Source organism: Mycobacterium hippophais (genome assembly GCF_027529605.1).
GTDB lineage: Bacteria > Actinomycetota > Actinomycetes > Mycobacteriales > Mycobacteriaceae > Mycobacterium > Mycobacterium arseniciresistens.
The window spans coordinates 1-56024 of sequence record NZ_JAPZPY010000001.1 but is presented as its reverse complement, the minus strand read 5'-3'; the positions used below and the strand labels follow the sequence as shown (position 1 = coordinate 56024).

At 68.6% G+C, this 56024-nt stretch carries 56 protein-coding genes and 1 tRNA gene (1 of these 57 running past the window's edge); 42 read left to right on the top strand and 15 right to left on the bottom strand.

Annotated elements, in window-relative coordinates:
- Positions 1-1692, top strand: partial view of an ArnT family glycosyltransferase gene (locus O6P37_RS00285; protein ID WP_269892205.1) — the 3' portion only. Its footprint begins 162 nt before the window's first position; 1692 of the gene's 1854 nt are visible here — the last part of the coding sequence; its start codon lies off the left edge, out of view; its stop codon occupies positions 1690-1692.
- 117 nt (positions 1693-1809) lie between these two features.
- Positions 1810-2301, top strand: a complete 492-nt coding sequence (locus tag O6P37_RS00280; RefSeq protein WP_269892204.1) for a beta-class carbonic anhydrase — start codon at positions 1810-1812, stop codon at positions 2299-2301.
- A 6-nt stretch (positions 2302-2307) separates the two neighbouring features.
- On the opposite strand, the gene O6P37_RS00275 is transcribed toward O6P37_RS00280, so the two are convergent.
- Together O6P37_RS00275 and O6P37_RS00270 are read right to left on the bottom strand one after the other, a co-directional pair.
- A complete protein-coding gene (locus O6P37_RS00275) occupies positions 2308-2697 on the bottom strand; it encodes a PaaI family thioesterase (RefSeq protein WP_269893119.1) in 390 nt (129 codons plus the stop codon).
- 61 nt (positions 2698-2758) lie between these two features.
- Positions 2759-4798 carry an FUSC family protein gene (locus O6P37_RS00270; RefSeq protein ID WP_269892203.1) on the bottom strand — a complete coding sequence of 680 codons (2040 nt, stop codon included), beginning with the start codon at positions 4796-4798 and terminating at the stop codon, positions 2759-2761.
- A gap of 317 nt (positions 4799-5115) precedes the next feature.
- On the opposite strand from O6P37_RS00270, the gene O6P37_RS00265 reads away from it, so the two are divergent.
- The 9 genes from O6P37_RS00265 (at position 5116) to O6P37_RS00225 (ending at position 13918) form a co-directional block, all read left to right on the top strand.
- Positions 5116-5331, top strand: coding sequence for a ferredoxin (locus O6P37_RS00265; RefSeq protein WP_269892202.1), 216 nt, complete (start codon positions 5116-5118; stop codon positions 5329-5331).
- Positions 5328-6731 carry an NAD(P)/FAD-dependent oxidoreductase gene (locus tag O6P37_RS00260; protein ID WP_269892201.1) on the top strand — a complete coding sequence of 468 codons (1404 nt, stop codon included), beginning with the start codon at positions 5328-5330 and terminating at the stop codon, positions 6729-6731. Before O6P37_RS00265 ends, O6P37_RS00260 begins: the two co-directional genes overlap by 4 nt.
- A gap of 12 nt (positions 6732-6743) precedes the next feature.
- On the top strand, positions 6744-8021 hold the full coding sequence (locus O6P37_RS00255) for a cytochrome P450 (RefSeq protein WP_269892200.1): 1278 nt from the start codon (positions 6744-6746) through the stop codon (positions 8019-8021).
- A 6-nt stretch (positions 8022-8027) separates the two neighbouring features.
- Positions 8028-9068, top strand: a complete 1041-nt coding sequence (locus O6P37_RS00250) for an NAD(P)-dependent alcohol dehydrogenase (protein ID WP_269892199.1) — start codon at positions 8028-8030, stop codon at positions 9066-9068.
- 158 nt (positions 9069-9226) lie between these two features.
- Entirely contained in the window at positions 9227-10156 is a 930-nt protein-coding gene (gene cysD, locus O6P37_RS00245) for a sulfate adenylyltransferase subunit CysD (protein WP_269892198.1), read from the top strand.
- Complete coding sequence (gene cysN / locus O6P37_RS00240) at positions 10083-12032, top strand: sulfate adenylyltransferase subunit CysN (RefSeq protein WP_269892197.1); 1950 nt, start codon at positions 10083-10085, stop codon at positions 12030-12032. The genes cysD and cysN overlap by 74 nt, the downstream gene beginning before the upstream one ends.
- Positions 12029-12766 (top strand): 3'(2'),5'-bisphosphate nucleotidase CysQ, encoded by a 738-nt coding sequence (locus O6P37_RS00235; protein ID WP_269892196.1) that lies wholly within the window; start codon positions 12029-12031, stop codon positions 12764-12766. The genes cysN and O6P37_RS00235 overlap by 4 nt, the downstream gene beginning before the upstream one ends.
- Positions 12763-13428 carry a pyridoxamine 5'-phosphate oxidase family protein gene (locus tag O6P37_RS00230; RefSeq protein ID WP_269892195.1) on the top strand — a complete coding sequence of 222 codons (666 nt, stop codon included), beginning with the start codon at positions 12763-12765 and terminating at the stop codon, positions 13426-13428. The genes O6P37_RS00235 and O6P37_RS00230 overlap by 4 nt, the downstream gene beginning before the upstream one ends.
- A 10-nt stretch (positions 13429-13438) precedes the next feature.
- Positions 13439-13918: an Rrf2 family transcriptional regulator gene (locus tag O6P37_RS00225; RefSeq protein ID WP_269892194.1), complete on the top strand. Its 480-nt coding sequence runs from the start codon at positions 13439-13441 to the stop codon at positions 13916-13918.
- Here the strand turns inward: O6P37_RS00225 and O6P37_RS00220 are convergent.
- Complete coding sequence (locus O6P37_RS00220; protein ID WP_269892193.1) at positions 13915-14985, bottom strand: NAD(P)H-dependent amine dehydrogenase family protein; 1071 nt, start codon at positions 14983-14985, stop codon at positions 13915-13917. The genes O6P37_RS00225 and O6P37_RS00220 overlap by 4 nt on opposite strands.
- Positions 14982-15371, bottom strand: coding sequence for a VOC family protein (locus O6P37_RS00215; RefSeq protein ID WP_269892192.1), 390 nt, complete (start codon positions 15369-15371; stop codon positions 14982-14984). Before O6P37_RS00215 ends, O6P37_RS00220 begins: the two co-directional genes overlap by 4 nt.
- A gap of 54 nt (positions 15372-15425) precedes the next feature.
- Here O6P37_RS00215 and O6P37_RS00210 point away from each other — a divergent pair, with 54 nt between their 5' ends.
- Complete coding sequence (locus tag O6P37_RS00210; protein WP_269892191.1) at positions 15426-15971, top strand: GNAT family N-acetyltransferase; 546 nt, start codon at positions 15426-15428, stop codon at positions 15969-15971.
- A gap of 10 nt (positions 15972-15981) precedes the next feature.
- Here O6P37_RS00210 and O6P37_RS00205 read toward each other — a convergent pair whose 3' ends face one another.
- The 4 genes from O6P37_RS00205 to O6P37_RS00190 all read right to left on the bottom strand — a co-directional run bounded on the left by O6P37_RS00205 (position 15982) and on the right by O6P37_RS00190 (position 19957).
- On the bottom strand, positions 15982-16812 hold the full coding sequence (locus tag O6P37_RS00205) for a hypothetical protein (protein ID WP_269892190.1): 831 nt from the start codon (positions 16810-16812) through the stop codon (positions 15982-15984).
- Between the two features lie 277 nt (positions 16813-17089).
- On the bottom strand, positions 17090-17980 hold the full coding sequence (locus O6P37_RS00200) for a DUF4097 family beta strand repeat-containing protein (protein ID WP_269892189.1): 891 nt from the start codon (positions 17978-17980) through the stop codon (positions 17090-17092).
- A gap of 22 nt (positions 17981-18002) precedes the next feature.
- Positions 18003-18647, bottom strand: coding sequence for a response regulator transcription factor (locus tag O6P37_RS00195; protein WP_264014445.1), 645 nt, complete (start codon positions 18645-18647; stop codon positions 18003-18005).
- A complete protein-coding gene (locus O6P37_RS00190; protein ID WP_269892188.1) occupies positions 18635-19957 on the bottom strand; it encodes a sensor histidine kinase in 1323 nt (440 codons plus the stop codon). The genes O6P37_RS00195 and O6P37_RS00190 overlap by 13 nt, the downstream gene beginning before the upstream one ends.
- 144 nt (positions 19958-20101) lie before the next feature.
- Between O6P37_RS00190 and O6P37_RS00185 the strand changes: the two genes are divergently transcribed.
- Positions 20102-20530, top strand: coding sequence for a DoxX family protein (locus tag O6P37_RS00185; RefSeq protein WP_269892187.1), 429 nt, complete (start codon positions 20102-20104; stop codon positions 20528-20530).
- Position 20531: 1 nt separating this feature from the next.
- Here O6P37_RS00185 and O6P37_RS00180 read toward each other — a convergent pair whose 3' ends face one another.
- Positions 20532-20945 (bottom strand): VOC family protein, encoded by a 414-nt coding sequence (locus O6P37_RS00180; RefSeq protein ID WP_269892186.1) that lies wholly within the window; start codon positions 20943-20945, stop codon positions 20532-20534.
- A 47-nt stretch (positions 20946-20992) separates the two neighbouring features.
- On the opposite strand from O6P37_RS00180, the gene O6P37_RS00175 reads away from it, so the two are divergent.
- The 3 genes from O6P37_RS00175 to O6P37_RS00165 all read left to right on the top strand — a co-directional run bounded on the left by O6P37_RS00175 (position 20993) and on the right by O6P37_RS00165 (position 23046).
- Positions 20993-21874: an LLM class flavin-dependent oxidoreductase gene (locus tag O6P37_RS00175; RefSeq protein ID WP_269893118.1), complete on the top strand. Its 882-nt coding sequence runs from the start codon at positions 20993-20995 to the stop codon at positions 21872-21874.
- Complete coding sequence (locus tag O6P37_RS00170) at positions 21871-22545, top strand: DUF899 domain-containing protein (RefSeq protein ID WP_269892185.1); 675 nt, start codon at positions 21871-21873, stop codon at positions 22543-22545. The genes O6P37_RS00175 and O6P37_RS00170 overlap by 4 nt, the downstream gene beginning before the upstream one ends.
- A 78-nt stretch (positions 22546-22623) precedes the next feature.
- The gene (locus tag O6P37_RS00165) at positions 22624-23046 is read left to right on the top strand and encodes a nitroreductase family deazaflavin-dependent oxidoreductase (protein ID WP_269892184.1); all 423 of its coding nucleotides are present in this window, start codon (positions 22624-22626) and stop codon (positions 23044-23046) included.
- A 39-nt stretch (positions 23047-23085) separates the two neighbouring features.
- On the opposite strand, the gene O6P37_RS00160 is transcribed toward O6P37_RS00165, so the two are convergent.
- The 3 genes from O6P37_RS00160 to O6P37_RS00150 form a co-directional block, all read right to left on the bottom strand.
- Entirely contained in the window at positions 23086-25620 is a 2535-nt protein-coding gene (locus O6P37_RS00160) for a hypothetical protein (protein ID WP_269892183.1), read from the bottom strand.
- Between the two features lie 32 nt (positions 25621-25652).
- Positions 25653-26426 (bottom strand): peptidoglycan-binding protein, encoded by a 774-nt coding sequence (locus tag O6P37_RS00155; protein ID WP_269892182.1) that lies wholly within the window; start codon positions 26424-26426, stop codon positions 25653-25655.
- A 374-nt stretch (positions 26427-26800) separates the two neighbouring features.
- Positions 26801-26876, bottom strand: a tRNA-Arg gene (locus O6P37_RS00150).
- Positions 26877-27058: 182 nt separating this feature from the next.
- On the opposite strand from O6P37_RS00150, the gene argS reads away from it, so the two are divergent.
- The 8 genes from argS (at position 27059) to O6P37_RS00110 (ending at position 37381) form a co-directional block, all read left to right on the top strand.
- Positions 27059-28711 carry an arginine--tRNA ligase gene (gene argS / locus O6P37_RS00145; RefSeq protein ID WP_269892181.1) on the top strand — a complete coding sequence of 551 codons (1653 nt, stop codon included), beginning with the start codon at positions 27059-27061 and terminating at the stop codon, positions 28709-28711.
- Positions 28708-30129, top strand: coding sequence for a diaminopimelate decarboxylase (gene lysA, locus O6P37_RS00140; RefSeq protein ID WP_269892180.1), 1422 nt, complete (start codon positions 28708-28710; stop codon positions 30127-30129). Before argS ends, lysA begins: the two co-directional genes overlap by 4 nt.
- Positions 30126-31448: a homoserine dehydrogenase gene (locus tag O6P37_RS00135; RefSeq protein WP_269892179.1), complete on the top strand. Its 1323-nt coding sequence runs from the start codon at positions 30126-30128 to the stop codon at positions 31446-31448. The genes lysA and O6P37_RS00135 overlap by 4 nt, the downstream gene beginning before the upstream one ends.
- Positions 31445-32527: a threonine synthase gene (gene thrC / locus O6P37_RS00130; protein WP_269892178.1), complete on the top strand. Its 1083-nt coding sequence runs from the start codon at positions 31445-31447 to the stop codon at positions 32525-32527. Before O6P37_RS00135 ends, thrC begins: the two co-directional genes overlap by 4 nt.
- 14 nt (positions 32528-32541) lie before the next feature.
- Complete coding sequence (gene thrB, locus O6P37_RS00125; RefSeq protein WP_269892177.1) at positions 32542-33486, top strand: homoserine kinase; 945 nt, start codon at positions 32542-32544, stop codon at positions 33484-33486.
- Positions 33487-33766: 280 nt separating this feature from the next.
- Positions 33767-35962 (top strand): transcription termination factor Rho, encoded by a 2196-nt coding sequence (rho, locus tag O6P37_RS00120; protein WP_269892176.1) that lies wholly within the window; start codon positions 33767-33769, stop codon positions 35960-35962.
- An 88-nt stretch (positions 35963-36050) separates the two neighbouring features.
- On the top strand, positions 36051-36776 hold the full coding sequence (locus tag O6P37_RS00115; protein ID WP_269892175.1) for a VOC family protein: 726 nt from the start codon (positions 36051-36053) through the stop codon (positions 36774-36776).
- Complete coding sequence (locus O6P37_RS00110; protein ID WP_269892174.1) at positions 36776-37381, top strand: PadR family transcriptional regulator; 606 nt, start codon at positions 36776-36778, stop codon at positions 37379-37381. Before O6P37_RS00115 ends, O6P37_RS00110 begins: the two co-directional genes overlap by 1 nt.
- On the opposite strand, the gene O6P37_RS00105 is transcribed toward O6P37_RS00110, so the two are convergent.
- On the bottom strand, positions 37342-37953 hold the full coding sequence (locus O6P37_RS00105) for a TetR/AcrR family transcriptional regulator (RefSeq protein WP_269892173.1): 612 nt from the start codon (positions 37951-37953) through the stop codon (positions 37342-37344). The genes O6P37_RS00110 and O6P37_RS00105 overlap by 40 nt on opposite strands.
- Positions 37954-38100: 147 nt before the next feature.
- Here O6P37_RS00105 and fadD1 point away from each other — a divergent pair, with 147 nt between their 5' ends.
- Positions 38101-39699 carry a fatty-acid--CoA ligase FadD1 gene (fadD1, locus tag O6P37_RS00100; RefSeq protein ID WP_269892172.1) on the top strand — a complete coding sequence of 533 codons (1599 nt, stop codon included), beginning with the start codon at positions 38101-38103 and terminating at the stop codon, positions 39697-39699.
- Here fadD1 and O6P37_RS00095 read toward each other — a convergent pair.
- Positions 39680-40114: a MarR family winged helix-turn-helix transcriptional regulator gene (locus O6P37_RS00095; protein WP_264014152.1), complete on the bottom strand. Its 435-nt coding sequence runs from the start codon at positions 40112-40114 to the stop codon at positions 39680-39682. The two genes, fadD1 and O6P37_RS00095, sit on opposite strands and share 20 nt — an antisense overlap.
- A 66-nt stretch (positions 40115-40180) precedes the next feature.
- Between O6P37_RS00095 and O6P37_RS00090 the strand changes: the two genes are divergently transcribed.
- The 16 genes from O6P37_RS00090 (at position 40181) to O6P37_RS00015 (ending at position 53863) form a co-directional block, all read left to right on the top strand.
- Positions 40181-40804 (top strand): maleylpyruvate isomerase family mycothiol-dependent enzyme, encoded by a 624-nt coding sequence (locus tag O6P37_RS00090; RefSeq protein ID WP_269892171.1) that lies wholly within the window; start codon positions 40181-40183, stop codon positions 40802-40804.
- Positions 40805-40920: 116 nt separating this feature from the next.
- Positions 40921-41160 (top strand): 50S ribosomal protein L31, encoded by a 240-nt coding sequence (gene rpmE, locus O6P37_RS00085; RefSeq protein ID WP_269892170.1) that lies wholly within the window; start codon positions 40921-40923, stop codon positions 41158-41160.
- A gap of 88 nt (positions 41161-41248) precedes the next feature.
- Entirely contained in the window at positions 41249-42319 is a 1071-nt protein-coding gene (gene prfA, locus O6P37_RS00080) for a peptide chain release factor 1 (protein ID WP_269892169.1), read from the top strand.
- Positions 42316-43161, top strand: a complete 846-nt coding sequence (gene prmC / locus O6P37_RS00075; protein WP_269892168.1) for a peptide chain release factor N(5)-glutamine methyltransferase — start codon at positions 42316-42318, stop codon at positions 43159-43161. The genes prfA and prmC overlap by 4 nt, the downstream gene beginning before the upstream one ends.
- Before the next feature lie 13 nt (positions 43162-43174).
- Positions 43175-43831, top strand: a complete 657-nt coding sequence (locus O6P37_RS00070; RefSeq protein WP_269892167.1) for an L-threonylcarbamoyladenylate synthase — start codon at positions 43175-43177, stop codon at positions 43829-43831.
- A 31-nt stretch (positions 43832-43862) separates the two neighbouring features.
- A complete protein-coding gene (locus O6P37_RS00065) occupies positions 43863-45077 on the top strand; it encodes a glycosyltransferase family 4 protein (RefSeq protein ID WP_269892166.1) in 1215 nt (404 codons plus the stop codon).
- Positions 45078-45314: 237 nt separating this feature from the next.
- Positions 45315-45761 carry an ATP synthase subunit I gene (locus tag O6P37_RS00060; protein WP_269892165.1) on the top strand — a complete coding sequence of 149 codons (447 nt, stop codon included), beginning with the start codon at positions 45315-45317 and terminating at the stop codon, positions 45759-45761.
- Positions 45758-46513 (top strand): F0F1 ATP synthase subunit A, encoded by a 756-nt coding sequence (gene atpB, locus O6P37_RS00055; RefSeq protein ID WP_264014160.1) that lies wholly within the window; start codon positions 45758-45760, stop codon positions 46511-46513. Before O6P37_RS00060 ends, atpB begins: the two co-directional genes overlap by 4 nt.
- A gap of 88 nt (positions 46514-46601) precedes the next feature.
- The gene (locus tag O6P37_RS00050; RefSeq protein ID WP_059158422.1) at positions 46602-46847 is read left to right on the top strand and encodes a F0F1 ATP synthase subunit C; all 246 of its coding nucleotides are present in this window, start codon (positions 46602-46604) and stop codon (positions 46845-46847) included.
- Positions 46848-46858: 11 nt separating this feature from the next.
- Positions 46859-47377, top strand: a complete 519-nt coding sequence (locus O6P37_RS00045) for a F0F1 ATP synthase subunit B (RefSeq protein ID WP_269892164.1) — start codon at positions 46859-46861, stop codon at positions 47375-47377.
- Between the two features lie 4 nt (positions 47378-47381).
- Complete coding sequence (locus O6P37_RS00040) at positions 47382-48722, top strand: F0F1 ATP synthase subunit B/delta (RefSeq protein ID WP_269892163.1); 1341 nt, start codon at positions 47382-47384, stop codon at positions 48720-48722.
- 46 nt (positions 48723-48768) lie between these two features.
- Complete coding sequence (gene atpA, locus O6P37_RS00035) at positions 48769-50415, top strand: F0F1 ATP synthase subunit alpha (RefSeq protein ID WP_269892162.1); 1647 nt, start codon at positions 48769-48771, stop codon at positions 50413-50415.
- Between the two features lie 14 nt (positions 50416-50429).
- Positions 50430-51359: a F0F1 ATP synthase subunit gamma gene (locus tag O6P37_RS00030; protein ID WP_264014164.1), complete on the top strand. Its 930-nt coding sequence runs from the start codon at positions 50430-50432 to the stop codon at positions 51357-51359.
- Between the two features lie 48 nt (positions 51360-51407).
- On the top strand, positions 51408-53036 hold the full coding sequence (atpD, locus tag O6P37_RS00025; RefSeq protein ID WP_269892161.1) for a F0F1 ATP synthase subunit beta: 1629 nt from the start codon (positions 51408-51410) through the stop codon (positions 53034-53036).
- Between the two features lie 2 nt (positions 53037-53038).
- On the top strand, positions 53039-53410 hold the full coding sequence (locus O6P37_RS00020) for a F0F1 ATP synthase subunit epsilon (RefSeq protein WP_264014165.1): 372 nt from the start codon (positions 53039-53041) through the stop codon (positions 53408-53410).
- Between the two features lie 9 nt (positions 53411-53419).
- Entirely contained in the window at positions 53420-53863 is a 444-nt protein-coding gene (locus O6P37_RS00015) for a DUF2550 domain-containing protein (protein WP_264014166.1), read from the top strand.
- 4 nt (positions 53864-53867) lie between these two features.
- Here the strand turns inward: O6P37_RS00015 and O6P37_RS00010 are convergent, their stop codons facing one another.
- Positions 53868-54455 (bottom strand): cob(I)yrinic acid a,c-diamide adenosyltransferase, encoded by a 588-nt coding sequence (locus O6P37_RS00010; RefSeq protein WP_269892160.1) that lies wholly within the window; start codon positions 54453-54455, stop codon positions 53868-53870.
- Positions 54456-54538: 83 nt separating this feature from the next.
- On the opposite strand from O6P37_RS00010, the gene murA reads away from it, so the two are divergent.
- Complete coding sequence (gene murA / locus O6P37_RS00005; protein WP_264014168.1) at positions 54539-55792, top strand: UDP-N-acetylglucosamine 1-carboxyvinyltransferase; 1254 nt, start codon at positions 54539-54541, stop codon at positions 55790-55792.
- Positions 55793-56024: the final 232 nt, after the last annotated feature.

The window sequence follows — 56024 nt, the reverse complement described above, 5'->3', positions numbered from 1 at the left end:
GCCGCGCAGGCCGGCACCCAGAGCTGGACGGCCTGGCTGTTCGGCTCGCTGGACGCAGGCAACGCCATCACCGTCGACAAGCCGCCCGCCGCGCTGTGGGTGATGTCGCTGTTCGGCCGGCTGTTCGGCTTCAGTCCGTTCACCATGCTGCTGCCCCAGGCGCTGATGGGTGTGGCGACCGTCGCGCTGCTCTACGCCGCCGTGAAGCGCACCAGCGGGCCCGCCGCCGGCCTGATCGCCGCAGCGGTGATGGCCGTGACACCCGTTGCGGCGCTGATGTTTCGCTTCAACAATCCCGACGCCCTGCTGGTGCTGCTGCTCGTCGCGGCGGCCTACGCCATGGTGCACGCCATTCAGACGGCAAGCACGCGATGGATGCTGCTGGTGGGTGTGGCTCTGGGATTCGCCTTTCTGACCAAGATGCTGCAGGCGTTCCTGGTCGTTCCGGGCCTCGCGCTGGCCTTCCTGGTCGCCGCACCGGTGGGGTGGTGGCACCGCGTCCGCCTGCTGTGCGTCGGCGCCCTGTCGATGGTCGTGTCGGCCGGCTGGTTCATCGCGCTGGTCGAGTGGTGGCCCGCGGACTCGCGGCCCTACATCGGCGGTTCCACCGACAACAGCCTGCTGCAGCTGGCTCTGGGCTACAACGGGATCGAGCGCATCGCCGGCGGCGAGGGGCCGGGCGGCGGGGGACCGGGTGGCGGTCCGGGTGGCAGTCTGTTCTTCGGTGGTCAGGCGGGCATCGGCCGGTTGTTCGGCGCATCCATGGGTGTCGAGGCGTCATGGCTGCTGCCCGCCGCGCTGATCGGTCTGGCCGCGGGCGTCTGGCTCACCCGCCGCTCGCCACGCACCGACGGGGTGCGCGCGGCGCTGCTGCTGTGGGGTGGCTGGCTCCTGGTGACCGGTGCGGTGTTCAGCTTCATGGACGGCACCATCCACCCGTATTACACGGTGGCGCTAGCGCCGGCCGTCGCCGCGCTGGTCGGCCACTCGACCGCCGAACTGTGGCGGGGCCGCGCGCACCCGGGGCCGCGACTCGTGCTCGCGGCGATGGTGGCGGCCACCGGGGTGTGGGCTTTCGTCCTGCTCGACCGCACACCGGACTTCGTGCCGGTGCTGCGGTGGGCCGTGCTGGTCGGAGCGATCGCCGCGGCCGCGGCGCTTGCGGTCGGCGTGCACAGGTTGCGGCGCGCCACCGCGGTGGTGGTGCTGGCGGCGGCGTTGTCCTCGCTCGCCGCACCGGCGGCATTCGCGGTCTACAACGTGGTCCATCCCGCGAGCGGCCCGGGCGCCATGTCGGGACCGGCGCGTGACGGCGGCTTCGGCGGTCCGGGCGGGCGCGGTCCCCGTGCGGCGGGTGACAACAAAGCACTCGAATCGCTGCTCGCCTCGGTCGATCGTCGTTGGGCCGCAGCGGGTGTCGGGTCGATGAGCGTGAGCGGGCTGGAACTGCAGACCGGCACGTCGATCATGGCGATCGGCGGGTTCTCCGGGGGCGACGACTCGCCGACGCTGACCCAGTTCCAGCAGTACGTCGCCGACGGCCAGATCGGCTACTTCCTCGCGGGCGACGAGCGCGGCGGCCCGCCACGGCACCGTGGTGGCAGCGCCGCCGAGATCACGGCGTGGGTGGATCGGAACTTCGCGGCCTCCGAGGTCGGCGGCGCCACGGTGTACGACCTGCGCACCCGCTGACCACCAGACCGACCGCGAAGAAGCCGACCCAGAATCGTGCTGATTTCCAATGCAGTCATGCGCATGGGTGTGTTGTTATCTTCTGGGCGTTTGGCTGCCGCGACCGCAGGAGGACCCATGTCCGCGACCGACGAGTACCTGAAGAACAACGAGGACTACGCCAGGAACTTCAGCGGGCCGCTGCCGCTGCCGCCGAGCCGGCATGTCGCCGTGGTGGCGTGCATGGACGCCAGGCTGGATGTGTACCGAATCCTCGGCCTGGCCGAGGGGGAGGCGCACGTCATCCGCAACGCCGGCGACGTCGTGACCGACGACGAGATCCGCTCGCTGGCGATCAGTCAGCGCCTGCTCGGAACCACCGAGATCATCCTGATCCACCACACCGACTGCGGCATGCTCACCTTCACCGACGACGACTTCAAGCGGTCGATCCAGGAGGAGACCGGCTTGAAGCCGCAGTGGGCCGCCGAGGCCTTCCCGGATCTCGAGGAGGATGTGCGTCAGTCCATCCGCCGCATCGAGGCCAGCCCCTTCGTCACCAAGCATGAATCGTTGCGGGGCTTCGTGTTCGACGTCGCCACCGGCAAGCTGAACGAGGTCACGGCCTAGCCTGCGTCAGCCGACCTTGTAGGTGGCGATCGCCTTCGCCACCGCGGTGCCGTCGGGAGTCACGACGTCGACGTCGCAGTTGACGAGGGTCTTGCCGCGCCGCAGTACCCGGCCGACGCCGATCAGGTCGGTGGCGCGCGCCGGCGCGAGGTAGTGGACGGTCATCGACGTGGTGACGCCGCGCAGATGGTCGGGCACATCGGCGCCTGTCCACGCCGCGGCCATCACGGTGACGTCGGCCAGCGCCGCGATCACTCCGCCGTGCACCATGTCGCCGATCGTGGTGTTGGCCGGGTCCCACGGCAGCAGTAGCCGCACCTCGTCGGCGTCCAGCCGCTCGGCGACAATGCCCAACTTGACGGCGAACGGGGACTGCGGGATGAAGGCGGCCATCACCTCGGCGCCGGTGCGGGACTGGGTCGAAGTCGTCATGTCTTCAGTATCGGGAGCAGGGCAATTACCTCTGGGGTAGTGGTGGTGCGTCAGCCCGGCCGTTGAGCACCACGGCGAGTCTTTTCAGATCGGACTCGAGCTGATCCACCCGCCGGAGTGAGTCGGTCAACTCCGCGGTGCCGACGGCCTGCGACACAACGGGCTTCGTGGCATCCGATCCGCCGGCCGCGGGGACATCGCCGCGCGCTGCGGAGATGGCATCGCGCAGTTGCCGTATTCCGGTGCGTACCTGGTCGTCGGTCCATCCGTGTAGTTGCCGTGACCCGTCTGACAGCAGCGGGGTGAGCCGCAGATAAGCCTCGTGCACAGCATCGACGTGCACGGCCTTGTCGTTCCTCACGCCCGCGGGTTGTGAGAAGACATTGACCTCCGTCGCGGCCGATGCGAACTTCGTCGTCAGCGCGGCGTGAGTGCGGTCCAGTTCCGCTTCGGCCGCCGCGACGGCGGATTCCCGGCCTGGCAGATGCGATTCGAGCGCATCGTCGAGAGCATCCAGGTACGCCAGCACAGCCGGACGGATCTCTCGCGAGTCGCGAAGCGGCACGATGGCGAGTGCCACCACCGCCGCGACGCACCCACCGATGAGGGCGGCGACCGACTTGTCCCTGACGAGATCGAGGTAGCGGCCTTCGGTGGCGAAGAGCGGCACGAACGCGATGCTCATCCAGAACACCATCGCGGGATAGGAGACGGGCGCGCTGACGATCGTCAGGAACACGCCGATGGCGACCACGGCGACGGTCCACAACAGCCCCTCGGGCACACAGGCGGCGATGGCCACTCCGCCCACGGCACCCAGAATCGTTGCGGGCAGGCGGGAGAAGGCTCGGCGTGCCGAGAGCCCCGCGGATCCGGCGATGACGACGAACGCTGTCCAGGCCACCACGAGGCTCTGCTCATTACCGACGGCCTTGGCGATCAGGCCGGCCCCCACCGCTGCGACGACGGCCTGTATCGCGAGTGCCATGGTGGGCGAGATGAGTCGAGCCGCTGGCTCCACCTGCGGGGCTTCTGCGGCGGCCGGAGTCATGGCCGTGCCGACCGCAGCCGCCGCCGTGCTGACCAATTCCATTGCCCGCGTGAGTGATTGCGCGACGATCTCTCCAGCGGAGAGCAGCGACAGCGCAGCGAGTAGGGTCTGCGGCGGGAACGGCGCCGCGCCGCTTTCGGTCGTGTGGGTGAGCGCGCCGTGGATGTGGCCGCGTAGCACCCGGGCCCTGCCGGCGACGGTGTCCCTGGCGGAGCCGTCGGAGTCGTCGGCGAGCGCGACGGCGAGGCCGTGCAGGGTGCTCGTGACGGACCAGGTGATCTCATCGGGCAGCGACCGCAGCCATCCCGGATCCTCGACTTGTGCGGTCAGGTCCTCGAGTCCCTTCTGGACCGAGTGGAGCGCAACCCGTAGCCGATCGACGTCCTGGGGCGACATCCCGTGCGCGACAGCGCCGGCGAACTGTGTCTCGATCGCACTACGGCAGGACTTCGCCCGTTCGAGGCGCGTGCGCAGTGCTCTCGCCGCATGGTCGGGGGGCGTTCCGTCGCGGGCTGTGTTGAGGGCGTCGACGGCGGCGGCGACGGTTTCAGCGGCGCGGCGAGCGAACGCATGCACCGAACGGGCCAGCGACCGCACCGGGACATCGCGCAGGATCACCGATTCCCAGATGGCCAGCCAGCCGAACCCCAGAGCCAAGGCGACGACGAACCACCCGACTCTTCCGACCGTGATGTGTCCGGCGCCGGTGACATAGACGGTGATCGCACCCATCAGCGCCAGACTCGCGATCCGGGTACTCCAGGCCCGCAACGCGTACGACGAGAACATCAGCAGCACAAGCAGTATGGCACCGAGCCAGACCGCCTGGCGGGTGAGCGCGACAGTCAGGATGACGGCGAGCGTCGACACCACGACCGCCCACCCGAGGGTGCCCGCGCGGTCCCGGGGTCGCGGATCGGGCGCCAGCAGTGCGCCCTCGAAAGCGGCACCCGCCGCGAACAAGGTGATACGCACCGGGTCCGCGACGTCGAACGCATACGTCACTGCGACCATGGTGGCCCATGCGAACACGGTCGCGCCCACGGCCCGGGCGCCCCGGCGCGTCCGTACGTGACCGGGATCGAAGATCTCTACGCGCGCGGACACACGGCGGATCACGGACACGGCGGCAACCTCATCGAAGATTCCTCACGAACAGCGGCTGGTCACCGAAATAGAGGCCAAGTGAACATCCTATGGACCGCCGATCCGAATTGTCCGATCAACGAAATTTGCGCAGCTGTAAGCAGTACTGTTGGGCACCCTTTCCCGTCGAGTTCGGGAGCAGCGCTGACCAGCCCTCAGCGCCGGTTGAGAAGGAGCCGAAAAGCATGCGCATCGTCGTGGACTTGAACAGGTGCCTGGGATATGCGCAGTGCGTCCCGTTGGCGCCTGAGGTGCTCCAGTTGCAGGGCGAGGAGGCGCTCGCCTACGACCCGAACCCTGACGATTCGCAACGCCAGCAGGTCGCCCGAGCGGTCGCGTCGTGCCCGGTGCAGGCGATCATCGCGGAGATGGATCCGCCGTCCGACAGGACGACGAAATGAGCACGCACGCGCTGGTCGACGATCTCGTCCGGACATTCAAGGAGCAGGGCCGGATCGTCATCGTCGGGGCGTCGCTGACCGGTCTTCGCGCAGCTGAGGCGCTACGTGACGAGGGATTCACCGGCTCGCTCACCATCATCGGCGACGAAGTGCACGAGCCGTACGACCGTCCGCCGCTGTCCAAACAGGTGCTCAAGGGATGGGTGCCGGCCGAGAACACCAAGCTGCCGCGACTGCGTGAGGTCAACGCCGACTGGCGACTGGGGGTGGCGGCCACCGGTCTCGATCGCGACAACCGGGAAGTGCTTCTCGCCAACGGCGACAAGGTGCCCTACGACCGGTTGTTGATCGCCACCGGCGTCCGCTCCCGCGCATGGTTCAACCCCGAAGAGGCGAAGCTCGAGGGCCTCTACACTCTGCGCACGAGCGACGATGCCGCGAAGATCCAGGCGGCTTTCAAGGCCCGGCCGAAGCGGGTGCTGATCGTCGGGGCCGGGTTCATCGGGTCCGAAATGGCCTCGGTATGCCGTGATCTCGGACTGGACGTGACGGTCGCGGAGCGCTCCAGCGCACCGCTGGTCGGACCGCTGGGTGGGGTGATCGGCGACATCGCCGCCAAGATGCAACGGGATGCCGGCGTCGATCTGCGCACCGGGGTGGCGGTGGAGGCCCTCAAGGGCGATGCCGACGGGCATGTCCGGCAGGCTCAGCTTTCTGACGGCACCCTGCTCGACGTCGATGTCGTGGTGGCGTCGCTGGGATCCGTCCGCAACATCGAATGGCTCGAGGGCGCCGAACTCGCCAGCGGGTTCTGGGGTGTGGCGTGCGACGCCGGCTGCCGCGCCTTCGACATCAACGGCGTGGTGACCGACAACATCTTCGTCGCCGGTGACATCGCGCGGGCCCCGCATGTGCTCTACGAGTACCAATTCATGGCGATCGAGCACGTGGACGCCGCTGTGCTGGGCGCTCGGACCGCGGCGCACAACATGGTCAACCTCGAGAAGGGGCGGCGTCCGCACCTGCCGCTGCCGCAGTTCTGGTCCGGCCAGTTCGGCGTGAACATCAAGGGGGTCGGCGTCTGTTCATTCGGCGACGAGATCGTGTTCACGCAGGGCTCGGTGGACGATCTCCGCTTCGCCGCGGCCTTCGGCAAGAACGGCCGCATCGTCGGTGCCATCACCTTCAATCACGGCAAGTGGCTGGAGTACTACGCCAGGCTCATCGAGCAGTCGGCGCCGTTCCCGCCGCCGCCACCCGGTTTCGACGTGCCCACCGACGCCGAGCCGATGTCGGCGCGTTTCGGCGATCCGCGCGCACCGACCGGGATCCCCGATGTCGTTCTCACCGGCCATGATCCGACCTCACGGGGCGCCGAGTACCGCCTCAAAGCCCGCTAGGACTGGAGCCCGATGACCACCGCAGAGACCGCCTGGACCGAGGCGATGAGGTACGAGAACCGCCATGATCCCTACCGATTCTTCGACGAGCTACGAAAGGCACCCGTGGTGCAGGTGGCCGACAAGGTCTACGTCGTCACCGGATACCGCGAGCTGCTGCAACTCGCTCACGACCCGCACGTCAGCTCGGACATCTCGAAAAGTCCGATCTCGGCTCAGCCGGCGGCCCAGACGAAGGCCGACGTCGGCGCCGAGCACATGCAGGCGTACGGCCGGGAGCCGAGCCTGATCGTGTCGGATCCAGCCAAACACGACAAGCAGCGCCGACAGGTGATGCGGCACTTCGCGCCGCCGCACTCGCCGAACGTGATCCCCGCCATGGCCGCTGACATCCAGGCGCTCTGCGACGAATCGCTGAACAAGATCAAGACAAAGGGCGGCAACACCTTCGACGTCGTCGACGACTACGCCTACCCGGTTCCGGTGGCCGTCATCTGCCAGATCCTCGGGGTTCCGCTGAAGGACGAGCCCACGTTCCACGGCTGGATCTTCGATTTCATGGCGGGCGCCGACATGGGTCCGGACGCCGCCACCGAAGAGGGCCAGGCCCGCAAGCAGAAGGGCAAGGAGAGCACCGCGGCACTCACCGCGTACATGGCCGACCTGATCCAGGGCTTCCTGACGGACCCGCAGGACAACGTGCTGTCAAAGATGGTGAACGACCACGACGGTCCCGACGGACCGATGACGCCTGAGGAGGCCGCCGCCAACGCGATGCTCCTGCTGATCGCCGGCCACGACTCGACGGTCAACACCATCGCCCACTGTGTGCTGCTCCTGCTGCGCAACCCCGAATCGCTCGACCTGCTCCGCGACAAGCCGGAACTCATTCCGAAGGCGATCGAAGAGGTGCTGCGGCTGCAGTCAGCGGTCCAGTTCTTTCCCAGCCGCAGCGTCACCGCCGACGTGGAGGTCGGCGGCACCGTGATCCCGGCGGGATCGGCGGTACACCTGCTGTACGGAGCCGCCAACCGCGACCCGAAGCGGTTCCCGGACCCGGACAGGTTCGACATCCAGCGGCCCGACAATCAGCACGTGGGCTGGGGCCGCGGAGTGCACAGCTGCGTCGGTGGGCCGTTGGCGCGACTCGAGGTCAACATCGCGGTCGAGACATTCCTGCGCCGGGTCGAGAGCCCGCGACTGGTCATCGATCCGCCGCCCTACCGGCAGAATCAGGTCTTCCGCGGACCGCTGCATCTCGAGGTCGAGTTCGACCGGATCGCGGACTAGCTCGCTGTGAGGGCGTTTCAGTTCGTCGAATGGCAGCAGCCGGGCGTACTCCGGGACGTGCGGGTTCCCGAACCCGGACCTGGGGAGGTGCTGATCAAAGTCGGCGGCGCCGGCGCATGCCACTCCGATCTGCACGTCCTGGAGTCGCCGCCCGACACAACGGCCTTCACGCTCCCGTTCACGCTGGGACATGAGAACGCCGGCTGGGTCGCGACGATGGGGCCCGGCGCAACCGGGTTCTCGCCCGGCGACCCCGTCGTCGTGTACGGCCCGTGGGGCTGCGGGCTGTGCATGAACTGCCGCCAGGGCATGGAGAACTATTGCCAGACACCGGGCAAGCCCAGTCCCGGCGGCCTCGGCGGCGCCGACGGCGGTATGGCCGAGTACCTGCTCGTGCCGTCGACGCGCTACCTGATCCCGTTGGGCGACCTCGACCCCCGGGATGCCGCCCCGCTCACCGACGCTGGGCTCACCAGCTTCCACGCGGTGAAGCGCTCCGTTCACCTCCTCGGCCCGGGATCGACCGCAGTCGTCATCGGCGCCGGCGGACTGGGACAGATGGCCATCCAGGTGGTCAAGGCGCTGTGCTCGGCGACAACCGTTGTGGCCGTTGATACCTCGGATGACAAGCTGGAGATCGCGAAAACTCTCGGTGCCGACGAAGCCCTCCTTTCCGGTGACGGTGCGGTCAAGCGGATCAAGGACATCACGAAGGACCACGGCGCGGAGGTCGTCCTCGATTTCGTCGCCGTGAACCCGACGCTGACGATGGCGGCGCAGGTGGCGCGGGTGCTCGGCCACATCACGATCATCGGTGTGGGCGGTGCGGCGTTGCCGGTGAACTTCCACAGCCCGCCCAACGAGTGCTCGGTCGCCGCACCGTTCTGGGGATCCATTCCGGAGCTGATCGAGGTGATCGATCTCGCGCAGTCGGGAAAGATCAAGATGCTCGTCGAGCACTTTCCTCTGGACGATGCGGCCCACGCCTATCACCTGCTCCACGAGGGCAAGATCCACGGCCGCGCCGTCATCACGCCGAACGGCTGACGCCGAGCGTGCGGCGTGTCGTCGCCGAACCGGCCGCTGACCGACGACTCGCCGCACCATCGGGCCCTGACCGGCCGTTGACACATCCGCCGTCGGCTGGTTCCATATCCAACTATGCAGATTAACCTGGTCAGTTCTACCAACTTAATGGGGAAGTAATGACGGCGACGCAGGAAGCCCTCGCCCAGACGGCCCGGTACGAGCTGAGCCACCTGCGCGTGCTGGAGGCCGAGGCGATCCACATCATTCGCGAGGTCGCCGCCGAGTTCGAGCGGCCGGTGCTGCTGTTCTCCGGCGGCAAGGACTCCATCGTGATGCTGCATCTGGCGCTCAAGGCGTTCCGGCCGGGGCGCCTGCCGTTTCCGGTGATGCACGTCGACACCGGCCACAACTTCGACGAGGTCCTTCAGGCCCGTGACGACCTGGTCGCCGAGTCGGGCGTCCGGTTGGTCGTGGCCAAGGTGCAGGACGACATCGACGCGGGCCGCGTGGTCGAGACCATCCCGTCGCGCAACCCGATGCAGACCTTCACGCTGCTGCGCGCCATCCGGGAGAACAAGTTCGACGCCGCGTTCGGCGGTGCGCGCCGCGACGAGGAGAAGGCCCGCGCCAAGGAGCGGGTGTTCTCGTTCCGCGACGAGTTCGGCCAGTGGGATCCCAAGGCGCAGCGGCCCGAGCTGTGGAACCTCTACAACGGCCGCCACCACAAGGGCGAGCACATCCGCGCCTTCCCGCTGTCCAACTGGACCGAGTTCGACATCTGGTCCTACATCGGTGCGGAGAAAATCGCGCTGCCGTCGATCTACTACGCCCACCAGCGCAAGGTGTTCAAGCGCGACGGCATGTGGCTGGCCGTGCACCGCTACCTGCAGCCGCGCAAGGACGAGGACGTCGTCGAGAAGACCGTGCGGTTCCGCACCGTCGGAGACGTCACGTGCACCGGATGTGTCGAGTCGACCGCCGCCACCGTCAACGAGGTGATCGCCGAGACCGCGATATCGCGGCTGACCGAGCGTGGGGCCACCCGCGCCGACGACCGGATCTCCGAGGCCGGCATGGAAGACCGCAAGCGAGAGGGCTACTTCTGATGGGGCGAGCGAAGCGACGGGGGAAATAGAGATGGCGACATTGCTTCGGCTTGCGACCGCGGGCTCGGTGGACGACGGCAAGTCGACGCTGATCGGCCGGCTGCTCTACGACTCCAAGGCCGTGATGGAGGACCAGCTCGCGGCCGTCGAGCGCACCTCCAAGGAGCGCGGGAACGACTACACCGACCTCGCGCTCGTCACCGACGGGCTGCGCGCCGAGCGGGAGCAGGGCATCACGATCGATGTCGCCTACCGCTACTTCGCCACGCCCAAGCGGAAATTCATCATCGCCGACACTCCCGGCCACACCCAGTACACCCGCAACATGGTCACCGGCACGTCGACGGCGCAGCTGGCGATCGTCCTGGTCGACGCCCGGCACGGCCTGCTCGAGCAGTCCCGCAGGCATGCGTTCCTGGCGTCGCTGCTCGGCATCCAGCACATCGTGCTCGCGGTGAACAAGATGGACCTGATCGGCTGGGACAGAGAACAGTTCGAGAAGATCCGCGACGATTTCCACGACTTCGCAGCGCGCCTGGACATCCACGACGTCACGACGATCCCGCTGTCGGCCCTGCTCGGCGACAACGTCGTGACCAAGTCCGACGCCACGCCCTGGTACGACGGCCCGGCGCTGCTGTCGCACCTCGAAGAGGTCTACATCGCCGGTGACCGCAACCTGATCGACGTCCGCTTCCCGGTGCAGTACGTCATCCGGCCACAGACCCACGAACACCAGGACCACCGCAGCTACGCGGGCACCGTGGCCAGTGGTGTCATGCGCACCGGCGACGACGTGGTGGTGCTGCCGTCGGGCAAGACGTCGCACATCACCGCGATCGAGGGACCCGGCGGCCCCGTCGACGAGGCGTTCCCGCCGATGGCGGTGTCGGTCAGCCTGGCCGACGACATCGACATCTCGCGCGGCGACCTGATCGCCCGGCCGAACAACCAGCCGAGGGTGGCGCGCGACTTCGACGCCACGGTCTGCTGGATGGCCGACGAGGCGTCGCTGGAACCGGGCCGCGAGTACCTGATCAAGCAGACCACCCGCACGACGCGGGTGAAGGTGGCGGCGCTGGCCTACCGGCTCGACGTGAACACCCTGCACCGGGACAAGTCCGCCACCGCGCTCAAACTGAACGAGCTGGGCCGCATCTCGCTGCGCAGCCAGGTTCCCCTGCTGCTCGACGAGTACAGCCGCAACGCCGCCACCGGGTCCTTCATTCTGATCGACCCGAACACCAACGGCACCGTGGCGGCCGGAATGGTGTTGCGCGACAACCGCAACGAAGTCGCGAGCCCCAACACCGTGCGGCACGAGTCGCTGGTGAGCACGCAGGACCGGCTCACCAAGGGCAGGACGGTGTGGTTCACCGGCCTGTCGGGTGCGGGCAAGTCGTCGGTGGCGATGCTGGTGGAGCAGAAGCTGCTGGAGAAGGGCGTGCCCGCCTACGTTCTCGACGGCGACAACCTGCGGCACGGGCTCAACGCCGACCTCGGATTCTCGATGGCCGACCGCGCGGAGAACCTGCGCAGGCTGGCGCACGTCGCCACGCTGCTCGCCGACTCCGGGCAGATCGTGCTCGTGCCGGCGATCAGTCCGCTGGAGGAGCACCGGGAACTCGCGCGCCGCGTGCACACCGAGGCAGGCACCGACTTCTTCGAGGTGTTCTGCGACACCCCGCTCGAGGATTGCGAGCGGCGTGATCCGAAGGGTCTGTACAAGAAGGCCCGCGCCGGGGAGATCACCCATTTCACCGGGATCGACAGCCCTTACCAGCGGCCGAAGAACCCCGACCTGCGGTTGACGTCCGACCACACGCCTGATGAACTCGCGGCCATGGTGATCGATCTGCTGGAGAGCCGCGAGTGAACGACCACGAACTGGCCGCCCGGCTGGCGACCAGGGCGGGCGACCTGCTGCTCGACGTGCGGGCCGAATTCGCCGACGCCGAGGTCGCCGAGCGGAAGGCCGCGGGGGACAAGCGCTCCCACGACTTCCTGATGACGGAACTGGCATCTGCCCGGCCCGGTGACGCGGTGCTCTCCGAGGAGGGCGCCGACGATCCGGTCCGGCTGCGTTCGGAGCGGGTGTGGATCGTCGACCCGCTGGACGGCACCCGCGAGTTCTCCGAGCTCGGCCGCGACGACTGGGCGGTGCACGTGGCCCTCTGGCAGGACGGCGAGCTGGTGGCGGGCGCCGTCGCACTGCCTGCGCAGAACACCACGTTCGCCACACCCCAGGTGGCCCTGCCGGGCGCCGTCGACGGCCCGCCGCGCATCGTGGTCTCGCGCACCCGGCCGCCGGCGATCGCACTCGCGGTCCGCGACGCACTCGGCGGCGAGCTCGTCGAAATGGGTTCCGCCGGCGCCAAGGTGGCGTCGGTGGTGCAGGGCCGCAGCGACGTGTACGTCCATGCGGGCGGTCAGTACGAATGGGATTCGGCCGCCCCGGTGGCGGTCGCGCGTGCGGCCGGTCTGCACACGTCCCGCATCGACGGGTCCCCGCTGCGGTACAACGCGGCCGATCCGAAACTGCCGGATCTGGTGGTGTGTCGCCCTGAACTCGCCGCGGCGGTGCTGGCCGTCACTACGCTCGGAGAATGACGCAGCCCTCGACGAACGTCACCCGGCTCAGCGGAAAGCAGACCACGTCGCGGCCTGCGCTGTACGAATTGCTGGCCGCCACACCGCTGGCCACCGTGGCGCTGGTGCGCGACGGGCATCCGGTGATGTTCCCGACGGGGTTCGCGCGCGTCGGTGACCACCTCGTGATTCACGGGTCGACGGGCTCGCCGTGGCTGCGCGCACTGTCGGCCGGCGCGCGGGCGGCGGTCTCGGTGACCACGCTCGACGGCGTCGTGGTCGCCCGCAGTGCATTCGAGTCGTCCTTCCGTTACCGCAGCGCGGTCCTCTTCGGCGCCTTCGAACGCGTTCCCGACGACGAGAAGCCCGCCTGTCTGGAGACGCTGACCGACGCGTTCGTCCCGGGGCGGGTCGCCGAATTGCGGGCCAGCACACGGAAGGAACTCGCCGCGACGCTGGCGCTGCGGCTGCCGATCGGCACCGACAACTGGTCGCTGAAGGTCAGCGCGGGCTGGCCGGAAGACCCCGAGGACGACATCGCCGCCGGCGGGTGGGCGGGAGTCGTGCCGATGACGATGACCTACGGCGCTGCGCTGATCGCGCCGGACTGCGACCCCGCCACGCCGGTGCCTGCGTCGGTGCGCACGCTGTCCGGGCGAAACGGCGCCACCGGCGGCTACTAACGTGTCAGGCATGCGAATGTCGGCCAAGGCGGAGTACGCCGTCCGGGCCATGGTGCAGCTGGCCACGACTGACGAGGGCGTCGTGGTGAAGACCGACGACCTCGCCAAGGCCCAGGGCATCCCCGCGCAGTTCCTCGTCGACATCCTCTCCGACCTGCGCACCGACCGGCTGGTGCGCAGCTACCGCGGCCGCGAGGGCGGTTACGAATTGGCCCGCCCGGCGGCCGAGATCAGCCTGGCCGACGTCCTGCGCTGTATCGACGGACCGCTGGCCAGCGTGCGCGACATCGGTCTGGGTGATCTGCCGTACTCGGGTCCGACGGCGGCCCTGACCGACGTGTGGCGTGCGCTCCGGGCGAGCATGCGCTCGGTGCTCGAGCAGACGACATTGGCCGACGTGGCCAGCGGGGCGCTACCCGGGCACGTGGCGGCGTTGGCCACCGACTATCTCGGCCAGGAACGGCAGCGGGGTCACCACCCGCCGGTCTAGTTGCCGAATCCGCGGGCGCTGCGGATCAGCGGCAGCGTGGCCGTGGTGGCGAAGCCAGGCGGCGCCTCGCACACCGCAGGCACCGCATTGAGGATCTGCATGCCGGTGGCGATGTTGGCGGCGTTCACGTGCTCGGCCATGGTGGCGGTGCGGCTGAAGCTGGCGAGCGAGATGAAGTGGGTGCGCATGGACGGGTCGCCCTCGATGGTCAGCGTCCAGCCGTGCTGCGGTGTCGGCCAGTGCAGCGGGTACTCGTTGCCGACCGTCCATAGCGTCTCGATCTCGACAAGCGGCCGGCCGTCGCGGCGGCCCACCCAGTTCCAACGCTGGCCGGCGGTGGTGCCGGCACGGAGCAGGTGGTCGAAGATCTGGTGATCCTCCACGGCGGCGACGGCCTCGACCGTGGCCGTCACCTCGTCGATGCCCGCGTGCAGCGCGTCGGCGAGCAGCCACACCTGCTCGGTGAATATGCCGCTGTTGAAGGCGAGGAAATCGGTTGCGGTGGGGCCGATCTCGTCAACCGGGCGGCCGAAGCACATGTTGTCGAACGTGATGGCCGTGCTGTCGTAGACCGACCAGTCGGCCCGCTCCTGCAGCGTGATCCGCTCGATGGTGCGGCACATGCCCGACAGCGCGAGCGGCAATGCGCCCGAGAGGTTTCCAGGGTTGATTCCACTGCCGTGCACACTGCTTGCGCCCTGCCTGCAGGCGTCGAGCAGACGGTCGCGGTCGGCGGCAGGCATCCGGTCGGGGTGGAACAGGAACGCGGTGGTGACCACGTTCTTGCCGCTGGCCAGCAGCGCGCACACGTCGTCGAGGTCGACGATGCGCGGTGTGTAGATCACGCAGTCGGCGTCGAGGGCGATGATCGCCGCGACGTCGGTGGTGGCGGTGACGCCGACCGGGGCGCGACCGATCAGGGTGCCGGCGTCCGCGCCGTCCTTGTCCGCGGAGTAGACCCGGACGCCGACGAGTTCGAGGTCGGGTCGGTCCAGGGTGGCGGCGAGGACCTCGTTACCGACCGCCCCGGTGGCCCACTGGATCACCCGGTAGGGGCGCGCGGTCAACTGCCCGATCCGTATGGGCGGGTGATGATCTCCAGGTAGTGCCCGGACGGGTCCTGGAAGTAGACCCCGCGACCCCCGTCGTGGTGGTTGATCTCACCGGGGTGGGATCCGTGTGGGTCGGCCCAGTGCGGCATGTTCCGCTCGCGGATGCGGCCGTAGATCGCGTCGAATTCGTCCTCGGAGACCAGGAATGCGTAGTGCTGCGTGTGGATCTCGGTGTCGGGTGGCACCTGCGCGTAGTCGAGGCTCACGCCGTGGTTGAGCGTAACGGCGAGGAACGGCCCGAACTCCTGCGCGTCGGGGAGGCCGAACAGTTCGGTGAAGAACGCCGCCGATTCCTGACGGTCCCGGGCGGCGACGATCTTGTGGTTGAACGTGATTGCCATGTCACCTCAGTCAAGCAGTGCAGCGGCGCGCAGGCAAGGATGCACGATGGCACCATGCCGGATGACGCGATCGCAGAGGTTCCCGTCCTCACCGGGCCGCGGGTGCGGCTGAGGGCGCCGCGGATCGAGGACGCGGAGGCCGTCTTCCACGGGTTCGCGAAGGACCCTGAGGTGACGCGGTACCTGTCCTGGCGACCGCACACCGACGTGGCCGAGACCCGCCGGGTGATCACCGAGTTCTACAACGTTGGCGACCACACGGCCCGGCTCATCGAGTGGCGCGAGTCCGGCGAGATCGTCGGCGTGTGCGGCACGACGCGTCTTTCCGGGCACGCCGTCGAGCTCGGGTACTGCCTCGGCCGACAGTGGTGGGGCCGCGGGATCATGTCGGAAGTGGTGGCGGTGCTGCTGGAGGCGATCCGGATGGACAACCGGATCTACCGCGTCGCGGCGTGCTGCCACCCCGACAACGCCGCCTCGGCGGCCGTGCTGCGCACCAGCGGCCTGGCGTTCGAGGGCAGGCTGGCGCGCTATGCGTTGCTGCCCAACCTCTCTGACGAGCCGCAGGACATGCTGCTGTTCGGAATGGCGGTGCGCTGACGGGGCGTGCCTAGATGTGGCCCGGCCCGCCCATGCCCATGCCCATCCCGCCGCCGAAGCCGCCGGTGTGGATGCCGCCACCCATGCCGATGTGGCCGAGGCCGCCGCCCATGCCCATGCCGCCAATGCCGCCCGGCGTGCCGATGTGGCCGATTCCGGCAGGTCCGCCCATGCCGGGGATGCCGCCTGGTCCGCCCATGCCGGGGATGCCGCCTGGTCCGCCCATGCCGGGGATGCCGGCGGGTCCACCCATCCCGGGGATGCCGCCGGGTCCGCCCATCCCGGGGATGCCGGCAGGTCCGCCGAGCCCGGCGGGTCCACCCATCGGCGGTGGCGCGATGGGCGGCGGTGCGATCGGCGGAGGCGCGATGGGTGGCGGTGCGACCGGTGGTGGCGCCACCGGTGGAGGTGGTGGCGCGACGGGGGGCGGTGCGACGGCGCCGCCCGGCGGCGGCGGTGGCGGAGGCGGTGGCGGCACACCCGGCGGTGGCGGGGGTGGCGGCGGCGGTGGTGCAGGAGGCGCGTACGGGCCCCCCGCGCAGACGGGGTTGGTGGGCTGGCTGATGCACGCGATGTCTGCCGGCCCGTTCGGAACCCCGGAACCCGGGGGAGGCGGTGGCGGGGGCGCGGGATCGCCGGGCCCCGGGGGATTGTCGAGGCACTGGGGCAGCCAGGGCTTCGTCAGGCACTCGGGGTCGGTAGGGTTCGGTTGAGCGTTCGCGGTGCCCGCACTCGCGGCGGCGATGCCGATGCACACGACGGCCGTACCTGTTCTCGTCATCGCGCCGCGGAGTCCCGAAGCCGTCGCCCAACCCATCCACTGCTCCTCACGTGCGGACATCAACGAGCCGTCCCGGCGTTTGCCGTTGCGGACGTAACGCCGCTTATCGTGACATGGCCGCGTGATGTTTGTCCGGGAAACAAGTGCAGTCCAGACACGCCTCGAGTCGTAGATCAATTGACGTCAGGGTCGATATACGGCCTGGCAGGGCGGAGCTTTGGCTCGTCGTGACCCTCCGCGTTACTGGGCGACGACCGGCGATCCATGCGCCGCTACAACGTGCCCGCGGCGCAGGCGGCGAGTCGCCCGGTCTGTTCTCCCGGTTTGCGGGCCGGACTCAGCGGTGGTGGATGTCGGCTTCCTCGATCACCACGTCGCCGGTGTCGGACCGCGCCGTGACATCGCCGACCGCGGCGCCGGGGTCGTCGGTCTCGGGCACCGCGACCGTCGCCGACTGACCCGACTGGGTGCGCACCAGGAAGGGGCCGCGCCCGGGCAAGCCGATCACCACGTCGCCGCTGCCGCTCACCGCGTCGACGACGCGCGGTGCGGTGTCGCGGAAGTCGACCGCGATGTCTCCGTCGGAGGTGCTGGCGCTGAATCTCTCCCGCACCGAGACCGGGTGGTGCGAGGCCACCTCGCCGTCGACCGTGTGGACCTCGATCCGGCGTGCGGCGCCGCTGAGGATGACCGCGCCGTCGTCGGTGCGGGCGATCAACTGGTCGACATCGGCCTGCGCCAGCACGACGCCGGTCCGCTGCTGGGTGCGCACGGTGAGCCTGCGCGCCTGCTCCGGCGGCAGCGTGACGGTGATCTCGCCGCCGCGCGCCCACTTCAGCATCGGCGACGGTGACTCCTCGATCGTCACGCGCCGCTCGGCGCCGGCACCTGTCACCGAGAGCCGGTGTTCGCCGCTGCGGTTGGTGTTCACCAGTCGCAGATCGACCCGGGGTTCGCGGGCCGCCCGGTCGGCGGTGATGCGGATGGCGACCGGCACCTCGCCGCTGTCGACGACGAGCGAGCGCATCGCGGCGGGCAGGGCCTGGCTGTCGGCGACCACTCGGACCGTGCTGACACCCCAGGCCGTGACCCCGAACGCCGCCACGCTGCCTACCACCAGGACGGCGGCGACGGTGATCAGAGCGGCGCGCAGCGCGGTGCGTGCGCCCGGCGTGATCGGCGGTGGCGGTCCGGCCGGTGCAGGCGGCGGGGGAGCGATGGTGGTCATGCGCGGGGTCCTTCCGGGTGGGTCACGACTCGAGGTAGCGGAGCACCGCCAGCACGCGACGGTTCTCGCCCTCGTCGGGCGTCAGGTTCAACTTGGTGAAGATCGACGCGATGTGCTTCTCGGCGGAGCCGACCGAGACGTGCAGCGCGGTGGCGATCGCCGAGTTCGTCCGGCCCTCGGCCATCAGTTGCAGCACCTCGAGTTCGCGCGGTGTCAGCTGATCGAGCACGCTGCGCCGGTGTGAGCGCACCAGGATCTGCGACACCACCTCGGGGTCGAGCACGGTGCCCCCGCCGCCCACCACGTCGACGGCGTCCAGGAAGGCAGGCACGTCGGCCACCCGGTCCTTGAGGAGGTAGCCGAATCCCTTGGTGTCCGAGGCGATCAGCTCGGCGGCATACCGTTCCTCGACGTAGTGCGACAGCACCAGTACCGGCGACTCGGGGTTCTGGCTGCGCAGCAGCGCGGCGGCGCGGATGCCTTCGTCGGTGAATGTGGGTGGCATCCGCACGTCGACGATGACGAGGTCGGGATGCTCCTCGTTGACCAGGCGCAGCAGGTTGGTGGCGTCGGGCACGCCTGCAACGACGTCATGGCCGGAATCGGTGAGGATGCGCTCGATGCCGGCGCGCAGCAGTGCGGAGTCCTCCGCGATCACGATGCGCATGGCAGCACCGCTGTGACGTTGGTGGGTCCGGTCGCCGGGCTGGTGACGGCGAAGACGCCGCGGGCGGCGCGCACGCGTTCGTCGAGGCCGCGCAGGCCGGTGGCATTGTCGTCCGCGGTGATGCCCGCGCCGCCGCGGCCGTTGTCGAAGATGTTGACGTGCAACTCCTCAGACGACTCGTCGAGCCGGACGGTGACGACCGCCTGGGTGGCCTGCGAGTGTTTGGCGACGTTCGTGACCGCCTCGGCCACCACGAAGTAGGCACACGCCTCCACCTCGTCGGGCAGCCGGCGGGGCAGTTGCAGGTCGAGCGTGGTCGGAACGGCGGACCGCTGCACCACCGACGACAGCGCCGCATCCAGCCCGCGATCGGACAGGATCGTGGGGGCGATGCCGCGCACCACGTTGCGCAGTTCGACGAGTGCGCTCTTGGCGTCGTCATGGGCCTCGGCGATGAGCTGTTTGGCCGCGGGCAGATCGGTGTCGAGCTTGGTCTGCGCGAGTCCGATCGTCATCGCCAGCGACACCAGCCGCGGCTGCACGCTGTCGTGCAGGTCCCGCTCGATGCGGTGCCGCTCGGTCTGCGCCGAGGACACTGCGCCCCAGCGGGCGTCGGCCAGTGCACTCACCTGATGTTGCAGCGCTGCGGTCGGTGACGGTGAGAGCAGCCACCGGTCGATCCTGGCGTCGAGGGCGGGGGCGAACACCAGGATGGCGACGGCGGCGAGCACCGCGACGGCGGCGAGCAGCCACGCCAGCACCGGCGACAGGAACGGCAGGCCGGCGTCGTCGTCGCTCGCGCTGACGGCCATCGCCGCCGGCGGTGCCAGGAAGGCGAAGGCGGTCAGGGCGAATGCGGCGCCGACGGCCAGCATGTCGTAGGCCATCCGCAGATAGTGGTGTGCCACGCCCTTCCAGAACCGGGCGCTGCTGATGTCGAGCCACTGCTGGTGCAGCCAGCGCACGAATCCGGTGTAGTGCGACACGTTGCGCGCTGCCACGCCGATGCCCAAGCCGAACACCGCCTCGCTGCGCAGCCGTTCGACGTGTTGGACACCGCGCATCAGGTAGATGAAGACGACTGCGGCGAGGACGAATCCGATGCCGGACGGGATCGACGAGACGCCGACGACCAGTATCGCGAGCGGAATCCAGAACCACACCAGGGCTATCGCGGCGCCGGTGATCATCGACGCCGTCGCCGTCACACCCAGGTGGCGGACGGCAGGCGTGACGTCGGAGGCGGTGGGTCCGGTGCTCTCACCGGCGGCGAGCGGGGCCGGCGGGGGGCTCGAGGTGACTGCGACCATGTCCTCAAACCTATGGAGTCGCGGCGGCGGGCGACACAGTGTTTCCCCGTTGATCCGGCGGGGGGAAACCCCCGCATCGATGAGTTTCGCGGCGGAGTCCGGTCTGCCCTGTCACACATCAGGCCGGACTCCGAGGGGCAGACCATGACCGTCACCGCATCATCACCGCAGCACAACACCGTCGACGCCGCAGGCAGCAGGGCGGGCCGGCGCGCCGGGATCGCGATCAGCGTCCTCGTCGGGGCGTTTCTGGTGTTCGACGCACTCGGCAAGCTCGCGGGTGCGTCGCAGGCCGAAGAGGGCACGGCCATGCTGGGCTTCCCGCAGGGGCAGACGCTGGTGATGGGCATCGTGTTGACGATTTGCGTTGCGGTGTGGGCGATTCCGCGGACCGCCGTGCTCGGCGCACTCGGCATCACCGCATACCTCGGTGGCGCGGTCACCGCCAACATGCGGGTCGAGGCGCCGCTGTTCTCCCACACGCTGTTCGCCGTGTACGTCGGTGTGCTGCTGTGGGCGGGCCTGGTCCTGCGCCGGCCACACCTGTTGACGGTCGCCGGGCTGCGGCGTTGACCTACGCCTCGGCGATCAGCTCCAGCGCGATGTTGTCGGGGTCGCGGAACTCCAGGATCCAGCCGTGCCCGATCGCCTTGACCGGCTCGTGGGCGATGCCGAGCGCGTCCAGGTGACCAGCCGCGCGGTCCAGCGCGTCGCGGCCGGACACCCGCAGCGCCAGGTGGTCGAGGCCGGTGCGGTCCTCGTCGAACCGGTCGGTGCCGACGGGTCGCAGGCCGATCAGCAGGTCGCCGACGCGGTAGAGGACGCCGCCGAACAGGAAGTGCAGCCGTTCCCGGGTCGCCGTGTCGGCATCGGCGGGCATCTCCAAAGCCACCGGCCAGTCGAACACCTGCTCGTAGAACTGCCGTGAGCGGTCGATGTCGGTCACGGTGAGCCGGATGTGCCCGATGGTCGTTGCGTCGATTGCCATGTCCTGGATGCTGCCACCCGTGCCAGAATCGCCGCGTGCGGATTGGGATGACCATGCCGGTGATGGAGCCGAACCTCGATTCGGCCCTGCTGCGTGCCTGGGCCCGGGTGATCGACGGTGGGCCGTTCTCGTCGCTGTGCTGGGGCGAGCGCATCGCGTTCGACAATCCGGACAGCTTGACCCTGCTCGGCGCCCTGGCGGCCTGGACCGACCGGGTGCGGTTGGTCACCACGGTGGTGGTGCCCCAGTTGCACGACCCGGTGATGCTGGCCAAGGGACTGGCCACCGGTGACATGCTGTGCGGCGGTCGCCTGACGGTCGGCATCGGCGTGGGCGGTCGCCACGAGGACTACGTGGCCGCCGGAGCGGATCCCGCGAGCCAGACGATGCGCGAGATGGCACGGCGCGTGGCGGTGATGAAGCGGGTGTGGGCCGGGGAGAAGGTCACCGACTCCGTGCTGCCGGTTGGGCCGCCGCCGGTGCAGCCCGGCGGACCCGAGCTGCTGGTCGGCAGCATCGGTCCGAAGACCGTGCGCAGCGCCGCGGCATGGGCGCGCGGCTTGGCCGGCATCACTCTCGACATGGATCTGGACAAGCAGCGCGAACTGTACGACGTCGCGCGCGATGCGTGGGCCCAGGCCGGCAAGCCGGCGCCGCATCTGGGCACGTCGTTCTGGTTCGCCATCGGCGACGACGACGATGCGCGCGGACAGGTGCATCGTCACCTGCGGCGCTACATGAATTGGATCCCGGCCGAGTACGTCGACGCGATGGCGCCGACCACCGGGTTCGCCGGCACAGAGCGTGAACTCGTCGAGGTGCTCGGCAGATTCGCCGACATCGGCACCGACGAGGTGCACCTGATCCCCACGAGCAGCGACATCGACCAGCTGCGCCGGGTCGCTGATGCGGTGGGCCTCTTCGCGTGACCGGGCCGTTGGCGTTGCCGCCCATCGTCTCCCGCGCGGAATGGCAGCGGGCCCGCGCCGACCTGCTGGTCAGGGAGAAGGAGCTGACCCGGCACAAGGACGAGGTCAGCGCAGCGCGCCGGCAGCTGCCGATGGTCGAGATCACCGAGCCCTACCTGTTCGACACCGAGAGCGGACCGGTGCCGCTGCTCGACCTGTTCGACGGGCGACGCCAGCTCATCGTGCAGCACTTCATGTTCGGGCCGGACTGGGACGAGGGCTGCGCCGGCTGCTCGATGATGGCCGACCACATCGGCCCGCTTTCGCACCTGCACGCGAAAGACACGTCACTGGTTTTGATCTCGCGCGCGCCCGTGGGCAAGCTGCTCGCCTTCCGGGACCGGATGGGCTGGGACCTACCGTGGGTGTCGTCGGGGACGTCGACCTTCAACGAGGACTTCGAGGCGACGGTCGACGGGGAGGAGCGCCATGCGATCAGCGCCTTCCTGCGCGACGGTGACCGGGTGTTCCACACCTGGAGCACCTACCGCCGGGGGGAGGAGCCGTTCATGGTGGTGTTCGACCTGCTCGACCTGACCGCCTACGGCCGCCAGGAGTCATGGGAAGTCTCCCCGCAGGGATGGCCGCAGCAGCCGCCGTACGAGTGGATGCGGCTGCACGACGCGTACTGAGCGCCGCGCGGTCCACTCACGGGACGCCGGCACGCCCCCCGCGGAATAGCCGGCAAGGTCGCCGTGTTTGGGTGAACCGTGACCGATCAACCCGAACTGAGCCCCACCGACTGGGTACGCGAACAGACCGAGCGCATCCTCGCGCAGGGCAGCACGGACGGCGTCGAGGTATTCGACCGAGCGGTCGTCCTCTTCACCACGACCGGCGCGCAGTCGGGCAAGAAGCGCTATGTGCCGCTGATGCGGGTCGAGGAGAACGGCAAGTACGCGATGGTGGCGTCCAAGGGCGGCGACCCCAAGCACCCGAGTTGGTACTTCAACGTCAAGGCCAACCCCGCCGTGACCGTGCAGGACGGCGACAAGGTGTTCACCGGCACCGCGCGCCAGATCGAGGGCGAAGAGCGCGAGCACTGGTGGAAGCTGGCCGTCGAGGCCTATCCGCCGTATGCGGAGTACCAGACCAAGACGACTCGTCAGATCCCGGTCTTCATCGTCGAGTAGTCCGCCCGGGGCGGCGGTGTCGATCGCCGCCGCCACCCGTCACGGCGACGTGCTGTCTGACGTGTCGCCTGACCCGTCGGCGTCTGACGTGGAGCCGTCCTGAGTCGTGCCGTCCTGGCTCGTGCCGTCCGACGTCGAGTCTGTAGAGGATCCCGCGTCGCCGCCTGTCGTGGCGTCGGTGGTCGGTTCGGCCGTCGCCGAATCCTCGGGCGCTGCAGGGGCACTCGTGGCCGTCTCACCGATGGCTGTTTCGGCGGTCGCTGTCGGCGCGGTGGCACCTGTCGTGGCCGCCGGCTCGGTCACCTGCGTCGACGGTGCCGGTGCCGACGTCGTGGCGGCCACCGTCGTACTCGGCGCTGTTGTCGTCGGCGGTGCGGTGGACGTCGCTGACGGGAAGGTCCCCGGCTGGTCCGCCTCGATGATGGCCTTGATTTCATTGGTGAAGGCGTCGAGTTGGGGAGCGATTTCGTCCGGGTCCACCTCGCCCTTCTCGATCTGCGCTTCGTAGTCCTGGATTCGTTCCCAGACGGCGTCGAGCTTCGCGGTGGCGTCCTCCGACAGCGGCTCGTCCAACGTGACGAACAGCTGCCGTGCGAGTGCATAGGTCAGGCAGTTGACGCATTCGTAGTTGAGCGCGCCGGCGAGATTCTGCGGCACCGCGACGTTGTCGTCCGTGGCATCCTCGTCGATGACGATCACCACCTGGTAGGCGACGGCGACCGCGCCGCACGAGTTGCACGAGGCGTAGGCGTGCGCCTCGTTGACGTTCATCGCCTCCGAACCTTCGACGTAGACCATGGCGAACGCCGCCTCGTACTCCATGGTGCCGTCGGTGGTGTTCACCGCGAGGGCCTGATTGTCACCCGGGTCCGGGGCCAGCGGCTTGTCGACCGGGAACACCCACCCTTTGTCGGCAGCCTGGGCAGCAGCAGGGCTCGCGATGTATCCGCCGCCGCCGTTGCTCTCCACCGCGGTCGGCGCCGCTTTGGGGACGAGGATGACCGCGAGTTGCGGCGAGCTCTGGGTCGGCATCGGGGTGTCGGTGTCCCAGAGTGCCTGGATGACTCCGCGGTCCCCGCGGACGAGCCGGGTGCTCGCGACCGGCTGCGGCGCCTCGGTGACGGTCCGGGGTTCGCCCAGTCGATCGACGCCGAGTGCGAACGTGATGTCACCGATCGTCCCGCGCTCACTCGCCTGGATGGGCCGGTAGTTCTCCCTGTCGAGCCACGTGACGGCCACCCCGGCCGCCACGGCTGCGCCGCAGATGACGGCCAGCAACCGCAGCGCGGGCTTACCGGCCGTCGCGTGCCGGACGCCTTGGGTCACCTGGCGGATGACACGGACCAGCAGGTAGATGATTCCCGCCATCGGAATCGCTATCGCGACCATGGCGAGCACCCGGGCGGCGGCCTGGATGAAGTCGCCATCGGCCCAGGCCGCGGCGAACACGTCCTGCTGCTTGTTCAGGCTCGCCCACGCCGTGCCGATCAGACGAGGCAACGCGTAGACCGCCACGGCGAGAGAAGCGATCAGCAGCGGGACGACCACCAGCACCCACACGGTCACCACGATGCGGGCCCACGGCTTCAGTGCCCTCGCCTGCGGATCCCGCCACCGCCACGGCAACACGCCGAGCAGTGTGGGCTTGATGCGGCCGTAGAGGTCCGGCACACCCGTGAGGTCGGCCAGGACGTGGTAGCCGTCGAATCGCACCAGCGGTGCGAGCTGACGGAGCATCTGGATGATCTGCGTCGCGACGACCAAGAGCAGCGCGTCGTATCGGAGTCCCAGCCACAGGCCCGTGATCGCCACCGCGACAATGGCGTTGAAGTACAGGCCGCCGAGGTCGGTGCGCAGCCGTCCGGCACGGCCGAGGCGGTAAGAGTCGGTGACGTCGGTGTAGAACGCGGGCCAGACCAGGTACAGCCCAAAACCCATGACGCCGGGTGTGGAACCGCCGTACCTGGCGGCGGCCGCGTGCCCGAACTCGTGGAAGCCCGCAGACAGCACCGTGACGACGAAGACGAGGATCAGCAGGCCTGGCCGTTCGAACGCGTCGTACGCAGCCGAGGCAAGCCCTTTACGGAAGAACACCCACCAGCAGACGACGGCGAAGGCCGCGAGCACCGGCATGACCACCACCGGCCGGAACAGGAACCGGAAGGGGTCGGTCAGCCTCCGGGTGCGGTCGGGATCGGTGACGGCGTAACGGAACCGGAGCCCCAGCAGCGGGTTTCGCTTCTCGACGGCGGGTTCGGTGCCGTCCGGCCCGACCAGCAGACCCAGCGGCCGCAGCTGCTGATCGCAGAAGTGCGCGACGTTGTCCTCGCTGACGCTTCGGCCGGTCGACTCGGAGACCGCGGCGGCCACTTCCTCCGCATCGCGGCGACCATCGATCTCCCGCAACGTCGCATAGAGCAGCGGGGTCAGCTGGATGGTCTGACCGTCGGCGCGGCGAACCAGGGAGGGCGGGACCCGGTAGCCGGATCCCGCCATCTCCCCGATCAGCTCGACACCGTCCGCGCGGCGCAGGAGGGCCTGTGTCGGGCCTGCGCCGTCGGTTGTCGCAGTCACCTGGGTGCTCCTCGTGTCAGCGGGGTGTGGCGTCAGCCGTCGGAGCCGGTGCTGCTGCCTGCGCTGTCGCCACCGGACGTTCCGTCGCCGGCGTTACCGCTGTCGTTATCACTTGAAGTGCCATCGCTTGTGGTGCTGCTGGTCTCACCGGACGTGCTGTCGGGCTGTGTGGTGCCCTGGTCGATGGTGGAATCCTGAACAGCGTTCGCGCTGGCGATACCCTCGAGCCGCTGATTGATGACCGCATCCTGGTTCGAGAACGCGATGGCGTCCGAATTGGTCGAACCGACGTTCGCGGCGACGGCCGCATCGATCGGCGCGGCCACGTTGGCGTTGGCGGCGACGGCGCCGGCGATCGGCGCCGCGAGATCGGTGTCGAGGTCGACATTGACGTCGACGTTCAGCAGTGGGCCTTCGAGTGTGGCGAGGTCGCCGATCTCCACCGTGCCACCGTCGTCGGGCGGCGGCGGCGCGGGATCGCCGTCGGCCTCGTCGGCCTGGTCGATGTTGCTGGTCTGATCTGCCTGCGCGTATGCGTCGGCGAGTAGCACCTGGTTGACCGAGGCGGTCTGAATGGTCTCGGCCTGCGCACCGGAGTCCTGCGACATCACGTTGGCCGCCGCGGACGCCTCGAGTGGTGCCGCGACGTTGAGCTGAGCCGCCGCGGCCAGATCGATCGGCGCGGCTGCGTCGATGAACACGTCGACGTCGACATTGAGGTCGAGGATCGTCACCACCTCTTTGTCCGGAAGCGCGGTGGCGACCTCCGCCTCGATTTCCTCCGGGGTCAGTCCCTGACTACTCATTACGGTCTCCCGTCGCCGCGCCCGACGTTGCTGACGCCGGAGCTAGTGGTCATCAGATTGGTGCCGAGAGACGTACCCATTTGCGCGCAAGATCATTTACTTTCGCGCAGAAGAACTTCAGTATCTTTTCGATAGGCCAGCTAGAAGCGAGAATCAGCTAATTAGCCGCATTGCGGATCGCATGATGCTTCTCGCATTTCACGGGGTGTTCCGCACCGGCGAGCGTCGAGCATCGACATAGCTGAGTTCCTGTTAGTGCGTGCCCTCGAATATGCGCGTCGACGCCAAGAAAGGTGCCGGTCCGCGTCCTGCAAAGTTGGCCGAGCGTGATTGTTCGGTGTAGCAGGCGTTCTGTTTCTCTCTTGCTGAGACTGTGGTGCCCCCGGCAGGATTCGAACCTGCGGCCTTCTGCTCCGGAGGCAGACGCTCTATCCCCTGAGCTACGGGGGCGCACGCGATGCGCCGTTGGGCGAAGACAGATTAGCGCATGGGAGTCACCCGCTCCCAACCGCTGTTCGGCGAGTGTGCGCCGACGTCCGCAATCTGCGGCGTGTCGCCGTGCAGACGCGCTCGCTCGCCGGGGGAGTAATCGATTCGGGCGGTGACCACCCCAGACCATAGGATGGACCCCCGTGACACCCGCCGACCTCGCCGAGCTGCTCAAGTCCACCGCCGTCGCGGTGCTGGCCGAGCACGACCTGGACGCCTCCGCCCTGCCGGCCACGGTCACCGTCGAGCGTCCCCGCAATCCCGAGCACGGCGACTACGCCACCAACATCGCCCTTCAGCTCGGCAAGAAGGTCGGCACCAATCCCCGTGAGCTGGCCGGCTGGCTGGCGACCGCACTGGCCGACCGGGACGGCATCGCCTCGGCGGAGGTGGCCGGGCCCGGCTTCGTCAACCTGCGGATCGAGGCGTCCGCGCAGGGCGTGATCATCGACAACGCGCTGCAGGGTGGCCGGGCGTACGGGCACTCCGCGGTGCTGGCGGGCCAGAAAGTCAACCTCGAGTTCGTCTCGGCCAACCCCACCGGCCCGATCCACATCGGCGGCACCCGGTGGGCCGCCGTCGGCGACGCGCTGGGCCGCCTGCTGGCCACCCAGGGTGCCGAAGTGGTGCGCGAGTACTACTTCAACGACCACGGCGCGCAGATCGACCGGTTCGTCAACTCGCTGGTCGCCGCCGCCAAGGGTGAGCCGACGCCGGAGGACGGCTACGCCGGCAGCTACATCTCGGACATCGCAGCCCAGATCCTGCAGAAGGATCCCGAGGTGCTGACGTACCCGGATGCCCAGACGCGCGAGACCTTCCGGGCGATCGGCGTCGATCTGATGTTCACCCACATCAAGCATTCGCTGCACGAGTTCGGCACCGACTTCGACGTGTTCACCCACGAGGACTCGATGCACACCAGCGGCCGCGTCGAGCAGGCCATCGCCAAGCTGCGTGAAACCGGCAACATCTACGAGAAGGACGGCGCAACCTGGTTGCGCACCACCGAGTTCGGCGACGACAAGGACCGCGTGGTCATCAAGAGCGACGGCAACGCGGCCTACATCGCCGGTGACCTGGCCTACTTCCTGGACAAGCGCCAGCGCGGCTTCGACCTGTGCATCTACATGCTCGGCGCCGACCACCACGGCTACATCGCCCGGCTCAAGGCCGCCGCCGCCGCACTCGGTGACGATCCGGACACCGTCGAGGTGCTGATCGGCCAGATGGTCAACCTGGTCCGCGACGGGCAACCGGTGCGGATGAGCAAGCGTGCAGGCACCGTCATCACGCTCGACGACCTGGTCGAGGCCATCGGCGTCGACGCCGCGCGCTACGCGTTGATCCGGTCCTCGGTGGACACCCCGATCGACATCGACCTCGAACTGTGGTCGTCGGCCTCCAGCGAGAACCCGGTCTACTACGTGCAATACGCACACGCCCGGCTCTCCGCACTCGCGCGCAACGCGGCCGAGCTCGGCGTCGTCGCGAGCACCGAACACCTCGAACTGCTCACGCACGACAAGGAAGGCACTTTGATCCGCAACCTCGGCGAGTTCCCGAGGGTGCTCAATGCCGCTGCGGCCCTCCGGGAACCGCACCGGGTGTGCCGTTACCTCGAAGACCTGGCCGGTGACTACCACCGGTTCTACGACTCCTGCCGGGTGCTGCCCCAGGGTGACGAGGAGCCGGGCGACCTGCACGCCGCGCGGATCGCGCTCTGCGATGCGACGCGTCAGGTGGTCGCCAACGGGCTGGCCATTCTCGGCGTCTCGGCCCCGGAGCGGATGTGATGGCGCACCCCGCAGGACCCAGGCACGCCGAAGAGGTTCGCCACGGCGGCACGCCGCCACCGCCGCTCGCAGCGGCCGATGTGCTCGAGTTGGCGCCGAACGTGTGGCCCCGCAACGCCGTCCGCGGAGCCGACGGGGTGGTGTCGATCGCGGGCGTTCCCGTCACCGACATCGCCGCCGAGTTCGGCACGCCGGTGTTCGTGATCGACGAGGACGACTTCCGGTCTCGCTGCCGGGACATCGCCACGGCGTTCGGCGGCGGTGACAACGTCCGGTACGCCGCCAAGGCCTTCCTGTGCGGTGAGGTCGCCCGCTGGATCGACGAGGAGGGGCTCGCGCTTGACGTGTGCAGCGGCGGCGAACTCGCCGTCGCGCTGCACGCCTGCTTCCCGCCGGAGCGAATCGCGCTGCACGGCAACAACAAGAGCATCGACGAATTGACGGCCGCGGTCGCGGCCGGGGTCGGACATGTCGTCGTCGACTCGATGATCGAGATCGAGCGCCTCGACGAGATCGCCGGGCGGCACGGCGTCGTGCAGGACGTGCTGGTGCGGGTGACCGTCGGTGTGGAGGCCCACACCCACGAGTTCATCTCCACCGCACACGAGGACCAGAAGTTCGGGCTGTCGCTGGCCAGCGGAGCCGCGATGACAGGGGTGCGGCGGGTCTTCGAGGCCGGCAACCTGCGCCTGGTCGGTCTGCACAGCCACATCGGTTCGCAGATCTTCGACGTCGCCGGCTTCGAGATCGCCGCCCATCGGGTGATCGGCCTGCTGCGCGACGTGGTCGCCGAGTTCGGGGTCGACAAGACCGCGCAGATCGCCACCGTCGACCTCGGCGGCGGCCTCGGCATCTCCTATCTTCCGCAGGATGATCCACCACCGATGAAGGTGCTGGCCGACAAACTGCTGACCATCGTGGGTGAGGAGTCGGCCGCGGTCGGGCTGCCCGCTCCCCGTCTGGTCGTCGAACCCGGCCGCGCGATCGCCGGTCCAGGCACCATCACGCTGTATCGGGTCGGCACCACCAAGGACGTCGCGGTCAGCGCCAACGCCCTCCGCCGCTACGTCAGTGTCGACGGCGGCATGAGCGACAACATCCGCACCTCGCTGTACGGGGCGGAGTACGACGTGCGGCTGATCTCACGCATCAGCGAGGCCGTGCCGACGCTCAGTCGGGTGGTCGGAAAGCATTGCGAGAGCGGCGATATCGTCGTTCGCGACGCATGGATGTCCGATGACGTCGCCCCAGGTGACCTCGTCGGCGTCGCTGCGACCGGCGCGTACTGCTACTCGATGTCGAGCCGGTACAACATGCTGGCGCGGCCGCCGGTGGTGGCCGTCCGGGACGGAAGGGCGCGGCTGATCCTGCGCCGGGAAACGGTCGAAGATCTGTTGAGTCTGGAAGTGAGTTCATGAGTAGTGAGAAAGCCGTCGGCATAGCCGTTCTCGGCCTCGGCAATGTCGGCAGCGAGGTGGTGCGCATCATCGAGCAGAGCGCCGCCGATCTGGCTGCCCGTGTCGGCGCCCCGCTGGTGCTGCGCGGCGTGGGCGTGCGCCGTGTCGCCGGTGACCGCGGCGTGCCGATCGATCTGCTCACCGACGACATCGAGGGGCTCGTCTCGCGCGATGACGTCGACATCGTCGTGGAGCTCATGGGCCCCGTCGAACCCGCGCGTAAGGCGATCCTCGCTGCGCTGGAGCAGGGCAAGTCCGTCGTCACCGCGAACAAGGCGTTGATGGCGCAGTCCACCGGTGAACTCGCGCAGGCGGCCGAATCTGCCCGCGTCGACCTGTATTTCGAGGCGGCGGTGGCCGGCGCCATCCCGGTGATCCGTCCGCTGACCCAGTCGCTCGCCGGCGACACCGTGCTGCGGGTGGCCGGCATCGTCAACGGCACCACCAATTACATCCTGTCCGCGATGGACGAGACCGGTGCCGACTACGACAGCGCCCTGGCCGACGCGAGTGCGCTCGGATACGCCGAGGCCGATCCCACCGCCGACGTCGAGGGTTACGACGCCGCCGCCAAGGCCGCGATCCTGGCGTCGATCGCCTTCCACACCCGGCTGACCGCCGACGACGTCTACCGCGAGGGCATCACCGCGGTCACCGCCGAGGACTTCGAATCCGCCAAGGAGCTCGGCTGCACCATCAAGCTGCTGGCCATCTGCGAGCGACTCACCACAGACGAAGGGCAGCAGCGGGTCTCGGCGCGCGTCTACCCGGCGCTGGTGCCGCTGAGTCATCCCTTGGCCACCGTCAACGGGGCCTTCAACGCCGTGGTGGTGGAGGCCGAGGCCGCCGGCCGGCTGATGTTCTACGGCCAGGGCGCCGGCGGCGCCCCGACGGCGTCGGCGGTGATGGGCGACCTGGTGATGGCTGCGCGTAACCGCGTGCAGGGCGGCCGTGGCCCGCGCGAGTCGAAGTACGCCGCACTGCCGGTGTCGCCGATCGGCTTCATCCCGACCCGCTACTACGTCAACATGAACGTCGCCGACCGTCCCGGTGTGTTGTCTTCGGTGGCAGCGGAATTCGGCAAGCGTGAGGTCAGCATCGCCTCGGTGCGCCAGGAGGGCATGGTCGACGAAGGCGGCCGCCCCTGCGGCGCCCGGATCGTGGTGGTCACCCACCGGGCCACCGATGCGGCGTTGTCCGAGACCGTCGATGCGCTCGGCGATCTCGACGTGGTGCAGAGCATCAACAGTGTCCTGCGGATGGAAGGCTTCACCGAATGAGCGCACCATCCCGCGCGGTGCACACACCGTGGCCCGGCCTGATCGCCGCCTACCGAGACCGCCTGCCCATCGGCGACGACTGGGCACCCGTCACGCTGCTCGAGGGCGGCACGCCGCTGATCCACGCCCGACGGCTGAGCGAACAGACCGGATGCACAGTGCATCTCAAGGTCGAAGGGCTCAACCCGACCGGCTCGTTCAAGGACCGGGGCATGACCGTCGCCGTCACAGACTCGGTGGCCCGCGGTCAGCAGGCGGTGCTGTGCGCGTCGACCGGGAACACCTCGGCGTCGGCGGCGGCCTACGCCGCCAAGGCAGGCATCACCTGCGCGGTGCTGATCCCGCAGGGCAAGATCGCGATGGGCAAGCTCGCTCAGGCGGTCATGCACGGCGCCAAGATCATCCAGGTCGACGGCAACTTCGACGACTGCCTGGAACTGGCACGCAAGCTGACCACCGACCACCCCGCGATCGCTCTGGTCAACTCGGTGAATCCCTACCGCATCGAGGGCCAGAAGACCGCCGCGTTCGAGATCGTCGATGCGCTGGGTTACGCGCCCGACGTGCACGCGCTGCCGGTCGGCAACGCAGGCAACATCACGGCGTACTGGAAGGGCTACACCGAGTACCACCGCGACGGTCTCGGTGATCGGCTGCCCCGGATGCTGGGCACCCAGGCCGCCGGCGCCGCACCGCTGGTGCACGGTCAGCCGGTGAAGAACCCCGAGACCATCGCCACTGCCATCCGCATCGGTGCACCGGCGTCCTGGACGTCGGCCGTCGAGGCGGCGCAGCAGTCCGAGGGCCGTTTCCTGGCCGCCACCGACGAGGAAATCCTCACGGCCTACCACCTGATCGCGCAGTCGGAAGGTGTGTTCGTCGAGCCCGCGTCGGCCGCCAGTGTGGCCGGGTTGCTGAAGTCGGTCGAGGACGGCTGGGTGCGCCGCGGATCGACGGTCGTGTGCACCGTGACCGGCAACGGCCTCAAGGACCCCGACACCGCGCTGCGCGGGATGCCGCCGGTCACCGCGATCGCGGTGGACCCGGCCGCAGTGGTCGCCGAGCTCGGCCTGGGCTGACAGGACGATCGTCGGTGACCGAGATCCTGCCCGTCGGGCTGACCGCGACGTCGGTGGTGCCCGCGTCGAGTGCGAACCTCGGCCCGGGCTTCGACAGTCTGGGTTTGGCGCTCAGCCTCTATGACGAAATCGTCCTGGAGACAACCGAGTCGGGCCTGATCGTCGAGGTCGAGGGCGAGGGCGCCGGTCAGGTTCCTTTGGATGCGACGCATCTGGTGGTGCGGGCCGTCGAGGCGGGTCTGCGCGCCACGGGGTTCCGCGCGCCCGGCCTGATCGTGCGGTGCCGCAACGACATTCCGCACTCGCGGGGGCTGGGGTCCTCGGCGGCGGCCGTGGTCGGCGGACTTGCGGCCGTCAACGGACTTGTCGCGCAGACCGGCTCAACGCCGATGACGCAGGACCGGCTCATCCAGCTGGCGTCGGAGTTCGAGGGACATCCCGACAACGCCGCGGCCGCGGTGCTGGGGGGCGCCGTGGTGTCCTGGACGGAGGTCGATGCCGGTGCGCGGCGCTATGCCGCCGCGTCGCTGCGTCTGCATCCCGGCATCCACCTGTTCCCGGCGATCCCCCAGCAGCGGTCATCGACCGCCGAGACCCGTGTGCTGCTGCCCGAGCAGGTCCATCACACCGACGCCACCTTCAACGTCAGCCGTGCGGCGTTGTTGGTGGTGGCGCTGACCGATCGGCCCGATCTGCTGATGGCGGCGACCGAGGATGTGCTGCACCAGCCGCAGCGCGCACCGGCCATGCCGGACTCGGCGGAATATCTCCGGCTGCTGCGGCGTTGTGGGGTGGCAGCTGTGCTCTCCGGGGCCGGACCAGCGGTTTTGGGGTTGAGCACCGAGCCCGCCCTCCCGCAGGCCGCCCACGAGTACGGCGCCGCGCACGGGTTCACCGTCGAGAAGATGGCGGTCGGCCGCGGTGCGAGCTGGACGTCCGGCGTTCCGGTCAAGAGCTGACGCGCCGCACCCGCCGAATGGGCACGTTCTTGCTTCCGGCTGAGAAGGGGGCTATTCTCGCTCTCGTCCAGCAATCGCAGCGTCTCTGCCTGCGCCGACACTAGGACGACCACTCATTCTCTCGAAATTCCACTCGTGGATTGACGACTCGCAGTCGGGCGGCGAATTCCGGCGATCACCGTTGCACAGGCGGCGGTGGGACCTTCGCGTTCAGCGAATCCGCTGAGCGCAGATGACCCCTTGCGAGATGCGATAGCGAGCGAGGGAAGAAAGGAAATCCGTGACTGATACGGACCTCTTCACAGCTGGTGGCGGCGCCGAGAACGGCGCGCTGTCCGACACTGTGACCCCAGACAACACTTCCGCTGCCGGCGCATCCGCTGACACGCCGGCGGCGGAGACCGCGCCCACGGCCGACGTGGCATCGGGCGACCGGTCCGCCTCGCTGAGCACCATGGTGCTTCCCGAGCTGCGCGCCCTGGCCAGGCAGATCGGCGTCGAAGGCGCCTCCGGCATGCGCAAGGGCGACCTCGTCGCCGCCATCCGGGCCCGGCGTGAGCAGCAGAACGGCGGCCAGCAGGCCGACACCGGACAGGCCAACGGCCACAGCGCCGACGCGGCCCCTGCCGAGGCGGAAGCGCCTCAGCAGGCGCGGGCACGTCGCGAACGGCGAGGCGCCTCCCGTCGCGCCGGTGCGCCCGCAGACGGCGACGCGCAGCAGCCGGCAGCGGCGACCGAGGACAACGCGGACGCCAAGGCCGAGGACAAGCCCGCTCAGGCGGAGTCCGCGGTGAAGACCCAGGCGCCCGAGACGACCGACGGCGACACGGCGCGCGACAGGCGCGACGACCGCGACAAGGCGCAGGCCGATGGTGCCGCGGAACGCAAGCGCGACAACAAGTCCGACGGCGACCAGGGTGAGCAGAACCGTGGCGGCAACCGCAATGCCGAGAACCGTGGCGACGGCGGCAACCGTGGCGACGGCGGTGGTAACCGTGGAGATGGCGGCAACCGCGCCGACGGCGGTGGCAACCGTGGCGATGGCGGCAACCGTGGCGATGGCGGTGGTAACCGCGGTGGCAACCGCAACGCCGACAACCGCGGCGGCAACCGCAACGCCGACAACCGCAACGACGACAATCGCGGCGGCAATCGCAACGCGGACAACCGCAACGACGACAACCGCAACGACGACAACGATGATGACGAGCGCGGTGGCCGGCGCGGCCGCCGGTTCCGCGACCGCCGGCGTCGCGGCGAACGAGGCGCCGAGGGCGGTGGCGCCGGTGGCGGTGACACCGAACTCCGTGACGACGACGTCGTGCAGCCCGTCGCAGGCATCCTCGACGTGCTCGACAACTACGCCTTCGTGCGGACCTCCGGCTACCTGGCCGGCCCCAACGACGTGTACGTGTCGATGAACATGGTCCGCAAGAACGGCCTGCGCCGCGGCGACGCGGTGACGGGCGCGGTGCGGGTGGCCAAGGACGGTGGTGACGGCGGCAACCAGAATCAGCGGCAGAAGTTCAACCCGCTGGTCCGCCTGGACAGCGTCAACGGCGGTCCGGTCGAGGACGCCAGGAAGCGGCCCGACTTCAACAAGCTGACGCCGCTGTACCCGAATCAGCGGCTGCGTCTGGAGACCACCCCGGACCGGTTGACGACCCGCGTCATCGACCTGATCATGCCGATCGGCAAGGGTCAGCGCGCCCTGATCGTCTCGCCGCCCAAGGCCGGTAAGACCACGATCATGCAGGACATCGCCAACGCGATCACGGTCAACAACCCGGAATGCCACCTGATGGTCGTGCTCGTCGACGAACGACCTGAAGAGGTGACCGACATGCAGCGTTCGGTGGTGGGCGAGGTCATCGCCTCGACCTTCGACCGGCCGCCGTCAGACCACACCCAGGCCGCCGAGTTGGCGATCGAGCGGGCCAAGCGGCTCGTCGAGCAGGGCAAGGACGTCGTCGTGCTCTTGGACTCGATCACCCGGCTCGGCCGCGCGTACAACAACGCGTCGCCGGCCTCGGGTCGCATCCTCTCCGGTGGTGTGGACTCCACCGCGCTGTACCCGCCGAAGCGATTCCTCGGGGCCGCGCGCAACATCGAGTTCGGCGGTTCGCTGACGATCATCGCCACCGCGATGGTCGAGACCGGTTCGACCGGTGACACGGTGATCTTCGAGGAGTTCAAGGGCACCGGCAACGCCGAGCTCAAGCTCGACCGCAAGATCGCCGAGCGCCGGGTGTTCCCCGCGGTCGACGTGAACCCGTCGGGCACCCGGAAGGACGAGTTGCTGCTGTCGACCGACGAGTTCGGCGTCGTGCACAAGCTGCGCCGGGTGCTGTCCGGTCTGGACAGCCATCAGGCCATCGACCTGCTGATGAGCCAGCTGCGGAAGACGAAGAGCAACTACGAGTTCCTGGTGCAGGTCTCGAAGAACACGCCGGGATCAGCCGCCGACAACGACTGACGCCAGCTCAAGCAGAAGAGCCCCCGCTCGAACGGCGGGGGCTTTTCTTCGCCTCGCTTCAGTACTCAAAGTTGAGTAGTCTAGCGGCATGGCCACGACAACGATCCCGATGCTGCCCTGCGTCGCGCCGGACCTGACCGCCGAGTTCTTCACCGCGCTCGGCTTCGAGACGATCTACAGCCAGACCCGTCCGTACCTGTCGTTGTGGTTCCGGCGCGCCGAACTGGAAATCCAGTACGTCGGCGCGCCGAAGAACCTCGACCCCGCCGAGGAGTGTTCCGGTGGTTGCGTGGTGATGGTCGACGACCAGGAGGCCCTGGCCGCGCTGCACGACGACTTCACCGTCGCGCTGCGCCGCCACTACGGCAAGGTGCTCGCAACGGGCCGGCCCCGGATGACCTACTTCCGGCCGGGTCAGACCCGGTTCTCCGCGGTGGACCCGTCCGGCAACAGTCTGGTCTTCATCAGCCGTGACGAGCCCATCGAACTCGAGTACGGCGGCTCGGCGGCGCTGACCGGGCTGGCCAAGGTCATCGACAACGCGCGGATCTTCCGCGACTTCAAGACCGATCCTCGAGCGGCCGCCCGGGCGCTCGACTCCGGGCTGCGCCGCCACCGTGCGGACGCGCCGTTGCGGGACGTCGCCCGCGCGTTGGCCGCCCGCGCGGAAATCGCCGTCGCGCTGGGAGACCGGGCGCGCGCCGACGAGATCGACGCCGATCTGAACGCCCTGCCACTGAGTCAGGCCGACCGGGCCGCGCTCGCCGACGACCTGGCGGCGGCCGCCCGGCTGGAACGCTGGCTGTCGGACTGATGTCGACCGTCCGCCTGCTCGTGCTGGGCGTCGTGCGGATGCACGGCGCCGCGCACGGCTATGCCGTCCACCGCGAGCTGACGTCGTGGCGGGTGGACACCTGGACCAAGGTGAAGCCGCCGTCGATCTACCACACGGTCAAACAACTGGCCCGTGAAGGCTTTCTGCAGGACACCGCCCGCACCGAGAACTCACGCGGGCCGGCTCGGGTCGAGTACCTGGTCACGGCGACGGGGGAGCGGGAGTTCTTCCGGCTCCTCGAGGCGGCCCTGCTCAATCCGGACATCGAGGAGTTCGGCGCCGGAATCGCCCTCATGCGCTTCCTACCCAGGCGCCGGGTCGTCGAATTGCTCGAGGCGCAACTGGGCGTCACGCGGACCATCGGCGATGAGCTGCAGGACTTGAAGGCGCAGTGGCCCGACCCGGCCGAGCCGCCGCACGCACAGCACCTGCTCGACCTGTGGCGCGGAACGTTCGCTGCCACCTCGGATTGGACGGCGCAGATGCTCGCCCGGATCGCCGGTGGTGAATTCACCTTCGCCGACGACGCCGGGCCGCGCGGCGATCAGAGCGCGGGATCTGTCCGCAGACCGGGCATCACGTAGCGCCGGACGTGGGTGAGCATCGCTACCGGATCGCCGGCGTCGAGCGTGTTTCCCGGCACCGTCGCGAGTGAGAGAATCACCCGCGCAACCCATTCCGAAGCCTCGGCGATGTCCGTACCGGCGTGGATCTCGCCTGCGTCGCGGGCGGCGACCAGGTAGCGGGACCAGAAGTCGGCGAGGTCGGGCACCAGCCCCGCCACACCCGCGCCCGCGCACGCCGCGAACTCCTCGGGTTCGTCGATCCGCAGCTTCATCAGCAGCGCGCCGGGGTCGTCGTAGGCGGTGCGGCCGTGCCGGATACCCGCGACGAGCTGGCGGTCCAGCCCCGTCACCGACTCCAGCATCGCGTGGGCCTGCGACCAGTACGCGTCGTTGAGGCGCACGATCGCGGCGCCCAGCAGCGACACCTTGTCGGGGAAGTGCCGGTACAGCCAGCCGCGCGACACCCCGGCCTGTTCGGCCACCTCCGACACCGTCGTCGCGCGAATGCCGTTGACGCGCAAACACTCCTCGGCGGCGTCGATCAACCGATCGCGCACCGTCGGGGTGGGCGTGCTCGCCGTCACCTGCATGTCCCTTCCGCAATCCGCCGCGGAGTCGCCCGCGTCGGATGCATTCTGCCAAGTGACGTGCCGCGTGCAATTCGCGGCACCGCAATGGTAGACAACCATGGTTGACACTTCTGCGAATCTGTTCACTACTCGACGAGGCGGCCGGGCATGACGGAAACCCTGCAGCAGCTGCTGCGTGAACGTGCCGACCGGGACACGGTCGCGGTGCGGCACGGGGAGCGCAGCTGGACCTGGCGTGAGCACATCGCCGATGCGAGCACCCAGGCGTCGGCGCTGATCGCCGCAGCAGACCCGCAGCGGCCGCTGCACGTCGGCGTCCTGCTCGGCAACACCCCCGAGATGCTGACCGCGCTGGCCGCCGCCGCCCTTGGCGGCTACGTCCTCTGCGGTGTCAACACCACCCGCCGCGGCGACGCACTGGCCCGCGACATCGCCCGGGTGGACTGCCAGATACTGCTCGTCAGCGCCGAACACCGTCACCTGGTCGACGGCGTCACGCTGCCCGGTGTCAGGGTGTTCGACACGTCGAGCGCCGAGTGGGCGCAACGCCTGGCCGCCGCGCCCGCGCTGACGCCGCACCGGGAGGTCGCGCCGGACGACACCTTCATGATGATCTTCACCTCCGGCACCAGCGGCGAACCCAAGGCCGTCGAGGTTCCGCACTCGATGGTGCTGTTCGCAGGCAGCGCGCTGGTGCAGCGCTACGAGCTCGGTCCCGACGACGTCTGCTACCTCGCGATGCCGCTGTTCCACTCCAACGCGGTGTACGCCGGCTGGAGCGTCGCCGTCGGCGCGGGGGCCGCGATGGCGCCGGCGTCCTTCTCGGCATCCCGCTTCCTCGCCGACATCCGCCGCTACGGCGTCACCTACATGAACTACGTCGGCAAGCCGCTGGCGTACATCCTTGCCACCCCCGAGCAGCGGGACGACCACGACAACCCGCTGCGTATCGCCTTCGGCAACGAGGCTGCCGACCGCGACATCGAGGCCTTCGGCCGGCGCTTCGGCTGCACGGTCTGGGACGGGTTCGGCTCCACCGAGACCGCAGTGATCATCACCCGGCCCGACGACTGCCCAGCGGGGTCCATCGGCCGCGGCTTCCCCGGCGTGGCGATCTACAACGCAGAGACCCTGCAGGAGTGCGCGGTGGCCGAGTTCGACGCCACCGGAGCGCTGGTCAACGCCGACGACGCGGTGGGGGAGCTGGTCAACACCGCGGGCAGCGGGCTGTTCCGCGGCTACTACAACGACCCCGGCGCGACGGCGGACCGGATGCGGCACGGCATGTACTGGTCCGGCGACCTGGCCTACCGGGACGCCGAGGGCTGGATCTACCTGGCGGGCCGCACGGCCGACTGGATGCGCGTCGACGGCGAGAATCTGACAACCGCGCCGATCGAGCGAATCCTGTTACGGCTGAGCGTGATCAACAGGGTTGCGGTGTATCCGGTGCCGGACGACCTCGTCGGCGACCAGGTGATGGCCGCAGTGGTGCTGCAGGACGACGCGACGCTGACACCGGCGGAGTTCGAGGCGTTCCTCGCCGCCCAGCTCGACCTGTCACCGAAAGCGTGGCCCCGTTTCCTGTGGATCGCCGACGACCTGCCGAGCACGGCCACGAACAAGATCCTCAAGCGGGAACTGGTGGCCCGCGGGACGGATCCGGACGGCAGGCTGCTGTGGAAGCGCTCCGGGACCCGTTACGCCCCGCACGGCGAGCCGGCGGTCAGCGGTACGGATCGGTGATCTCGCGCAGCGACATCAGCATCCCGCGCAACTGTTCGTAGGCTTCCGGGCCGACGTGGGTGCGCCATTCGGCCTCCACCTTGGCGACCTCGCCGGCTGCCGCCGCACACAGTGCTCTGCCTCTGGCGCTGAGTGTCACCAGGCGTGCCCTCGCATCAGCCGGGTCGGGTCTGCGCACGACGTAACCGCTCCGCTCGAGTTCGTCGATCAACGCTCCCGCGGTCTGCTTGGTCACCTGTGCCTGCTCGGCGAGTTCGGTGACGCGGATGCCGTTCGGGCTCAACCTCTGCACGATCCGGCACTGCGCCACCGTCAGATCGTCGAAGCCCGCGGCCCGCAGCGCCTGGAAGATCTGCGTCTCGGCGGCGCGATGCGCGATGAACAACAGGGTCGCGGTGTTGGGCGCCTCGGTCACCCCGTTGACTTTAGTACGGAATCCTGTCTATATTTTGTCAGGAATCCTGACTAAAAAGGGGACGCCGTGGACACCGACACGATCTGGCACCACATCGACACCGAGCGGGCCTCCCTGGCCGACTTCCTCGAGACGCTCGACGCCGAGCAATGGGCGACACCGTCACTGTGCGCCGGGTGGACCGTCCGCGACGTCGCCGTCCACATCACCCAGTCCGGCGCCCCATGGCGCCGCCTGGTGCGCGAGGTGCTGCGGTCAGGGTTCCGCTTCAACGCGATGGTGCACCGGGTCGCGCGCGAGGATCCCAGCACGCCGGAGGAGATCGTCGCGACGCTGCGCGCCATGGCGGGCAGCCGGCGGCGCCCACCGGGCACCGCCGTGGCCGACCCGCTGATGGATGCGCTGGTGCACGGTCAGGACATCGCCGTACCGCTGGGCGTCGACCGCCCGATGCCGACCGACGCCGCGGTCGTCGCGGCCCGGCGGGTGTGGGACATGGGCTTCCCGTTGCACGCGAAGAAGCGTTTCGCCGGAGTCGAGTTCACCGCCACCGACGCCGACTTCCACGTGGGCAGCGGCGAACAGGTTCGGGGACCGATCCGCGACATCCTGCTGGTGCTCTCGGGCCGGCGCGCGGGCCTGCCCGGCCTGTCGGGCCAAGGAATAGCGGCAGCCTCCGCCGGTGTTTAGGAGGTTGGCGGCTGACCTGGCATAATCGACCGCTAGTCACCCTCGGTTCCGGTTCACGCCTGATCTACCAGGTCAATGGCAGGCGACCCGGCGGCCAACGAATGAAGAGGACACCAATGAAGACGGGAATCCACCCCGAATACGTCGAGACCACCGTCCAGTGCGGCTGTGGCAACTCGTTCCAGACTCGCAGCACCAAGGGCAGCGGCCAGATCGTGGTCGAGGTCTGCTCTCAGTGCCATCCCTTCTACACCGGCAAGCAGAAGATCCTCGACAGCGGCGGCCGTGTCGCCCGCTTCGAGAAGCGCTACGGCAAGCGCGCCGGTGCCGCGGACAAGAAGGCCGCCGACAAGTAGCTGCCCTTCCGACGCCCGTTCTGTCGCTGTCAGCGCAGGCCGGGCGTCGGTTGCGTTACGGGGACGACGTGAGAGGAGTTCGGCACACATGAGCGCACCCACCGCGGTCGACGCGCTGATCGCCGAGCACGCAGACCTGGAGCGCCAGCTGTCCGATCCGGCGCTGCACGCCGACGCCGCGCGGGCCCGCAAGGCCGGCCGCCGCTTCGCGCAGCTCGCGCCCATCGTCGCCACGCACCGAAAGCTGGAGGCCGCCCGGGGTGACCTGGAGGCGGCCCGCGAGCTGGCCGCCGACGACGACTCGTTCGCCGCCGAGGTGCCCGAACTCGCCGCCAGCGTCGACGCGCTGGAGACCCAGCTGTCCGACCTGCTGGCCCCCCGGGACCCGCACGACGCCGACGACATCGTCCTCGAGGTGAAATCCGGCGAGGGCGGCGAGGAGTCGGCCCTGTTCGCCGCCGACCTCGCCCGGATGTACATCCGCTATGCCGAACGGCACGGCTGGACCGTCACCGTGCTCGACGAGACCACCTCGGACCTCGGCGGCTATAAGGACGCCACCCTGTCGATCCGCAGCAAGGGCGACTCGGCCGACGGCGTCTGGTCGCGACTCAAGTTCGAAGGTGGTGTGCACCGGGTGCAACGGGTGCCCGTCACCGAGTCGCAGGGCCGGGTGCACACGTCGGCCGCGGGCATCCTGGTCTACCCCGAACCCGAAGAGGTCGAGCAGGTGCAGATCGACGAGTCCGATCTGCGCATCGACGTCTACCGGTCGTCCGGCAAGGGCGGTCAGGGCGTCAACACCACCGACTCGGCGGTGCGCGTCACCCACCTGCCCACCGGCATCGTCGTCACCTGCCAGAACGAGCGGTCCCAACTGCAGAACAAGGCACGCGCCATGCAGGTTCTCGCCGCGCGTCTGCAGGCCGTCGCGGAGGAACAGGCGCAGGCCGACGCGTCCGCCGACCGGGCCAGCCAGATCCGCACCGTCGACCGCAGCGAACGCATCCGGACGTACAACTACCCGGAGAACCGCATCGCCGACCACCGCATCAACTTCAAGGCGCACAACCTCGATCAGGTGCTCGACGGCGACCTCGACGCGCTGTTCGACGCGCTGGCCGACGCCGACAAGCAGGCCCGACTCAACAAGGCATGACGCGGATGCGTGAGGCGATCGACGAGGCCGCGGCGACGCTCGCCGCGGCGGGCATCGGTTCCCCGCGCGTCGATGCAGTGGATCTGGCCGCCGAAGCGGCCTCGACCGACCGCGGCCGCGTGGCCCTGATCGACACGGTCACCGACGACGTCCTGGAGCGCTACCGCGAACTGATCGCCGCCCGCAGCCGGCGGATACCCGTGCAGCACCTGGTCGGCACCGCGGCGTTCGGGCCGGTGCAGGTCCGCGTAGGCCCCGGCGTGTTCATTCCCCGGCCCGAGACGGAGTCGCTGCTCGAATGGGCGCTGGCCCAACCGCTCGGTGATCACCCGCTGAAAGTGGATTTGTGCACCGGATCCGGTGCGCTGGCCCTGGCGCTGGCGCGAATCCGGCCGGATGCGCGGGTGATCGCCGTCGACGACAGCGAGGCGGCCCTCGAATATGCCGCGCAGAACCTGGCCGGCACCGGCGTCGAATTGGTGCACGCCGACGTGACTGTCCCGGGTCTGCTGCCCGACCTCAGCGGCCGCGTCGACCTGATCGTCGCCAATCCGCCCTACATCCCCGACGGAGCGGTGCTCGAACCCGAGGTGGCCGACCACGATCCCGCGCACGCGCTCTTCGGCGGGCCCGACGGCATGGCGGTGATCCGGCCGATCGTCGACCTGGCGGCGCGCCTGCTGCGGCCCGGCGGGCGGTGCGGTATCGAACACGACGACACCACTTCGGCGCAGACCGTCTCCGCCTTCGCCGACCACGGCGGATTCACCGACCCGGTGGCGCGCCGGGACCTGGCCGGAAGGCCGCGCTTCGTCACCGCGACCCGGAGGCCGACGACATGATCGGGTGCACGACATGACCGGCAACTTCGACTGCACCGATCCCGCCGAGCGGGACGCCGGGATCTCCGCGGCGGTCAGCGCACTCAAGGGCGGGGGACTGGTGGTGCTGCCGACCGACACCGTCTACGGCATCGGCGCGAACGCCTTCGACAGCTCCGCGGTGGCCGCACTGCTGGCCGCCAAGGGCCGTGGCCGCGACATGCCGGTGCCCGTGCTGGTCGGCTCATGGCACACCATCGACGGGCTGGTGTACTCGGTGCCGCGCACGGCCCGCGAACTCATCCGGGCATTCTGGCCGGGCGCGCTGAGCCTGGTCGTGCGGCAGGCGCCGTCGCTAGCGTGGGACCTCGGCGACGCCGACGGCACCGTCATGCTGCGGATGCCGCTGCATCCAGTGGCCATCGACCTACTGCGCGAAGTCGGCCCGATGGCGGTGTCCAGCGCCAACATCTCCGGCAGCCCCGCCGCCGTGACGGCCGCCGACGCCCGCGCCCAACTCGGTGACAAGGTGGAGGTGTACCTCGACGCCGGGCCGTCCGCCCAGCAGGCGGCGTCCACCATCGTCGACCTCACCGGCGCCCATCCGCGCATCCTGCGCGTCGGACCGGTCAGCGCCGAATCGGTCGCCGAGGTGCTCGGCGTGAACACGGAGAGCCTGCTCACCGAGTGAGCCCGCCCGGTTGCAGTACGGTGGCGCGGTAATGACAGCAGTGCTCGATCACGCGTCGCAGGAGCTGCTGGCGCTGTCCGACCGTGGTGCGGGCGTGCCGCTGCGCGAACTCGCGCTCGTCGGCCTGACCGCCGCGATCATCACCTACTTCGCCACCGGTTGGGTGCGCGTGCTGGCCACCCGCCTCGGCGCGGTGGCCGTGCCCCGCCAGCGCGACGTGCACGTGCAGCCGACGCCCCGGATGGGCGGGCTGGCGATGTACGTCGGTGTCGCCGCAGCCGTCCTCCTCGCCTCCCAACTCCCGGCACTGACACGGGGCTTCGTCTACTCGACGGGCATGCCTGCGGTGGTGGTGGCGGGCGGGCTGATCATGGCCATCGGCCTCATCGACGACCGCTGGGGACTGGATGCGCTGACGAAGTTCGCGGGCCAGATCACCGCCGCCAGCGTGCTCGTCACGATGGGGGTGGCGTGGAGCGTGCTCTACATCCCGATCGGCGGCGTCGGCACTATCGTGCTCGACCAGGTCTCGTCGATCCTCCTCACGCTCGCGCTGACCGTGGCGATCGTCAACGCCATGAACTTCGTCGACGGTCTGGACGGTCTGGCCGCCGGCCTGGGTTTGATCACCGCGTCCGCGATCTGCATCTTCTCGGTCGGATTGCTCCGCGACCACGGCGGCGACGTGCTGTTCTATCCGCCGGCGGTCATCTCCGTCGTGCTGGCGGGCGCCTGCCTGGGATTCCTGCCGCACAACTTCCACCGCGCCAAGATCTTCATGGGCGACTCCGGATCGATGCTCATCGGCCTGATGCTCGCCGCGGCGTCGACCACCGCGGCGGGCCCGATCTCACAGACCGCCTACGGCGCGCGGGACGTGTTCGCGCTGCTTTCGCCGTTCCTGTTGGTGGTGGCCGTGATGTTGGTGCCGGCCCTCGACATGCTGCTGGCGATCATCCGGCGCACCAGGGCCGGGCTCAGCCCCTTCAGCCCCGACAAGATGCATCTGCACCACCGGTTGCTGGAGATCGGCCATTCGCACCGCCGGGTGGTGCTGCTGATCTACCTGTGGGTGGGCATCATCGCGCTGGGCGCGGCGAGCACGATCTTCTTCGACCCGCGACACACCGGCGCCGTGATGCTGGCGGCCATCGCGGTGGCGATCGTGGCCACCCTGATCCCTCTGCTGCGGCGCAGGCAGGACCCCGTGGAAGTGCCCGATCCGGTCGTGTACGACAAAAAGTAGTAGGCCCGGTTTAGGGCCACCTACCATGTGGTACCTTTCCCTGCAGAACCCGAAAAACCTCGCGGGTTGCCGGCCCCCGGGTCGTCGGTTTCACAGCCGGACGACACGGAAGAACGACCGACAAAGGGAGCTGCCCCTTGGGTGATTCCAGCGAGACTTTGGCCCTCCGATACGCTCGGCAGGCACTCACAGGAACATCGGGACAACTTCTCAGATTCGCGGGATTGAGGTGAAGTCGTGACGACGCCAGCGCAGGACGCGCCGTTGGTGTTGCCCGCAGTTGCTTTCCGGCCTGTGCGCCTGCTCGTCATCTGCGCGGTGCTGGCCGGTCTCGCGACGCTCGGGACCGCACTGCTGGGATACCCGATGGTCGGAGCGTTCTTCGCGATCGGGCTCGCGCTCGGACTGATCAACGCGCTGCTGATCCAGCGGTCGGTCGAGTCGATCACCGCGAAGGACCATCCACTCAAGCGCAACATGGCCCTCAACTCGGCCACCCGCCTGCTGGTGATGACCGTGGTCGGACTGACCATCGCCTACATCTTCAAGCCCCAGGGACTGGGTGTGGTCTTCGGCATGGCCCTGTTCCAGGTCATCCTGGTGGCCTCGACGGCGCTCCCGATCGTCAAGAAACTCAAAGCCCAAGCAGCTGACGGACTCGAAGGAGAGACTCCACAGCAATGACGCAGACCATCCTGGCCGCCGAGGGCGGCATTCAGGTCGGCCACCACACCGAGGCCAACTGGTTCGGGCTGACGGTCAACACCGACACCATCCTCTCCACGGTGATCGCCGCCGCGATCGTCCTGGGTTTGGCGTTCTTCCTGCGGGCCAAGGTCACCTCGACCGGCGTGCCGAACGGCGTGCAGCTGTTCTGGGAGGCGCTCACCGTCCAGATGCGCAATCAGATCGAGAGCGCCATCGGGATGAAGATCGCACCGTTCGTGCTCCCGCTGGCCGTGACGCTGTTCGCGTTCATCCTCGTCGCCAACTGGTTGTCGGTGCTGCCGGTGCAGTACTCCGACGAGACCGGCATCCACGAGTTGCTCAAACCGGCGGCGTCGGACATCAACTTCGTGCTGGCGCTGGCGCTGTTCGTCTTTATCGCCTACCACGCGGCCGGCTTCTGGCGCCGTGGCGTGCTCGGCCACCCGAAGAAGCTGTTGAAGGGCCACGTCGCGATCCTTGCGCCGATCAACCTTGTCGAGGAGCTGGCCAAGCCGATCTCGCTGTCCCTCCGACTCTTCGGCAACATCTTCGCCGGCGGCATCCTGGTCGCCCTGATCGCACTGTTCCCGCCGTGGATCATGTGGGCGCCGAACGCGATCTGGAAGATGTTCGACCTGTTCGTCGGCGCGATCCAGGCCTTCATCTTCGCGCTGCTGACCATCCTGTACTTCAGTCAGTCCATGGAACTCGACGAGGACCATCACTGACCGCCTGATCGACTGCGCCAACCGCTTTACCGCACGAGCACGACCCACGTCCTGGTAGGCCACTACCAGTTATCAAGGAGGATAAGGAATGGATCCCACAATCGCTGCCGGCGCACTCATCGGCGGTGGACTGATCATGGCCGGCGGCGCCATCGGCGCGGGTATCGGTGACGGTATCGCCGGTAACGCGCTGATCGCCGGAATCGCCCGTCAGCCGGAGGCGCAGGGTCGACTCTTCACGCCGTTCTTCATCACGGTGGGTCTGGTCGAGGCCGCGTACTTCATCAACCTCGCGTTCATGGCTCTGTTCGTGTTCGCCACCCCGGTCAAGTAACCATTCGCGGCATGGGTGACCTGAGCACCGCCATCCTCGCCGCCGAAGGAGGCGGCGGGGGCGGCGGCAACTTCCTCGTTCCGAACGGCACGTTCTTCTTCGTGCTGCTCATCTTCCTGATCGTGCTGTTCGTCATCGCCAAGTTCGTGGTGCCACCGATCAGCAAGGTGCTGAGCGAGCGCGAGGCGATGGTCGCCAAGACCAACGACGACAACAAGAAGTCGGCCGAGCTCTTCGCGGCGGCGCAGGCCGATTCCCGCAAGGTGATGGGGAAGGGCCGGCGCGACGCCGCGGGCATCCGCGACGACGCCCGCGGCGAGGGCCGCAAGATCCTCGAGGACATGCGGGGCCGGGCGAGCGCTGAGTCGGCGGACACGCTCCGGCGCGCGAACGACGAACTGTCCGAACAGGGTCGGCAGACCTCGGCCGAACTGCAGTCGTCGATCGAGACGCTGTCGGCGACGCTGGCCAGCCGCGTGCTCGGGGTCGACGTCACCAGCGGGTCCGCAGCGACCAGTCAGGGGCGGTAGCCACATGTCGACATTCATCGGTCAGCTCATCGGTTTCGCCGTCATCGTCTGGCTGCTGTGGCGTTACGTGGTGCCCCCGGTTCGCCGGATGATGACCACGCAGCAGGAGACGGTGCGTCGTCAGCTGGAGGAGAGCGCCACGGCCGCCAACAAGGTCGACCAGGCGGACTCCCAGCACGCGAAGGCGGTCGAAGAGGCCAAGGCCGACGCGGCAAGGGTGGTCGAGGAGGCCCGCGCCGACGCCGAGAAGATCGCCGAGCAGATGCGGGCCCAGGCCGACAGCGAGGTCGAGCGGATCAAGGTTCAGGGTGCACAGCAGGTGCAGCTCCTGCGCCAGCAGCTCATTCGCGAACTGCGACAGCATCTCGGCACCGAATCCGTCGCTCGCGCAGGTGAAATCGTCCGCGAGCATGTGTCCGACGAGGGCCGCCAGTCGGCCACCGTCGACCGGTTCCTCGACGAACTCGATGCGATGGCTCCGTCGGAGGCGACCATCGATGACGCCGTCGGAGCGCGCCTGCGGGCCACCAGCCGCGAATCGCTCAACGCGGTCGTCGCCCGTCTCGAGGAACTGACCGACGGCGCCGACGCCGAGGGACTGACGTCGCTCGCCGACGACCTCGTCGCCGTGACGAAGCTGCTGCGCGCCGAGACCGTGCTCGCCAAGCACCTCTCCGAGTCCACCGACAACTCCGAGGGGCGGGCCAATCTCGCGGAGTCGCTGCTCTCGGGCAAGGTGTCCGACTCCGCGGTGGAGATCGTCAAGACCGCGGCCTCGCAGCGGTGGTCCGACGAGGACGATCTCGTCTTCGCGATCCGCCACACCGCCCGCCTGGCACTGCTGGTCCGCGCCGAGCGCAACGACGAGACCGCCGAGGTGGAGGACCAACTCTTCCGCTTCAGCCGGATCATCGACGAGGAGTACCGACTCAGCGCACTGCTGAGCGACTACACCACTCCCGCCGACGGCAGGATCGCGCTGCTCGACTCGGTGCTCGGGAGTTCGGCCGGCGGAGCCAGCGACACCACCAAGGCACTGCTCGCCCAAGCCGTCGACCTGCTGACCGGCGAGCGCGCCGACGAGATCGTGCGCGAGCTGGCCGAGCTCGCCGTGGCCCGGCGGGGTGAGGTGGTGGCCCATGTGACCGCCGCCGCCGCGCTGAGCGACGACCAGCGGAACCGTCTCACCGAGGTGCTCAGCCGTATTTACGGCCACCCGGTGTCGATCCAGCTGCAGATCGAGCCCGACATCCTGGGCGGACTGCGCATCGCAGTGAACGACGAGGTCATCGACGGCTCGCTGTCGTCGCGACTTGCCGCGGCCGAGACCCGGTTACCGGGCTGACAACCACACCAAAGACCACGAACACAAAAGGCAGGAAGACGAACGCATGGCAGAGTTGACCATCTCGGCTGCTGACATCCAGGGGGCGATCGAGGACTACGTCGCCAACTTCGCCACCGACACCGACCGCGAAGAGATCGGCACCGTCATCGATGCCGGTGACGGCATCGCGCACGTCGAGGGGCTGCCCTCGGTGATGACGCAGGAGCTGCTCGAGTTCCCCGGCGGTGTCCTCGGCGTGGCGCTCAACCTCGACGAGCACAGCATCGGCGCGGTGATCCTCGGCGACTTCGACAAGATCGAAGAGGGTCAGCAGGTCAAGCGGACCGGTGAGGTGCTGTCGGTGCCCGTCGGCGACGGCTTCCTGGGCCGCGTCGTCAATCCGCTGGGCCAGCCGATCGACGGCCGCGGCGAGATCGAGACCACCGAGCGCCGTGCCCTCGAGCTGCAGGCTCCGTCGGTGGTGCAGCGGCAGGGCGTCGGCGAGCCGCTGCAGACCGGCATCAAGGCGATCGACTCGCAGACGCCGATCGGCCGTGGCCAGCGGCAGCTGATCATCGGTGACCGCAAGACCGGCAAGACCGCGGTATGCGTCGACACCATCCTCAATCAGCGCCAGAACTGGGAGACCGGCGATCCGGACCAGCAGGTGCGCTGCGTCTACGTCGCCGTCGGCCAGAAGGGCACCACGATCGCCAGCGTGCGGCAGACGCTCGAAGACGGCGGTGCGATGGACTACACCACCATCGTCGCCGCGCCGGCCTCGGACTCGGCCGGCTTCAAGTGGCTCGCGCCGTACGCCGGTTCTGCCATCGCGCAGCACTGGATGTACGACGGCAAGCACGTGCTGATCGTGTTCGACGACCTGACCAAGCACGCTGAGGCGTACCGCGCCATCTCGCTGCTGCTGCGCCGTCCGCCGGGCCGCGAGGCGTTCCCCGGCGACGTGTTCTACCTGCACTCGCGGCTGCTGGAGCGTTGCGCGAAGCTGTCCGACGAGCTGGGTGGCGGATCGATGACCGGGCTGCCGCTGATCGAGACCAAGGCCAACGACATCTCGGCCTACATCCCGACCAACGTCATCTCGATCACCGACGGCCAGTGCTTCCTGGAGACCGACCTGTTCAACCAGGGTGTGCGGCCGGCGATCAACGTCGGTGTCTCGGTGTCCCGGGTCGGCGGCGCCGCCCAGATCAAGGCGATGAAGGAGGTGGCCGGCTCGCTGCGCCTCGACCTGTCGCAGTACCGCGAGCTGGAGTCGTTCGCCGCCTTCGCCTCGGATCTGGACGCCACCTCGAAGGCGCAGCTGGATCGCGGCGCCCGACTGGTGGAGCTGCTCAAGCAGCCGCAGAACAGCCCGATGCCGGTCGAGGAGCAGGTGGTGGCGATCTTCCTCGGCACCCGCGGGCACCTCGACTCGGTGCCGATCGAAGACGTGATGCGCTTCGAGCAGGAGTTCCTCGAGCACCTGAAGTCCTCGAAGCAGGAGATCTTCGACGAGATCCGGGACAGCAAGAAGCTGTCCGATGAGCTCGAGAAGAAGCTCGTGGATGCCGTCAACGATTTCAAGAAGGGCTTCGAGAGCTCCACCGGCGAGTCCGTCGTCGCCGACGAGAACGTCGACGCCATGTCCGACGAGGACCTCGAGAAGGAATCGGTCAAGGTCCGCAAGCCCGCTCCGAAGAAGAAGTAAGGCGTTCATAATCCATGGCTGCCACACTGCGCGAACTGCGCGGCCGCATCCGCTCCGCGGGCTCGATCAAGAAGATCACCAAGGCCCAGGAGCTGATCGCGACCTCGCGTATCGCCAAGGCGCAGGCCCGAGTCCAGGCGGCTCGGCCCTACGACCGCGAGATCACCAACATGCTCACCGAGCTCGCCAGTGCCAGTGCGCTGGACCATCCGCTGCTCGTCGCGCGCGAGAACCCGCGGCGGGCCGGTGTGCTGGTGGTGTCCTCGGATCGGGGACTGGCGGGGGCCTACAACGCCAACGTGTTCCGGCGTTCCGAGGAGCTGTTCTCGCTGCTGCGTGAGGAGGGCAAGGAGCCCGTCCTCTACACGGTCGGCCGTAAAGCCTTGGGTTATTACAGCTTCCGCAACTGGGACATCGCCGAGTCGTGGAACGGCTTCTCCGAGCGGCCCGACTACTCCCACGCGCAGGAGATCGGGTCCACCCTGGTCGACGCGTTCATGGCGGGTGAGGACGACGAAGGCGACGACGCGGGCGCGGACGGCATCCTCGGTCTGGACGAACTGCACATCGTGTTCACCGAGTTCAAGTCGATGCTGTCGCAGTCGGCAATCGCCCGCCGTATCGCTCCGCTGGTGGTGGAGTACAGCGAGGAGGAGGACAACGAACCGCACACGCTGTTCTCTTTCGAGCCCGACGCGGAGACGCTGTTCGACGCCCTGCTGCCGCGGTACGTGTCCACCCGGATCTTCGCCGCGCTGCTCGAGGCGGCGGCGTCGGAGTCGGCATCGCGTCGGCGTGCGATGAAGTCGGCGACCGACAACGCCGACGATCTGATCAAGGAACTGACGCTCATGGCCAACCGCGAACGGCAGTCCCAGATCACCCAGGAAATCAGCGAAATCGTCGGTGGCGCCAATGCGCTCGCGGACGCCGCCAAGAAGTAATCCAAGGCCCGGAAGCCCAGCGAAGAAGCTAGGAAGCGAAGAAAAGACATGACTGCTACTGCTGAAAAGAAGACCAGCACCGACACCGCCGGTCGCGTGGTACGCATCACCGGGCCCGTCGTCGACGTCGAGTTCCCGCGCGGATCGGTGCCCGAGCTGTTCAACGCGTTGCACGCCGAGATCACCTATGGGGACCTCGCCAAGACGCTGACCCTCGAGGTCGCCCAGCACCTCGGCGACAGCCTGGTGCGCACCATCTCGATGCAGCCCACGGACGGCCTGGTCCGCGGCGTCGAGGTGACCGACACCGGGAAGTCCATCTCGGTGCCGGTCGGTGACGGCGTGAAGGGCCACGTCTTCAACGCGCTCGGTGACTGCCTCGACGAGCCCGGCTACGGCGAGGACTTCGACCACTGGTCGATCCACCGCAAGCCGCCGCCGTTCGACGAGCTGGAACCCCGCACCGAGATGCTGGAGACCGGGCTCAAGGTCGTCGACCTCCTGACGCCGTACGTGCGTGGCGGCAAGATCGCACTGTTCGGCGGTGCCGGTGTCGGTAAGACGGTGCTCATCCAGGAGATGATCAACCGCATCGCCCGCAACTTCGGCGGTACCTCGGTGTTCGCCGGCGTGGGTGAGCGCACCCGTGAGGGCAACGACCTCTGGGTCGAGCTCGCCGACGCCAATGTGCTCAAGGACACCGCGCTGGTGTTCGGCCAGATGGACGAGCCGCCGGGCACGCGTATGCGCGTCGCTCTGTCGGCGTTGACCATGGCGGAGTACTTCCGCGACGAGCAGCAGCAGGACGTGCTGCTGTTCATCGACAACATCTTCCGGTTCACGCAGGCCGGCTCCGAGGTGTCCACGCTGCTCGGCCGCATGCCGTCCGCCGTGGGTTACCAGCCCACGCTGGCCGACGAGATGGGCGAGCTCCAGGAGCGCATCACCTCGACGCGCGGTCGCTCCATCACCTCGATGCAGGCCGTGTACGTGCCCGCCGACGACTACACCGACCCCGCGCCGGCCACCACGTTCGCGCACCTCGACGCCACCACGGAGTTGAGCCGTTCGGTGTTCTCCAAGGGCATCTTCCCGGCGGTGGACCCGCTGGCCTCGAGCTCGACCATCCTCGACCCCTCGGTCGTCGGTGACGAGCACTACCGGGTGGCCCAGGAAGTCATCCGAATCCTGCAGCGCTACAAGGATCTCCAGGACATCATCGCCATTCTCGGCATCGACGAGCTCGCCGAGGAGGACAAGCAGCTGGTGCAGCGCGCCCGACGTATCGAGCGCTTCTTGAGCCAGAACATGATGGCTGCCGAGCAGTTCACCGGCCAGCCCGGTTCGACTGTCGAGCTCAAGGAGACCATCGAGGCGTTCGACAAGCTGTCGAAGGGCGACTTCGACCACCTGCCGGAGCAGGCGTTCTTCCTCATCGGCGGTCTCGAGGATCTGCAGAAGAAGGCGGAGAGCCTCGGCGCCAAGATGGACGACAACGCCAGCGACGGTGCGCCGGTCCAGAGCGATTCGGACAGCAGCGACTCCGATGGCGACTCGGACGGCGGCGACTCGGACGGCGACAGCAAGAAGGACGACGCCAAGAAGGACGACGCCAAGAAGGACGACGCCAAGAAGGGCGGCGACAGCAAGGGCGATGACGCTGACAAGGATGACTAGCGATGGCTGACTCCGAACTGGACGTTGACATCGTCGCCGTCGAGCGGGAGATCTGGTCGGGGAAGGCGACATTCGTCTTCACCCGCACCACCTCCGGCGAGATCGGCATCCTGCCCCGGCACATCCCGCTGGTGGCGCAACTCGTCGACGACGCCATGGTGCGGGTCGAACGCGAGGGTGAAGAGGACCTGCGGGTCGCCGTCGACGGTGGCTTCATGTCGGTCACCGACGAGGGCGTGATCATCCTCGCGGAATCGGCTGAGCTCGAATCAGAGATCAACGCCGAGCAGGCGAAGACCGACGCGGACTCCGACGACGAGGCGACCGCGGCCAGAGGGCGCGCGAGGCTTCGCGCCCTGGGCCAGATCGACTAGGTTCCAGCAATGAGCGCGTCCATGTGGATCATGGTTGCGCTCACCGGTGTGCTGGCGTCGGTCGTCGCCGTCCTGTGCTACCGGCTGTGGAAGCTGAGGCAGGTCGGCGGCACGGGCGCGATCCTGCGGGATGTTCCTGCCGTCGGCGGCCACGGCTGGCGACACGGCGTGATGCGTTACCGCGGAGGAGAGGCCGAGTTCTACCGGCTGTCGAGTCTGCGCTGGTGGCCGGACCGGCGGTTGAGTCGCCGCGGCGTGGAGATCGTGTCCCGGCGTGCCCCACGCGGTGACGAATTCGACATCATGACCGACGAGATCGTCGTGCTCGAACTGCGGGACACCGGCGACGAAAGGCAGGGCTACGAGGTGGCTCTGGACCGGGGTGCGCTGACGGCGTTCCTGTCCTGGCTCGAGTCACGCCCGTCGCCACGCGCCCGTCGTCGGAACTACTGACGCGCTACGGCGCCCGAGTGCCGGCCGGGCCGCCGGGCTGCCACAGCACGTCGCCGCCGGGGTTGGCCACCCGCGACAGGATGAACAACAGGTCCGACAGCCGGTTGAGGTACTTGGCCGGCAGCACGTGGACCGAGTCCCCGTGCGCATCGACTGCCGCCCATGCCGACCGCTCCGCGCGGCGCGCCACGGTGCGGGCGACGTGCAGCAGCGCCGAGAGCGGCGTACCGCCGGGCAACACAAAGGAATTCAACGCCGGAAGCGGCTCGTTGAACTCGTCGCACCATGTCTCGAGCCGGTCGATGTAGCTCTGCGGGACCCGCAGCGGGGGATGTTCGGGATTGTCGACGACGGGCGTGGAGAGGTCGGCGCCCGCATCGAACAGATCGTTCTGCACCTGCAGAAGCACCTCGCGGATGCGCGGATCCGGGTTGCCCAGGGCGATCGCCGTGCCGATCGCGGCATTCGTCTCGTCGCAGTCGGCATACGCCACCAGCCGGGGGTCGTTCTTCGCGACCCGGCTGAAATCACTGAGACCGGTCGTTCCGTCGTCGCCGGTGCGGGTGTAGATGCGGGTCAGGTGCACGGCCATGGACAAACCGTACCGGCACGCGGCACCGCGGAGCTCGGCTCGCATTTCTGTTTTAGCCCCGTGCGCTGTCTACACTGACCGGCGTGAGCGAGCGATTCGTGGTGACCGGCGGTAGCCGGTTATCGGGCGAAGTTGCCGTCGGGGGCGCCAAGAACAGTGTGCTCAAGCTGATGGCCGCGTCGCTGTTGGCCGAGGGTACGAGCACTATCACCAATTGTCCGGACATCCTGGACGTCCCCCTGATGGCGGAGGTCCTGCGTGGCCTCGGTGCCACGGTCGAACTGACCGGGGAAACGGTACGGATCACGTCGCCCGACGAGCTGAAATACGACGCTGACTTCGCGGCGGTGCGCCAGTTCCGAGCGTCGGTGTGCGTGCTCGGACCGCTGGTCGGCCGATGTAAGCGGGCGAAGGTGGCGCTGCCCGGTGGCGACGCGATCGGTTCGCGGCCGTTGGACATGCACCAGGCGGGGCTGCGACAGCTCGGGGCGCGATGCAACATCGAGCACGGCTGCGTCGTGGCCGAGGCCGATCACCTGCACGGGGCGGAGATCCAGCTCGAATTCCCGTCGGTGGGCGCCACCGAGAACATCCTGATGGCCGCGGTGCTCGCCGAGGGTGTGACGACGATTCACAATGTCGCTCGCGAACCCGACGTCGTCGACCTCTGCACGATGCTCAACCAGATGGGCGCTCAGGTCTCCGGCGCGGGCTCCTCGACGCTGACGATCACCGGGGTCGACCGGCTCTATCCCACCGAGCACCGCGTGATCGGTGACCGCATCGTCGCCGCCACCTGGGGCATCGCGGCGGCGATGACCCGCGGTGACATCTCGGTGACCGGGGTGGACCCGCAGCATCTGCAGTTGGTGCTGCACAAGCTGCACGATGCCGGCGCGACCGTGACGCAGCATGACAACGGCTTCCGGGTGGTGCAGTACGAGCGGCCCAGGGCAGTGAACGTCGCGACGCTGCCCTTCCCCGGTTTCCCCACCGACCTTCAGCCGATGGCGATCGGGTTGGCGGCCATCGCCGACGGGACGTCGATGATCACGGAGAACGTGTTCGAGGCGCGGTTCCGCTTCGTCGAGGAGATGATCCGGCTCGGTGCCGATGCGCGTACCGACGGTCACCACGCGGTGATCCGCGGTATCCCGCAGCTCTCCAGTGCGCCGGTCTGGTCGTCGGACATCCGGGCCGGTGCCGGGCTGGTGCTCGCCGGCCTGGTCGCCGACGGCGACACCGAGGTTCACGACGTGTTCCACATCGATCGCGGCTATCCGTTGTTCGTGGAGAACCTGGTCAGTCTCGGCGCGGAGATCGAGCGGGTCGTCTAGCCGCTGCGGCGGTCGGCGTACCGCCGATTTGCCTTGTGGCCAGCCGATTTTGAGCTCACGGCATCAGCGCGTATGCTAGTGAAACACCGACGGCCCCGGCCGAAAGGCACGGCGGACGCGGTTTGACCTCTCTGTTCACATGCAGTACAGTGGCAGGGTTGCCCGCGGAGCGGGTGTGTTGTTTGAGAACTCAATAGTGTGTTTGGTGGTTTTTGTTTGTTGTTTTTGGGGT

What these genes read in the sequence shown, in the direction of transcription:
- O6P37_RS00280 (WP_269892204.1), top strand. Translation starts at nt 1,810, where the DNA reads ATGTCCGCGACCGACGAGTACCTGAAGAACAACGAGGACTACGCCAGG.
- O6P37_RS00270 (WP_269892203.1), bottom strand. Translation starts at nt 4,798, where the DNA reads ATGGTCGCAGTGACGTATGCGTTCGACGTCGCGGACCCGGTGCGTATC.
- O6P37_RS00265 (WP_269892202.1), top strand. Translation starts at nt 5,116, where the DNA reads ATGCGCATCGTCGTGGACTTGAACAGGTGCCTGGGATATGCGCAGTGC.
- O6P37_RS00260 (WP_269892201.1), top strand. Translation starts at nt 5,328, where the DNA reads ATGAGCACGCACGCGCTGGTCGACGATCTCGTCCGGACATTCAAGGAG.
- O6P37_RS00255 (WP_269892200.1), top strand. Translation starts at nt 6,744, where the DNA reads ATGACCACCGCAGAGACCGCCTGGACCGAGGCGATGAGGTACGAGAAC.
- cysD (WP_269892198.1), top strand. Translation starts at nt 9,227, where the DNA reads ATGACGGCGACGCAGGAAGCCCTCGCCCAGACGGCCCGGTACGAGCTG.
- O6P37_RS00230 (WP_269892195.1), top strand. Translation starts at nt 12,763, where the DNA reads ATGACGCAGCCCTCGACGAACGTCACCCGGCTCAGCGGAAAGCAGACC.
- O6P37_RS00225 (WP_269892194.1), top strand. Translation starts at nt 13,439, where the DNA reads ATGCGAATGTCGGCCAAGGCGGAGTACGCCGTCCGGGCCATGGTGCAG.
- O6P37_RS00215 (WP_269892192.1), bottom strand. Translation starts at nt 15,371, where the DNA reads ATGGCAATCACGTTCAACCACAAGATCGTCGCCGCCCGGGACCGTCAG.
- O6P37_RS00210 (WP_269892191.1), top strand. Translation starts at nt 15,426, where the DNA reads ATGCCGGATGACGCGATCGCAGAGGTTCCCGTCCTCACCGGGCCGCGG.
- O6P37_RS00205 (WP_269892190.1), bottom strand. Translation starts at nt 16,812, where the DNA reads ATGTCCGCACGTGAGGAGCAGTGGATGGGTTGGGCGACGGCTTCGGGA.
- O6P37_RS00200 (WP_269892189.1), bottom strand. Translation starts at nt 17,980, where the DNA reads ATGACCACCATCGCTCCCCCGCCGCCTGCACCGGCCGGACCGCCACCG.
- O6P37_RS00195 (WP_264014445.1), bottom strand. Translation starts at nt 18,647, where the DNA reads ATGCGCATCGTGATCGCGGAGGACTCCGCACTGCTGCGCGCCGGCATC.
- O6P37_RS00190 (WP_269892188.1), bottom strand. Translation starts at nt 19,957, where the DNA reads ATGGTCGCAGTCACCTCGAGCCCCCCGCCGGCCCCGCTCGCCGCCGGT.
- O6P37_RS00185 (WP_269892187.1), top strand. Translation starts at nt 20,102, where the DNA reads ATGACCGTCACCGCATCATCACCGCAGCACAACACCGTCGACGCCGCA.
- O6P37_RS00180 (WP_269892186.1), bottom strand. Translation starts at nt 20,945, where the DNA reads ATGGCAATCGACGCAACGACCATCGGGCACATCCGGCTCACCGTGACC.
- O6P37_RS00175 (WP_269893118.1), top strand. Translation starts at nt 20,993, where the DNA reads ATGACCATGCCGGTGATGGAGCCGAACCTCGATTCGGCCCTGCTGCGT.
- O6P37_RS00155 (WP_269892182.1), bottom strand. Translation starts at nt 26,426, where the DNA reads ATGAGTAGTCAGGGACTGACCCCGGAGGAAATCGAGGCGGAGGTCGCC.
- O6P37_RS00135 (WP_269892179.1), top strand. Translation starts at nt 30,126, where the DNA reads ATGAGTAGTGAGAAAGCCGTCGGCATAGCCGTTCTCGGCCTCGGCAAT.
- thrC (WP_269892178.1), top strand. Translation starts at nt 31,445, where the DNA reads ATGAGCGCACCATCCCGCGCGGTGCACACACCGTGGCCCGGCCTGATC.
- O6P37_RS00115 (WP_269892175.1), top strand. Translation starts at nt 36,051, where the DNA reads ATGGCCACGACAACGATCCCGATGCTGCCCTGCGTCGCGCCGGACCTG.
- O6P37_RS00110 (WP_269892174.1), top strand. Translation starts at nt 36,776, where the DNA reads ATGTCGACCGTCCGCCTGCTCGTGCTGGGCGTCGTGCGGATGCACGGC.
- O6P37_RS00105 (WP_269892173.1), bottom strand. Translation starts at nt 37,953, where the DNA reads ATGCAGGTGACGGCGAGCACGCCCACCCCGACGGTGCGCGATCGGTTG.
- fadD1 (WP_269892172.1), top strand. Translation starts at nt 38,101, where the DNA reads ATGACGGAAACCCTGCAGCAGCTGCTGCGTGAACGTGCCGACCGGGAC.
- rpmE (WP_269892170.1), top strand. Translation starts at nt 40,921, where the DNA reads ATGAAGACGGGAATCCACCCCGAATACGTCGAGACCACCGTCCAGTGC.
- prfA (WP_269892169.1), top strand. Translation starts at nt 41,249, where the DNA reads ATGAGCGCACCCACCGCGGTCGACGCGCTGATCGCCGAGCACGCAGAC.
- prmC (WP_269892168.1), top strand. Translation starts at nt 42,316, where the DNA reads ATGACGCGGATGCGTGAGGCGATCGACGAGGCCGCGGCGACGCTCGCC.
- O6P37_RS00070 (WP_269892167.1), top strand. Translation starts at nt 43,175, where the DNA reads ATGACCGGCAACTTCGACTGCACCGATCCCGCCGAGCGGGACGCCGGG.
- O6P37_RS00065 (WP_269892166.1), top strand. Translation starts at nt 43,863, where the DNA reads ATGACAGCAGTGCTCGATCACGCGTCGCAGGAGCTGCTGGCGCTGTCC.
- atpB (WP_264014160.1), top strand. Translation starts at nt 45,758, where the DNA reads ATGACGCAGACCATCCTGGCCGCCGAGGGCGGCATTCAGGTCGGCCAC.
- O6P37_RS00050 (WP_059158422.1), top strand. Translation starts at nt 46,602, where the DNA reads ATGGATCCCACAATCGCTGCCGGCGCACTCATCGGCGGTGGACTGATC.
- O6P37_RS00045 (WP_269892164.1), top strand. Translation starts at nt 46,859, where the DNA reads ATGGGTGACCTGAGCACCGCCATCCTCGCCGCCGAAGGAGGCGGCGGG.
- O6P37_RS00040 (WP_269892163.1), top strand. Translation starts at nt 47,382, where the DNA reads ATGTCGACATTCATCGGTCAGCTCATCGGTTTCGCCGTCATCGTCTGG.
- atpA (WP_269892162.1), top strand. Translation starts at nt 48,769, where the DNA reads ATGGCAGAGTTGACCATCTCGGCTGCTGACATCCAGGGGGCGATCGAG.
- O6P37_RS00030 (WP_264014164.1), top strand. Translation starts at nt 50,430, where the DNA reads ATGGCTGCCACACTGCGCGAACTGCGCGGCCGCATCCGCTCCGCGGGC.
- atpD (WP_269892161.1), top strand. Translation starts at nt 51,408, where the DNA reads ATGACTGCTACTGCTGAAAAGAAGACCAGCACCGACACCGCCGGTCGC.
- O6P37_RS00020 (WP_264014165.1), top strand. Translation starts at nt 53,039, where the DNA reads ATGGCTGACTCCGAACTGGACGTTGACATCGTCGCCGTCGAGCGGGAG.
- O6P37_RS00015 (WP_264014166.1), top strand. Translation starts at nt 53,420, where the DNA reads ATGAGCGCGTCCATGTGGATCATGGTTGCGCTCACCGGTGTGCTGGCG.
- O6P37_RS00010 (WP_269892160.1), bottom strand. Translation starts at nt 54,455, where the DNA reads ATGGCCGTGCACCTGACCCGCATCTACACCCGCACCGGCGACGACGGA.